The sequence below is a fragment of the Streptosporangium sp. NPDC003464 genome (assembly GCF_053588315.1).
In genome coordinates this window covers 1-55,358 of record NZ_JBSFPS010000001.1, presented here as the reverse complement: position 1 = coordinate 55,358, position 55,358 = coordinate 1, and the positions used below count along the sequence as shown (strand labels likewise).

Here is a 55,358-nt window from a genome sequence, read left to right as displayed (position 1 = left end):
GATGACGTGCTCGGCCGTCCAGCGCTCCAGCCGGAGCGGCCGGTGGCCGCGGGTCACCTTCACCGCATCACCGATCGCGGTGACCTCGGCCATGTCGATCCGGTAGGGCCGGGGGTCCTCCTCCGACCGCAGCAGCTCCGTCACCGCGACCATCAACCGCCCCGGCACCCCTCCGACGCGCGGCCCCAGCGCCAGCGGACCGGCCAGGACGGCCGTGACGTACGGCCTGCCGTCGCCGTCGAGCGCCAGTTCCAGATCGTCCACCTTGCACAGCAGGTGCTCGTCGTCCTCCCGCATGACCTGCCGGTCGAGCAGGTGCAGCAGGGCGTGGATCACTCTTGCCTTCATTGCCCCGCCTTCGTCGCGAGCATCAACGGGATCGCCGCCACCGCCACCACGATGAGCAGCACCATGTAAATGGTCCCCAGGAAGTTGCTGAAGCGGCCGTTGACCTTCTCCCCCATGTAGTCGGAGTCGTTGGCGACCATCAGCACCGGCAGGTAGGTGAGCGGGAGCGCGGCCGCGGAGAAGACCAGCGAGTACTCGGTCACCATGATCGGGTCGATGGTGGTGAGGATCAGCGCCGTCGCCACGACCATCGAGACGAGCAGGACCGCGTGGAACCGGGCGGCCCGTACCGGGCGGACGTATTTGCCCCACTGCCAGCCGAAGTACTGGCTGACCGAGTACGCCGACGACAGCGCGGTCTCCAGGGTGGCGCCGAAGGTCGCGGCGAACACGCCCACGATCACCAGGGCCAGGCCGACCTGCCCCAGGCCGAGGCCGACCGGCAGCACCATCTGGCTGAGGCTGTCCACCTGCGCCATGTCGGGCAGGAAGACCGTGGCGGCGCAGGCGGCGATGGCCAGTGACAGCAGGCCGCCCAACGGGAACCCGGCGAACACGTTCGCCCGGGAGAGCGACAGGTCCCTGCGCGTCCAGCGCTCCTCGACCCCGCCGGAGGAGAAGAAGAACACCTCGTAGGGTGTCATCGCCCCGCCGAGCAGGGCGACGGCGTAGTAGAAGTAGGTCGGCACGCCCTCGTCGGCGGGCACCTGGGGCCGGGTCGCCTGCTCCAGCAGGCCGCCCCAGTCGGGGCCGAGCTGCCACAGGGCGACGGCGAACACCACCAGGGCCAGCCCCGCCAGGCCGAAGACGCGCTCCATGATCTCGAACCTGACCCGCCACATCACCAGCCAGGCGACCAGCGCCACGCCGGGCACCCAGAGCAGGTAGTTCACCCCGGTCGCCAGCTCCAGCGCCAGGGAGGCGCCGCCGATCTCGGCGGCGAGGGTGAGCACGTTCACGAACAGCGACGCGACCAGATTGACCAGCCCGGCCCGGGGCCCCAGCCGCTCACGGACCAGGTCGAAGACCGGCCGGCCGGAGACGGCGGCGATCCGTCCCGACATCTCGGCGAAGACGCAGATGCCCACCACTCCGACCACGACCACCCAGGCCAGCGACATCCCGAACCGGGAGCCGACCAGCGCGTTGGCCACCAGGTCGCCGATGTCGACGAACCCGCCGAAGGCCGTGAGGATGCCGAGGGTGATCCCGAGCACCTTCTTCATCGGTGCGCCTCCCCGAACCGCTGGAGGTCCTCCCCCAGCGTCCGCAGCTCCCGTACGGCTCCCGCCGGGTCCCGGAGCCCGCCCCGCCTGACCTGGACGAGCAGCCCGGCCAGCTCGTCCTCGGCCCGGCCGGTCAGGTCGAGGAGCTGCTGTCCGACCCGCTCCGCCGCGTCGCTGGGCGGCTGCACCCCCGCGAACTGGCCGTCGACGCTCCGCACGTCGGTGACGGCCCCGGTGAGCAGGACCTTCAGGTAGGGGGTGGTCAGCCGGTCGTGCCCGCCGACGGCGTGCCGGGCGATCGTCACGGTCGAGGCGACGGCCTCGGCGCTGGCTGCCGCCTTGAGCCCGTAGTCGTGGTCGTCCCAGGCCGGGCTGACGCATCCGGCCAGCGTCCCGGCGGCGAGCAGGAGCGCCAGCGCGCCCTCCGCGCGCCGCGCCCTCGCACCGGGCCGCGCCCTCCCGGCGGCCCTCATGGACGTTGCCGCCTCAGCAGGAAGTAGGCCAGCGCGCCCAGCAGCACGGCGAACTGCCCCCACGCCGCCAGCAACACCAGTCCCTCGTCTGTCATGTGTTGTCGCCTACCCGGCGAGCCGCCTGTCAGACATGGGCCCCGCCGAGGAAGCGCAGCAGTTCGGCGGCGAGCTCGGCCGGCGCCTCCTCCGCGACGTGGTGGCCGGAGCCGATCGGCGCGCCGCGCAGGTCGTCGGCCCAGCCGCGCCAGATCGCCAGTGGATCCCCGTAGAGAGCCTCCATGTCGTCGCCGGTGGCCCACAGGAACAGCGTGGGGCAGGCGATCCGGCGGCCGGCCCGGCGGTCGGCGTCGTCGGCGGCCCGGTCCAGGCCGAGTCCGGCCCGGTAGTCCTCGCACATCGCGTGGACCGTGGCCGGGTCGTGGATCGCCCGCCGGTAGTCCTCGTACGCCTCGGCGCCCATCGCCTCCGGGGTCCCGCCGTACCAGGCGTCGGGGTCGGCGTTGATCACCCGTTCGGCGGGCCTGGCCGTCTGGCCGAGGAAGAACCAGTGCCACCAGGCGGCGGCGAACCTGGCGTCGGCCCGGGCCAGCGCCTCGCCGATCGGCACCCCGTCGATCACGACGAGACGGGTGATCATATCCGGGTGGTCTAGGGCCAGCCGCTGGGCCACGTAGGTACCCCGGTCATGGCCCACGACGGCGAAGCGCCCGTGACCGAGCACGCGCATCAGCGCGGCGCAGTCACGGGCCATCGCCCTCTTGGAGTAGGGCTCGTGGTCGGCGGTGCTCGCCGGTTTGGACGACCTGCCGTAGCCGCGCAGGTCCGGGCAGACCACGGTGAAGTCTCCGGCGAGCAGCGGCGCGACGCGGTGCCAGGTCGCGTGGGTGCGGGGGTGGCCGTGCAGGAGCAGGACGGGCGGCCCGGAGCCGCCGTGCCGCACGAACAGCTCGGCCTCGCCCGTGCCCACCCGCTCTTCCTTGAAGCCCTCGAACATCCTCACGGTTCCTTTCCGGTGTGACCGGCCCGGTGTGACCGGCTCAGTACGGCCAGCTCCAGTCGCGGATCTCCGCCGGGTCCTCGCCGTACTCGCGGGTGTGGGCACGGGCGCGCAGCCGCTCGTCGGACATGTGCTGGCGCAGGTGCGCCGCTCTGGCGGCCAGGCCGGGGACCCGGTCGATGACGTCCATCACCAGGTGGAAGCGGTCGATGTCGTTGAGCATCACCATGTCGAACGGGGTGGTGGTGGTGCCCTCCTCCTTGTAGCCGCGCACGTGGATGTTGTGGTGTCCGTGCCGCCGGTAGGTCAGGCGGTGGATCGACCAGGGATAGCCGTGGAAGTTGAAGATGATCGGCCGGTCGGCGGTGAACAGGGTGTCGAACTCGGCGTCGGACATGCCGTGCGGATGCTCGGACGGCGGCTGCAGCCGCATCAGGTCGACGACGTTGACCACCCGGACCCTCAGCTCGGGCAGGTGCTCGCGCAGCAGCGCGGCGGCGGCGAGGGTCTCCAGGGTGGGCACGTCACCGGCGCAGGCCAGGACCACGTCGGGCTCGACCCCCGCGTCGGTGGAGGCCCACTCCAGGATGCCCAGGCCGCGGGTGCAGTGCGCGATCGCCTCCTCCATCGGGAAGAGGTCGAGCACCGGCTGCTTGCCGGCGACGACGAGGTTGACGTAGTCGCGCGAGCGCAGGCAGTGGTCGGCGACCGAGAGCAGGGTGTTGGCGTCCGGCGGCAGGTAGATCCGGACCACCGACGCCTTCTTGTTCATCACCACGTCGATGAACCCGGGGTCCTGGTGGCTGAAGCCGTTGTGGTCCTGGCGCCACACGTGCGAGGAGAGCAGGTAGTTGAGCGAGGCCACCGGACGGCGCCAGGTGATCTTGTGGGACGACTCCAGCCACTTGGCGTGCTGGTTGAACATCGCGTCGACGATGTGGATGAACGCCTCGTAGCAGTTGAACAGGCCGTGCCGGCCGGTCAGCAGGTAGCCCTCCAGCCAGCCCTGGCACAGGTGCTCGCTGAGCACCTCCATGACCCGGCCGCCCGGGCCGAGGTTCTCGTCGGTCGGCAGTATCTCGGCGTCCCACGCGCGGTCGGTGGCCTCGAACACCGCCGACAGCCGGTTGGAGGCGGTCTCGTCGGGTCCCATCAGCCGGAAGTTGTCCGGGTTGGCGGCGATGACGTCGCGCAGGAGGCGGCCCAGGACCTTGGTCGGCTCGCTCGGCTGGGCGGCGGGGGACTTGACCTCGACGGCGTGGTCGCGGAAGTCGGGCAGCACCAGCGGCTTGAGCAGCTCACCGCCGTTGGCGTGCGGGTTGGCGCTCATCCGGCGCGGCCCCTCGGGCACGGTCCGGAGGATCTCCGCGACCGGCCTGCCCTGGGCGTCGAAGAGCTCCTCCGGCCGGTAGGAGCGCATCCACTCCTCCAGCATCGCCCGGTGCTCGGCGTTCTGGCGGACCTCCGACAGCGGCACCTGGTGGGCCCGCCAGGTGCCCTCGACCGGGAGGCCGTCCACCTCGCGCGGGCCGGTCCAGCCCTTGGGCGTGCGCAGCACGATCATCGGCAGTCGCTCGGCACGGCCGTCCCTGAACTCGGCGATCTCGTCGAAGACCGTGTCGAGGGTCTCGGCCATCAGGCCGTGCATGACCGCCGGATCGTCGCCGGAGACGATGTGCGGGCGGTAGCCGTAGCCCTCGATGAGCTTGACCAGCTCCTCCTCGGGGATGCGGGCCAGGACGGTCGGGTTTGCGATCTTGTAGCCGTTCAGGTGCAGGATCGGCAGGACGGCGCCGTCGCGTCCGCGGTCGAGGAACTTGTTGGAGTGCCAGCCGGCGGCCAGCGGCCCGGTCTCGGCCTCGCCGTCGCCGATCACGCAGGCCACGGCCAGACCGGGGTTGTCGAAGGCGGCGCCGTAGGCGTGGGCCAGCGAGTAGCCGAGCTCGCCGCCCTCATGGATGGAGCCCGGGACCTCGGGCGCGACGTGGCTGGGGATGCCGCCGGGGAAGGAGAACTGCCGGAACAGCCGGCGCATGCCCTCGGCGTCCTGCCCGACGTCGGGATACCTGTGGGTGTAGGAGCCCTCCAGCCAGGCGTGGGCGACCGCCGCCGGGCCGCCGTGCCCGGGCCCGGCGATGTAGATCATGTCCTGGCCGCGTTCCCGGATGATCCGGTTGAGGTGCGCGAAGCAGAAGTTCAGCCCCGGAGTGGTCCCCCAGTGGCCCAGCAGCCGGGGCTTGATGTGCTCGGGACGGAGCGGTTCCTCCAGCAGCGGGTTGTCCAGCAGGTAGATCTGGCCGACCGACAGGTAGTTGGCCGCCCGCCAGTAGGCGTCGATGTGCTCGAGTGCATCCATACCTTCGACAGTTCCTCCGGTGCGGGATTCAAACCACACGGGCCACCGGTTCCGCTCCGGTGCGGCCCGGCGGCCACGGGGCCGGCGCGCGCGGCGGTCATGGCCCGGCCGCTCCCCCGGTCACGGCCCGATCGGCGCCCCGGCCCCGGCGGCGACCGCCTTGATCGTCGGCGGAGTGTTTCCAGTAGGATCACTTTCCGGTTCCGCCGACGAAGGAGACCTCCTGGTGACGGAGTTGGAGCGCGTTCCCCCCGGCGTCGACCCCAACGTGCCGAGCTCCGCGCGTGTCTACGACTACCTCCTGGGCGGCAAGGACAATCTCGCCGTCGACCGGGCCGTCGCCGGGCGGCTGCTGGCGGTGGCGCCCGACACCCGTCTGGTGGCCCGGGCCAACCGGGACTTCCTGGTCCGGGCCGTGCGCCTCATGGCGGAGCGGGGCGTCCGGCAGTTCATCGATCTCGGCACCGGCATACCGACCTCGCCCAGCGTGCACGAGGTCGCCGGCAAGGTCGGCCCTCCGGCCTCCGTGGTCTACGTCGACCACGACCCCGTCGTGCACCTGCACACCGAGGTGCTGCTCGCCCTCGACGAGAACGTGGCGAGCGTCCAGGCCGACATCCGTCGTCCCGGCGCCGTCCTCGGCGACCCGCGGGTCGCCGCGCTCATCGACTTCGCCCAGCCGGTCGGCGTGCTGATGGTGGGGGTGCTGCACTTCGTCACCGAGGCCGAGGACCCGGCCGGCATCGTCGCCGCCTTCCGGGAGCGCATGGCCGCCGGCAGCCACCTGGCGTTCTCGCACGCGATGGCCGAGAGCTCGCCGGAGGCGGTGGCCCAGCTGACGGCCGCCACGGCCGGCTCCCCCGCCCAGCCGACCTTCCGCTCCCGCGAGCGGGTCCTCGCGCTGCTCGACGGGTTCGAGCTGGTGGAGCCGGGGCTGGTCCCCGTGCAGGACTGGCGCGGCGACGACGCCCTCCCGCCGCTCCTCCGCCCCGAGCTGCCGCAGCTCAGGGTCGACGGCGCCGTGGGCCGCCTGGCGTAGCGCGGGCCGTCCGGACCTCGGGCGTCTACCGGATCCGGGCGGGATGTACAAAGATCTTCACGTTCTGCGCGCTTGAGCCCGCCCGAGGGCTCGACCGCCTGACCCCGCCCGAGGAGAGGAAGCCGGAAGTGGAGATCGCCATCGTCGGAGGAGGGCTCGGCGGCCTGGCCGCCGCCCTGCTGCTGAGGCAGGCCGGCGTCGAGGCCACCGTCTACGAGCAGGCCGCCGAGCTGCGAGAGGTCGGGGCGGGCATCGTCGTCGCCCCCAACATGGTCCGCCCCCTGGTGCGGGCCGGGCTCGGCGAGCGGCTGGCGGAGTCCGCGGTGGCCCTGGAGACGGCCTGGGAGTTCCGGCGCTGGCAGGACGGGCGGGTGCTGTTCTCCCAGCGGATGGGGGAGGAGTGCCGGCGGCTGTACGGCACCGACTGCTACGTCGCGCACCGGGCCGACCTGATGACCATGCTGCTGGAGGCGCTGCCCGAGGACGCGGTACGGCTCGACCGGCGGCTGACCGGCCTGCGGCAGGACGGCCGGGAGGTCGAGCTGGTCCTCACCGACGGGCGGGGAGGGACCACGACGGTGGTCGCCGACGCGGTCGTCGGCGCCGACGGGATCCACTCCACCGTCCGACCCGCGGTCGTCACCGAGGACCCGGCACGCTTCTCCGGCCTGTGCGCCTACCGGTGCCTGGTCCCGGCCGAGAACGCGCCCGAGCTGGCGCTGCGGCCGGTGCATTCGCTGTGGCTGGGGCCGGGCCGGCACTTCGTCCACTACCCGATCAGCGGAGGGCGCCTGGTCAACGTCGTCGCGATCGTGCCGGCCGGCGACTGGCGGATCGAGTCGTGGACGGCCGACGGCCGGGTCGAGGACCTGGCGCGGGAGTTCGAGACGTGGGATCCCCGGCTCGGGCAGCTGATCGCCTCGGCGACCGGCACCAAACGCTGGGCCCTGTACGACCGCAGCCCGCTGGAGCGCTGGACCGACGGGCGGGTCACCCTCCTGGGGGACGCCGCCCACGCGATGCTGCCCTTCTTCGGGCAGGGCGCCTGCCAGGCGGTCGAGGACGCGGCGGTCCTGGCGGCCTGCCTCCGGGGGGCCACGCGCGAGACGGCGGCGCGGGCGCTGCTGCGTTATGAGGAGATCCGCCGGCCCCGGGCGTCGCAGGTCCAGCTCATGAGCCGCGGCCGGGAGGTGCATAACCACCTGCCCGACGGCCCCGCCCAGCGTGAGCGCGACGCGGCCTTCGCCGGCGGCGACCCGCTGCGGCAGAACTCCTGGATCTACGGCCACGACCTGGAGGCCGACCTGGTCGGCTGACCCCTCCGGCCGCCCGGCACGGCCCGCCGGCCGCCGGGCGGAGGCACGGCGGGAGACCCGGCACCGCCGGCGTCGCGTGACGCCGGCGGTGCCCGTCGGTGGCCGGACCGCCTCCGGCCCCTGGCCCGGCCTGTCAGCCGGTGACCTCCACGCCCTTCCAGAAGGCCACGTAGCCCTTGATGTGGGCGGCCTCCGGCTTGGGTTCCGCGTAGTACCAGGCGGCGTCGGGGTTGTCCGCGCCGTCGACGTGCAGCGTGTAGTAGTTCGCCGTCCCCTTCCAGGGGCAGACCGTGGTGGTCTCCGACGGCTTCAGGTATTGCGGGGACACCGATTCGACGGGGAAGTAGTGGTTGCCCTCCACGACCCGGGTCTCGTCGCTCTCTGCGATGATCTCGCCGTTCCAGCGCGCAGTTGCCATGCACCAAGGCTGGCACATCCGGCCTCCCGGCGCGCGGGCCGCGGGAACTCCGGCCGAACGGCCGATCTTCCCGGCCGGTTCCGCCCGCCGGTCGGCCGAACGGCCGATGCCCCGGGGGAGCGCCGCGGCGAGGCTGGGCGCGTGACTCTCCGAACCCCACATCTGATGACAGCCGGCCTCGTCCTCCTGGCGGCCGCCGGCTGCGGCCTCGGTTCCACCGGCCGTGAGCGGCACGACTCCCGGGAGTTCCCCTACTCCGCGGCGGAGCTGGTGATCAGGGCGACGGGCACGCCGGTCCGCCTCGAACCCGGCGTCGCCGGCACGCTCGAGGTCGACAGGCGGCTCAAGGGCAAGGCCGCCGACGAGGGCAACGCGTCGTGGACGCTGAAGGGCGGCACCCTGACGGTGGGCGCCGTCTGCTCCGGCATCGTGATCGACTGCGACGCCCAGTACACGGTCAAGGTGCCGCCGGGCGTCGCGGTCGAGGTCGACGGCGACGACGACGTGAGCGCCGTCCGCCTCACCCGGGCGCTGAACGCCACCAGCCGCGGCGGCGACGTGCGCACCGACGCCGTCTCCGGGCCGATGCGCCTGGTCAGCCGGAGCGGCAAGGTGACCGCGCGGCGGATCGGCTCCTCCGACGTCACGGCGCGCTCGTCCGACGGCCTCGTCGCCCTGTACTTCACCACGGTCCCCAGCCGGGTGGAGGCCGTCTCCGGCAGCGGGACCGTCGACGTGGTGGTGCCGAGGACCGGCGACGCCTACCGCGTCACGGTCTCCAGCAAGGATGGCAGGGCCACCTCACGCGTACCCCGGGCCTCCACCGCCCCACGCTCGCTGAACGCGCGTTCCGGCGAGGGCGACGTCCGCGTACGGCAGGCCGGGCAGGACTGAGGTCGGCGGGCCGCGGGCCGGGGGGCCGGGCGCGACGGCGGGAGGCGGGGAGCCCGGACCTCACGGCCCGCGCCGGGTCCGCCGGGCGCCGGCCCCGGCGCCCCGGGCCGGAAAGGGCACCGTACGGCAAAGCCCTGGTCGGCGGCGGTTCGGCCGTCCCGTCGCGGGCAGGCGGTACACATGCGTGTAGTAGTCGTCGGCGCGACCGGGAACGTGGGCACGAGCGTGGTGTCCGCCCTCGCCTCCGACCAGAACGTCACATCCATCGTGGGCCTGGCCCGCCGGCTGCCGGACTGGCAGCCGGACAAGACCACCTGGCACGCCGTGGACGTCTCCACCGGCGACCTGGCGCCGCATTTCGCCGGGGCGGACGCGGTCGTGCACCTGGCGTGGCTGTTCCAGCCCACCCGCGACCCGGTGGCGACCTGGCGGGTCAACGTCCTGGGCAGCGTGCGGGTCCTTGAGGCCGCGGCGGAGCGGAACGTCCCCGTCGTGGTCCACGCCTCGTCGGTGGGCGCCTACTCCCCCGGCCCGAAGAACCGGCCGGTGACCGAGGAGTGGCCCACCCACGGCTGGCCGGGTGCCGCCTACGGCAGGGAGAAGGCGTACGTGGAGCGCCTGCTCGACGTGTTCGAGCGCGACCACCCGGACACCAGGGTCGTGCGGCTGCGGCCGGGCTTCATCTTCAAACGGGAGGCGGCGACCGAGCAGCGCCGGCTGTTCGGGGGGCCGCTCGTGCCGCAGCGGCTGGTGCGGCCGCGTCTGATCCCCTTCGTGCCCGACACCCCCGGGCTCATGTTCCAGGCGCTCCACGCCGAGGACGCCGGCGAGGCCTACCGCCTGGCGGTCACCCGGCCGGTGTCGGGCGCCTTCAACCTCGCCGCCGATCCCGTGATCGAACCGTCCGTGCTGGCCGAGCTGCTCGACGCCCGGCTGGTGCCCGTCCCGGGCTGGGTGCTCAGGAACACCGCCGCCCTCGCCTGGCACATGCGCCTGGTCCCCGCCGCGCCCGGCCTGGTCGACCTGGTGCTCAGAGTACCGATCATGGATGTCACCCGCGCCCGCACCGAGCTCGGCTGGCAGCCCCGCCACACGGCGGTCGAGGCGCTGCGGGAGCTGCTGGAGGGCCTGCGCTCCGCCGCGGGAATGGACACCCCGCCCCTGTCGTCCCACGCCGGCGGCCCGGCGCGGATCGGCGAGGTGTCGAGCGGGGTCGGCGGACGGCCGTAGCCGGCGCGGGAGGAAAGCGACCGTAAAGGGCAGGGGAAGGGATCACCGCCTCCCCGTTTCGGGGGCGGGGGCCGGGTATAGCCGTCCTGCGTCGAGGCGCCGCCTACCGACGCCCGACAGGAGGACTCATGACCGCCGACGACCGTACGGACAAGGACCGGCAGCTGGACGAGGCCCGGGTCGACTTTCACGGCACCAACCTGACCACCGAGCAAGGCATCCGGGTGGACGACACCGACAACTCGCTCAGGGCGGGCGAGCGGGGCCCGACGCTGATGGAGGACTTCCACTTCCGGGAGAAGATCACCCACTTCGACCACGAGCGGATCCCGGAGCGGGTGGTGCACGCCCGCGGCGCGGGGGCCTACGGCTACTTCGAGCCCTACGACGACTCGCTGGCCGCCTTCACCACCGCGCGGTTCCTCACCACGCCGGGAGTGCGGACCCCGGTCTTCACCCGCTTCTCCACGGTGGCCGGCTCGCGGGGGTCCGCCGACACGGTGCGTGACGTGCGCGGCTTCGCCACCAAGTTCTACACCCCGCAGGGCAACTTCGACCTCGTGGGCAACAACATGCCGGTCTTCTTCATCCAGGACGGCGTCAAGTTCCCCGACTTCGTGCACGCGGTGAAGCCGGAGCCGCACAACGAGATCCCGCAGGCGTCCTCGGCCCACGACACGCTGTGGGACTTCGTGCAGCTGCAGCCCGAGACCACCCACATGATGATGTGGCTGATGTCGGACCGGGCGCTGCCCCGCAGCTACCGGATGATGCAGGGCTTCGGGGTGCACACTTTCCGCCTCGTCGACGCCGAGGGGCGCGGCACCTTCGTGAAGTTCCACTGGAGGCCCAAGCTCGGCATCCACTCACTCGTCTGGGACGAGACCCAGAAGATCGCCGGCAAGGACCCCGACTTCAACCGCAGGGACCTGTGGGAGGCGATCGAGAGCGGGAACTTCCCCGAGTGGGAGCTCGGCGTCCAGCTCGTGCCGGAGGAGGACGAGCACGCCTTCGACTTCGACCTCCTGGACGCCACGAAGATCATTCCGGAGGAGCAGGTGCCGGTGCGGCCGGTCGGGCGCCTGGTGCTCGACCGCAACCCCGACAACTTCTTCGCCGAGACCGAGCAGGTCGCCTTCCATCTCGGCAACGTCGTGCCGGGCATCGACTTCACCAACGACCCGCTGCTGCAGGCCCGGCTGTTCTCCTATCTCGACACCCAGCTGATCAGGCTCGGCGGGCCGAACTTCCCGCAGATCCCGGTCAACCGGCCGGTGGCCGAGGTCCGCAACCACCATCGCGACGGCTACCACCAGATGACCATCCCCCGGGGCCAGGCGAGCTACCACCCCAACTCCCTCGGCGCCGGCTGCCCGGCGGTCGACGGCGCGGGCGCCTACACCCACTACCAGGAACGGGTGGACGGCGACAAGATCCGCAAGCGCAGCGCGAGCTTCGCCGACCACTACAGTCAGGCCACCCTGTTCTGGAACAGCATGGCCGGCTGGGAGAAGGCGCACATCGTCGCGGCCTTCCGCTTCGAGCTCGGCAAGGTGGCCCACATCCACGTGCGCGAGGGCGTGGTCCGCAACCTCAACCACGTCGACCACGACCTGGCCGTCCTGGTCGCCGAGGGCGTCGGGGTGGCGCCGCCCGCCGGGCCCGCCGTGCCCAACCACGGCCACGCCTCCCCCGCCCTCAGCCAGGACCACGCCCGGGTGGAGAGCGTCGCCACCAGGAAGATCGCCATTCTCGCCGCCGACGGCGTCGACGCCGCCCAGGTCGAGGGCGTGCAGGCGGCGCTCACCGTCATGGGGGCGATCTGCGAGGTGCTGGCCGCGCGGGACGGCGCGGTACGGGGCGAGGACGGCGAGCAGGTCCCGGTGACCCGCGCGATGAGCACCGTGGCCTCGGTGCTCTACGACGCCGTGGTGGTGCCCGGCGGGAAGGCGAGCGTGCAGGCCCTGTGCGAGGACGGCGACGCCGTGCACTTCGTCTCGGAGGCGTTCAAGCACGGCAAGGCCGTCGGAGCCATGGGCGCCGGGGTGGAGCTGCTGGAGGACGCGCGGGTCGGATCCTCCGCGCAGCCGGGAGTGGTCATCGACGCCGAGGGGAACCTGGAGGACTTCACCTCGGCCTTCGCCGCGGCGGCCGCCGCCCACCGCCATCCCGCACGCGACACCCAGCGGATGCCGGCGTGAACCGCGGCGCCCCCGGCCCCCGAGGGAGTGCGGTCACGGAGGTGACGGCGCTCCCCGACGGGGCAGGGGCCCGGTATGACGACACAGCTCTCCCTGGACGGGATCGCCTGGCCCGCCGCCGGTGACGGGGGACGGCCGGACGTGGAGCGGATCCTGGTCGGCACGGCCTCGTGGACGGACAGGTCGCTGCTGGAGTCGGGCTGGTATCCCGCCGGCGCGTCCACCCCGGCCGCGCGCCTGGCCTACTACGCCTCGCGGTTCCCGATCGTCGAGGTGGACGCCACCTACTACCACCCGCCGGCCCAGCGCACGGTGGAGGCCTGGCGGGACCGCACCCCGCGGGGGTTCACCTTCAACGTCAAGGCGTTCTCCCTGCTGACCAACCACCCCACCCGGCGGGAGTCCCTCTACAAGGACCTGCGGGACGGGCTCGGCACGTCGAAGCGGACGGTCTACCTGAGCGACGTCGGGCCGCGGGTCGCCGAGGAGGTCTGGCAGCGCTTCCTGAGCGCGCTCAGGCCGTTGCACGAGGCGGGGAAGCTGGGGACCCTGCTCTTCCAGTTCCCCCCGTGGTTCCCCATCGGGAGGGAGAACCGGCGCTACATCCTCGAATGCGCGCGCCGCTGCGGCCCCATGCGCATCTGCGTGGAGTTCCGCAACCACACCTGGATGGCGGAGGACAACCGGGCCGAGACCCTCGACTTCCTCGCCTCGCACGACATCCCCTACGTGTGCGTCGACATGCCGCAGGGGCACCCGTCGTCGATCCCGCCGGTCCTCGCCGCGACCTCCGACCTGGCCGTCGTCCGCCTCCACGGGCACTCCGGCAGGTGGACCAGCAAGAAGATCGAGGAGCGCTTCGCCTATCTGTACTCGGAGCCCGAGCTCAGGCGCTGGGCCACCAGGATCCGCGCGCTCGCCGGCCAGGTCCCGACCACCCACGTGCTCCTGAACAACTGCTGCGGGGACAACTCCCAGCGCAACGCGGCACGGCTGGCCGCCCTCCTCGGCGTCCCCGAGCCGGAGCGGGCCCCGGCTGAGCGGGCCCCCGGCTGAGGGGACGGCCGGGGACGCCGCCCCGCGCGCGGGCGCGTCCGGGCCGCCGGCGCGCTCCCCCGCCCGGCGGCGTCCCGAGGTGGCCGCTCCATACCCGTGCGGGCGGTCACCTCACCCCGCGCCTCGTCGCCGCCATGGCGGCTCTGCGCTCGTCGGGGGTGGTGCCTCCCCACACGCCGTACATCTGGCGGGTGTTCAAGGCGTAGTCCAGGCAGCGCAGCCGTACCGGACAGCGGCGGCAGACGGCTTTGGCCTGTTCGTACTGCTCCCGGCCGGGCCCCTCGGCGGACACGGGGAAGAAGAGCTCGGGGTCCTCGTTGAGGCAGGAGGAGCGGCGGGACCAGTGGATGATGGGAATGACGTTGCCCTGGATAGACATAGGCGGGATCCAATGAACGTGGAGAAGCTCGACAGTGGGCGGCTCAGCTTCTGGATCGGGTGCCCGTAGAAAACACATTCATACCTTTTCGGGTGAAAAATCACATGGCCTTGACCTCGGTTTTCACGGCGCTCCCGGATTCAGCGGAACCGGAAGGACCGGGGACCGGTGGTCTCGGTGTCGTCGAGGTGGTCGATCAGGTCGTCCTTGTCGCTCAGACCGCTCTCCCTGACCAGCCGCGGCCCCATCTCGCGGACCTGGTCGGCCATGTCCTCCATGCCGATCGCGTCGAGCGCCGCGCGCAGCTTGGCCAGGCCGCGCCCCATCTCCACGCTCGCCACATGGGAGAGCGTCGCCGGCAGCGCCCGCTGCAGGCTCCGCACCGCGACGTCCTTGTCGCGCTCCGGTAGCTGGGGCAGGATGTCGGCCAGCGTGGACAGGGCCACGGCGCACGTCTGGTGCTGCCGCGAGGAGGCGCTGACGACGATCAGGTCGATCAGCGCGGCCGCGATGCGCCGCTGCACGGCGTCGTCGTAGACCACCGGCAGCGGCCCGCCGTACTCGCCGGCGTCGGGGACGCCCGCGGCCGCCCAGCGGGCCGACAGGTCGCGCAGGGCCCCGACCGCGGCGAGCGCCACGTCGGGGTTCTGCCGGGTGGAGGTGGCGGCCCAGGCGACGTTGCCGAGCTGCTCGATGGCGTAATCGGGATCGACGTCGGCGTTGCGGGCCCGGTCGATCGTGACGCAGGTGAGGACGGTCTCGGCGACGTGGGCGCGCTGCCCGGGGCTCCCGCCGCGGATCCGGGCGACGGTGTCGCCGTAGGCGAGCAGGTCGCCGATGCGCACCTGGAAGGCGACCTCGACCGTCTCCCCCGTGCCGGCCAGCAGCGACTCCAGGCGGGCCGTGCTGATGTCGATCACGTATCCGGTGGCCCGGGTCGTCACCGGGACCGACTCCCCCTCCAGCAGGGAGCCCGTGCGGGAACGGGCCAGCAGCGGCATCTGGCGCACCCGGGCCCGGTAGGCCAGCTCCTGGATCGAGCGCACCACGGAGGTGGGACGCATCTGGTCGATCATGAGATATCCCATGAACACCAGCAGGATGAGCGCCCCCGCGGCCAGCACGACCGCCAGGAGCGCCCCCACCCCGGCCCATTCGGGCCGCGAGACGGCCATCACGAGATAGGTGTAGGTGGCACAACCGGCGACATATCCGAAATATGCCTGGTTGGCCCTGCGCCGGAGGAACTGGTCGAACACCACCGGCGCCACCGACGTCGCGGTGTGCGAGACCGCCACCAGCAGCGCCGACAGGGTGAGCGTGGTGACCGTCACCAGGCCCGTCGCGATCACGCTCAGCATCTTGACCAGGTTGTCGTGCGGGAACAGCCGCAGGAAGACCGCCCGGACGTCGGCGGGCCACTCCGACGAGGAGATGTCCGCCGAGACCGACCCCACCGCCAGCGCCACCGCTCCGAGCACCATGAGCAGCGGGGTCAACAGGAATTCCGCCGCCGACAGCCGCATACGGACCCGGAGATCCTGCCGGTTGGGCACAAGGCGCTGGAGTTGGGAGATTTCCGACATCGCCCGCCATTACCCTCGGGCCCGCGGAACAAACGATCATTCGGCCGGAGCGAGGCACCGCCCGGCCGTCGTGATCTCCGCCCCCATGTTGCGCTCCATCATCCGCAGCGCCGCGTCGCCGAGGTCGGCGTGGATGTGGGCGACGCAGTCACGTGGCACCCGGATGGAGAAATGGCGCACGTAGGCGTCGAGCGCGGTGTACAGGATGCACTGCTCGGTCACCTGGCCGGTCAGCACCAGCGTCTCGACCTCCCGGCGGCGCAGGAGGTATTCGAGCGAGGTGCCGAAGAACGCGCTGTGGCGCACCTTGGGCAGGAAGGCGCAGTCGCGAGGGGGCAGCACGGGCTCCACCAGCTCCGGGTGCCTGCCCTTGCGCGCCAGCGTCTCGATGTCCTCGCGGGTGGCCGCGAAGTCGCCGTGGTTGTCGTTGACGTAGATCAGATCGACGTCCTCGCGCCCGTGCGCCCGTCCGGCGAGCTCCGACAGCGGCCCCGTGATCCCGGCGACGCTCCGCGCCAGCCGTCCGGCGTCCTGGTGGTCGTACGGGTTCAGCATGTCCACCACGATCACCGCTGTGGCCCCCACACCACGCTCCTCTCCCCCGTGCCTCTCCGCCGTCCGTTCACCGCCCCTTCCGGAGGGCGCCGCGCTCCGGGCGGAGGGGACGCCGCGCTCCCCCCGCCCGGCACCGTCGGCCCCGGCGCCGTCGTCCCCGGTACCGCCCGGATGACGGCCGCCCGAGGTGCTGGCCGGCCGTCACCCGGCCGGCTGCGCCCGCCCGTCCGGGACGCAGTGGGTCATCTTCAGGCCGGACACCTGGCGCGGCCCGTTCTTGCCCAGCTTGGACAGCCGCTCACGCTCCTCCTCGTCCAGGTCCTGACTCGCCAGCGGCTCCAGGTGGGCGACGTCCCCGGGCCCGATCCCGAGCCCCTCCCCGACGCGCAGCCCCAGCTCGTCCTCGACCATCAGGAAGTGCCAGACCATGCGCTCCTGGACGGGCCGCTCGGCCTGCGACAGCAGGGTGACGAGGTTCAGCACGAGGTCGTCGCGTTCCCACTGCTCCATCAGCAGGTAGCGCTGACCCGCCTGGGCGTAGTCGTTGGTCCTGGGGAGGCGCTTACGGGTCAGCCGGCCGGAGATGACCGGCCCCTGCTCGTCGTGGGTGGGGTAGTGCCCCTCGCTCAGCCCACCGAGCAGGGACGGCTCGTAGTTGATGTGCGGGCTCTCCCCCTCGGTGTCGACGTAGAAGGTCATCTGCCCGTCGCGCTGGTTGGTGCGCACCTCGGCGTGCTTGGCCTGGTTGACCGGGAGCTGCAGGTAGTTGGGCCCCACCCGGTGGCGCTGGGTGTCGCTGTAGGAGAACGTCCGGCCCACCAGCATCTTGTCGTCGGAGAAGTCGAGCCCGTCGACCAGGACCCCGGTGCCGAAGGAGATCTGCTCGTTCTCGGCGAAGTTGTTGGCCACGTTCCGGTCCAGGACCATCCGGCCGACCGGCAGCGCGGGGAAGTCGTTCTCCGGCCACACCTTGGTGTCGTCCAGGGGGTCGAAGTCCAGCTCGGGGTGCTCCTCGTCGGTCATGATCTGCACCAGGAGCTCCCACTCGGGGAAGTCGCCGCGGTCGATCGCCTCGTGCAGGTCCTTGGTGGCGTGCCCCAGCTCCTGCGCCTGCACCGCGGCCGCGTCGGCGGCGGTCATGCTCCGCACGCCCTGCTTGGGCATCCAGTGATATTTCACCAGATGGGTCTCACCCTGCTGGTTCACCCACTTGTAGGTGTTCACGCCGAAGCCCTGCATGTGCCGGTAGTCGGCCGGGATGCCGCGCGGGCTGAACAGGTTGACCAGCATGTGCATGCTCTCCGGGGTCTGCGACATGAAGTCGAAGATCCGGTTGGGCTCCTGCCGGAAGGTCACCGGGTCGGGCTTGAGCGCATGGATCACGTCGGGGAACTTGATGGCGTCCCTGATGAAGAAGACGGCCAGGTTGTTGCCGACGAGGTCCCAGTTCCCGTCCTCGGTGTAGAACTTCACCGCGAACCCGCGCGGGTCGCGCGCCGCCTCGGAGGAGTCCCTGCCGCCGATCACGGTGGAGAAGCGGACGGCCAGTTCGGTCCGCTTGCCCGCCTCCTGGAACAGCTTCGCCCTGGTGTAGCGGCTGACCGGCTCATCGCCCAGCTTGCCGTACGCCTCGAAGTACCCGTAGGCGGTCACCCCGCGGGCGTGCACCACCCGCTCGGGGATCCGCTCCCGGTCGAAATGGCTGATCTTCTCCAGGAACTGGTAGTTCTCCAGGGTGGCCGGGCCTCGCGCGCCGACCGTGCGCTGGTTCTGGTTGTCGTAGACCGGGTGCCCCTGCCGATTGGTCAGCACCGGTCGCCCGTCCCCCCGCTGCGGCCCATTGCTCGACACGTCCGTCATCGTGACGCTTCCCTCCTCGCGGCGATCATTTCCGGCGCACCGAATCCCTGTCGGCACACGGGGGGTTCCCTATCCGACTAAAAGCGACTTATAGCGCCAAAAATAAGAATCTCCGCAAGAGGGAAGCTCACTTGAACGGCGCCTGCCCGGGACGGCCGCCGTTCACCGGGCCTTGGCCGTGGCCCTCCGGTTGGCCTTCTTGATGGCCTCGACGAGCTGGTCCTTGGTCATCGTGGACCGGCCGTCGACGCCCAGGCGCTTGGCCACCTCGTACAGATGCTGCTTGGACGCGTGGGCGTCGACCCCTTCGGCGGTCTTGCCCCGCTTCGGAGTGCTCCTGGCCGCCTGGGCGTCGGAGGGGCCCTTGCGGGCCTTCGGCTCCCAGTGGTCGCCGACCTTCTCGAAGGAGTGCTTCAGCGCGGCGAAGGCCGTACGGTGCGCCCGCTCCCCCTCACCGTAGGTCTCCACCGCCGAGTCGTGGGCCTTGATCCAGGTGTCCCGCGCCTTCTTGGAAGAGCGCTGCAGCGTCGACGGGAGTTCTTCTCGTGCCGGCATCTCCGGTTCACCTCTCTCGCTCGTCACCGGTGTCACCGCCCCCCATGCCCTCGCCGTCCCGGTTCATGTCAGGGCACCGGCCTCACCTCGGGGCGGCCTCCGGAACCAGGCCGTGCCGGACTCGCAGGTCGGACGCCCCAGGCCGGGCGCCTCAGGCCGGGCGCCTCAGGCCGGGCGCCTCAGGCCGGGCGCCTCAGCAGGGAGACGACCGCCCGCTCCACACCGCCGTGCGTGGCGAGCTGCCCGAAATCCGCGTCGGCGCCGAGCTCGGTCAGCGCCCCCGCGATGGTCCGGCCCTTCTCGTAGGCCTCGACGACGCGGGGATCCACGTAGGAGGCGCGGGCGACGGCGGGGGTGTTGCCCAGGTAACCGGCCACCTCCTTGATCACCCGGTTGACCGCCCGCCTCCTGCCGGTCCTGGACCGCACCCGGGAGGAGACCGCCAGGCCCACCGCGGCCAGCACCGTCGCGTGCCAGGTCCGGAAATCCTTGGCCGACACCTCCGACTCCAGGGTCTCGCGGAGGTAGGCGTTGATGTCGTCGCTGCGCACGTCCACCCATCGGGAGCCGTCCTTGTAGCGCAGCAGCTCCCCCTCCTCGCCCGAGCTGTGCAGGGAGGAGATCACCTTGCACACCTCCGCGTCCACGATCTCCACCTCCCGGCGCTTGCCGCCCTTGGCGGGATAGGAGCAGGTGACCCTGCCCGCCCTGCAGGTGACGTGCTCCATCCGGAGCGTGGCCAGCCCGAACGACTCGTACGCCTCCCCTCCCACCCGGAAGAAGCCGATGTCGAGCATTCTCGCCGCGGCGGCCAGCACCCGCTCGCGCGTCGGCCCCCGCTGCTCCAGGTGCTCGGCGACCCGCTCGCGGAACTTCGGCAGCCGCTCGGCCATCTCCCGCACCCGCTCGAACTTCGCCAGATCCTGCTCGGCCCGCCAGACGTCGTGGTAGCGGTACTGGCGCCGGCCGGCCGTGTCGGTGCCGACCGCCTGGATGTGCCCGTCCGGCGACCGGCAGATCCAGACGTCGGTCCAGGCGGGCGGGAGCGCCAGTGCCCTGATCCTGTCGAGGGTGCGGCGCTCGCGCACCCGGCCCCCGCCGGGGTGGTGGTAGCTGAAGCCACGTCCCCTGCGCCGCCGCCGGATGCCCGGCTCCGCGGGGTCGCTGTGCCGGAGTTCGGTCATGTCCGCCCCCTACCCAGGAAGGACGCCCTCATGAGCGGGACCTTCTCCCGGGGCCCGGGGCGGTCCTCTGTAGGGTCGTGGGTCATGACGCTGCGTGTGGTGATCGCCGACGACGAGGACCTGATCCGTGCGGGCCTGAGGATCATCATCGACTCGGAGCCCGACCTCACCGTGGTGGGCGAGGCCGCGGACGGCGCGGCCGTCGTGCCGGTGGTCCGCGAGCACCGGCCGGACGTGGTGCTGATGGACGTGCGGATGCCGGCCGTGGACGGCATCCAGGCCACCCGCAGGCTGACCGCGCTGCCCGAGCCGCCCAAGGTCGTGGTGGTCACCACGTTCGAGAACGACGACTACGTCTACGATGCGCTGCGGGCCGGGGCCAGCGGCTTCCTGCTCAAGCGCACCCGCCCCGCCGAGCTGGTCCAGGCGGTCCGGACCGTGGCCGCCGGCGACTCCCTGCTGTTCCCGGCCGCCATCCGCGGGCTGGCCGCGCGGCGCGAGGGCGGCCGGGCCGTCCCCGGCATCGGCCGGCTGACCTCGCGCGAGGGCGACGTGCTGCGCCTGATGACCCGCGGCCTGTCCAACGGGGAGATCGCCGCAGAGCTGGTCGTCAGCATGGAGACGGTGAAGACCCACGTGGGCAACGTGCTGGCCAAGCTGGAGGCCCGCGACCGCACCCAGGCCGTCATCACCGCCTACGAGTCGGGCTACGTCTCCCCGCGCTGAGGCCGCCCGGCACCGCGCCATGCCCCTGCGCCGCTGCACCGCGCCGCCGCTGCGCGGTGCCCCTGCACGGTGCCGCCGCCGTGCCGTGCCCCTCAGGCCGGGACGGCCACCCCCGCGTTGCGCAGGATGTCGGCTCCGGCCAGCACCGTGCTCTCCGCCGCGGTCAGGCCGGAGGCCGCCAGGTGGGCGTCGACGATGCGCAGGCCCACGCCGTAGCCGGCCATGTCCGGGACGCCGGCCGGCTCCTGGCCGAACCTGCGCATGGCCGCGTCGCCCAGCACGTAGGCCGGGGTGTGCCGCATGCCGGCGAGGCCGACGTGGGCGGTGATCTTCTCGTAGGCGCGGTCGAACTCCGCGCCGGTCACCATCCCCGCCCACGGCCCCATGGCCTCGGGGCCGGACAGCTCCCGGACGAACGCCTCGGCCAGCCCCTCGGACACGACGTGTTCGCCGACCGTGACCGTCCTGGGGTCCCACTCCACGTTGTGGTGGCGGACCTGGTGGTGGAACTCGTGCACCGCGCAGTGGGCGATCCTGCCGATGACGTCGTCGGCGGGCCAGGCCAGCAGGTAGAGCCAGCCCGGCGTGGCTCCCATGCCGTAGTAGCCGCCGACGGTGGTCATCAGATACTCGTCGTCGGGGTCGCCCAGGACGAGCATGACCTGGAGGCTCTCGGGACCCCTGATCCCCGGCACCGCGTCGCCGAGCCGCTTCCACGCGGCCGCGAGGGCGTCGCCGATCCGGCCCCGGACGTCCTCCTCGACCAGCCGGCGCAGCGCGGGCAGGTAGCGGTCGTCGTCGCGGTCCACCCGGAAGCCGCCGCCCCCGTGGTGGATGTCGACGATGTCGCCGGGCACGGGGACGGCCTGGCGCATCGGCGCGAGCATGCCGCGCAGCGCGTCCGGACGCCGGTCGAGCGGGAGTCCGGCCAGCTCCAGCATGGCCCGCGGGGTGTCGTGAACGATGATTTCCATGTCCGGCACGCTAGGAACTCACGCTACGTGAGAGTCAACCCCGGGGCTCCGCCGCCCTGGCGATGTTCCTCGGTGCCGTCGTGGAGGTGCCCGGCCCTGAGCGGGAAGACGGCTCCGCCGGCGGACGCGGCACTAGATGGGCGAGCCGTCGTCCTCCTCGCCCTGCTTCGGCCCCGGGGTCCCCGTGCCGCTCCGCGAGGGCGACGGGGACGTGGTGGGCTCGCCGGGCTCCGGCGTCGCCGGGACCGGCGGCGGGGTCGGCACGAACATCGTCGGCGGCAGCGGCTTGGGCGGCGGCTGGACCTCGTCGTCGCGGCGGATCAGCAGCCACGTCATCACCGCCAGCAGCACCAGCAGCACGGTCAGCACGGCCCCGGCGACGACCACCGACCGGCGGGTCTCGGTGGGCGGCGGCGCGCTCTTGGGCGGCGCGGGCAGCGCGGGCGAGCGGTCGCTGATCCAGTGCGGCGCGAAGTCCGGGCCGTGCTGCTCGCCGATGAGCGTGCCGCGCACCAGCACCGGCTCCAGGAAGCGCTCGGCCCCCGCCCGGTCCGGTTCGTACGGCGTGGCCACCCACGGCGCGCTCCCGCCGTCCATGGCCAGCACCTGGGGGGCGGTGTCGGCCACCGCGGTGCGGCCGCGCGCCGCCCTTGCCATCCAGCCCCGCATCCCCGAACGGCTGGCCGCCGCCTCGCGGATCCCGGTGACGAACCGGTCGCGGGCCGCCGGGTCGAGCGCGGCGCCCCTCGTCAGCACCGCGACCGAGACCGCCCGGCCGTCGGAGCCCTGCCCGAGGTAGACCAGCCCGGCGGGCCCCACCCGCAGACGGGCCTGGAGCACGAAGGGTCCGAGATGGGGTGGGTCACCGTACTGGAGCGGACTGGCCACGCCTGCCATGAAAGCACATCGGGACGATCAAGCGGCGTCCGTGTGGGTGCTGGCGGGAAAGCCGGGTGGGTACTAACAGGAATACACATCCGACCGGCTGTGCGGCCCCGCATCTCGTTTGGTGGAATATCAGCATGACCGTCGCCGAAGAACTGCCGAGCGAGACCGACACCGGACTGCTGCGCGAGGCCCTGGCCGAGGTCCGGCGGGTCATCGTGGGTCAGGAGCACATGGTGGAGCGCCTGCTGGTGGCCCTCCTCGCCCGGGGCCACTGCCTGCTGGAGGGCGTGCCGGGGGTCGCCAAGACCCTGGCCGCCTCCACGCTGGCCACCGTCGTCGGCGGTGACTTCGCCCGCATCCAGTTCACGCCCGACCTGGTCCCCAGCGACATCGTGGGGACCCGGGTCTACCATCCCTCCCGCGAGTCGTTCGACGTCGAGCTCGGCCCGGTGTTCGTCAACTTCCTGCTCGCCGACGAGATCAACCGCGCCCCGGCCAAGGTGCAGTCGGCACTGCTGGAGGTCATGGCCGAGCGGCAGGTGTCCCTGGCCGGGCGGACGCACCCGCTGCCCAGGCCGTTCATCGTGCTGGCCACCCAGAACCCGATCGAGTCCGAGGGCGTCTACCCGCTCCCGGAGGTCCAGCGCGACCGGTTCCTGTTCAAGATCCGCGTCACCCATCCCAACGCCCACGAGGAGCTGGAGATCCTGCACCGGATGAGCGTGACCCCGCCCACCCCCCGGGCGGTGCTCGACCCCGCCCGGCTGACCGCGCTGCAGGCGATGGCCGAGCAGGTCTCGGTGCACCAGCTCGTCGCCGACTACGTGGTCCGGCTGGTGATGGCCACCCGCTCCCCGGGCGAGTACGGCATGACCGACCTGGAGGAGAACATCGAGATCGGGGTCAGTCCCCGCGCCACGCTGGGCCTGGTCGCCGCCGGACGCGGCCTGGCCCTGCTGCGCGGCCGCGACTACCTGCTCCCCGACGACGTCCGCGACGTGGCCGTGGACGTGATGTCCCACCGGCTGATGCTCACCTTCGACGCGCTCGCCGACGGAGTGGACCCCGAGGACGTGGTCAGACAGATCCTGGCCGTCGTGCCGCCGCCCCTGGTGGTGTGGAACCAGGGCCCCCGATGAACCGGACCGGCGCGGGAAGGGGCGCCGCCGCGAACACCGCCGAGCAGGCGCTGCGCCGGCTCGAACTGACCATCGTCCGGCGTCTGGACGGGCTGCTGCACGGCTCCTACCAGGGCCTCCTGCCGGGCCCCGGCACCGAGTTCGGCGACAGCCGGGTCTACGTCCCCGGCGAGGACGACATCCGGCGGATGGACTGGGCGGTGACCGCCCGCACGACCGTCCCGCACGTCCGGGACCTGATCGCCGACCGGGAGCTGGAGACCTGGGCGCTGGCCGATCTGTCGCCCAGCATGGACTTCGGCACCGCGGAGATGGAGAAGCGGGACCTGGTGGTGGCCGCGGTCGGCGCGGTCGGCTTCCTGACCGGCCGGATCGGCAACCGCTTCGGCTCCTACGTGCTGCACGACGGGCACGTCCACCGGATGCCCGCCCGGGGCGGGCGCCCGGCCCTGTACGGCCTGCTGCACTCGCTGATGGAGGCCCCCCGGGGCCGTCCCGTCGCCGGCGCCCCCGACCTGGCCGAGGCGGTCGAGGTGCTCGCCTCCGCGCGGCGGCGGCGTGGCCTGCGAGTGATCGTCTCCGACTTCCTGGACGCCGAGCCCAGCCTCGACCCCGGCCTGGAGCTGCCCTGGGAGCGGCCGATCCGCCGCCTGGCCGCCCGCCACCAGGTGCTGGCCATCGAGGTGATCGACCCGCGCGAGCTGGAGCTGCCGCCGGTGGGGCTGGTCAACCTGACCGACCCGGAGTCCGGGCGGAGCCGCCAGGTCCAGCTCACCGCCAAGGTGCGCGCGGCCTACGCCGAGGCGGCCGCCAGGCAGCGGGCGACGACCATGATGGCGCTGCGCCGGTGCGGGGTGGCGCACCTGGTGCTGCGCACCGACCGCGACTGGATCTTCGACATCGCCCAGTTCGTGCTCCGGCAGCGGCGCATGGCACACCTGACGCACCGGCACCCGGCCCCAGGAGTGACGCGGTGACCTTCCTCTCTCCGGCCATGCTGTGGCTGTTCGCCGCGCTCGCCCTGGTCGTGGCGGGCTACGTGGCCGCCCAGTTCGCCCGGCGCCGCTACGCGGTGCGCTTCACCAACCTGCCGTTGCTGACGCTGGTGGCCCCCGCCGGGCCCGGCTGGCGCAGGCACGTGGCTCCGGCGCTGTTCCTGCTGATGATGAGCCTGCTGATCGTCGGCGCGGCCCGGCCGGCCGACTCGGTGCGGGTCCCGCGTGACCGCGCGACCATCATCATCGCGCTGGACGTCTCGCTGTCGATGGAGGCCGCCGACGTCCAGCCCAACCGGATCACCGCCGCCAAGCAGGCCGCCCAGAAGTTCGTCGAGGACCTGCCGGAGCGGTTCAACGTCGGGGTGGTCGCCTTCGCCCGCTCGGCCTCGGTGGTGGTCTCCCCCACCACCGACCACCAGGCGGTGTCGACCTCGCTGGGCAACCTGACCACCCGGGCGGGCACCGCCATCGGCGAGGCGGTCTTCAACTCCCTCGACTCCATCCGCTCCTTCGACCAGCAGGCGGTCACCGACCCGCCGCCCGCGGCGATCGTGCTGCTGTCGGACGGGGACAACACCTCGGGCCGGTCGGTGGCCGAGGCGGTCGAGGCGGCGACGGGCGCGCGCGTGCCGATCTCCACGATCGCCTACGGCACCCAGGAGGGCACCGTCTCGATCGACGGCCGTGACGTGAACGTGCCGGTGAACAAGGCCACCCTGCAGACCCTGTCGGAGGGCACCTCCGGCCGCGCCTACGAGGCGGAGTCGGGCAGCCAGCTCCGGGAGGTCTACGAGCAGATCGGCACCTCGCTCGGCTACCGGACGGTCCACCAGGAGATCAGCCAGTGGTTCGTCGTGGCGGCGCTCCTGACCGGCCTGCTGGTCGCCGTGTCGGGCCTGCTGCTGGGGTCGCGGCTGCCCTGACCCGGTCCCGGCCGTTGGTAACGTTCTACGACGTGGCACATTACTTCGAGGAGCGTCCCGAGACCGCCAGCCGTCCGGGCTCGGTCACGCTCGTGCTCCCCGACCTCCATCTGAAGCTGGAGACCGACAGCGGGATGTTCTCTCCCGAGCGGGTCGACCAGGGCACCCGGATCCTGCTGGAGACGGTGCCCCCTCCCCCGGCCGAGGGCGACCTGCTGGACCTGGGCTGCGGATACGGGCCGATCGCGCTGACGATGGCCTCGCGCGCGCCCGGGGCCACGGTCTGGGCGGTCGACGTCAACCGCCGCGCGGTCGAGCTGTGCGCCAGGAACGCCCGGGCCGCCGCCCTTGACAAAGTAAGGTCAGTGCACGTCGACGAGGTGCCGCCGGAGGTCCGCTACGCGACCATCTGGTCCAACCCGGCGATCCGCATCGGCAAGGCCGCCATGCACGAGATGCTGACCCGCTGGCTGTCGCGGCTCACCCCCGACGGCACCGCCTACCTGGTGGTCCAGAAGCACCTGGGGTCCGACTCCCTGCAGCGCTGGCTGAACGAGCAGGGCTGGCCCACGGCCCGGATGGCCTCGCGGTCCTCCTACCGGATCCTCCGGGTGGAGGCCCGGCCCGGCGTGGATCCCGCGCGGTGAGCAGTGAGAACAACGGCGGGTCCGGCAGGTGCCTCCCGCGGAACGGACGAGAAACGGTGAACGAACGATGACTGCAAACCCGCGCAGGCAGCTGCGGCCGACCGACGTCAAGCGGCTCAACCGCACCTGGCGCCGGAACACCGAGGGCCGTCTCGCCCTGATCGTGGAGTCGGTGACCGGTCCGTTCAACATCGGCTCCATCTTCCGCACGGCCGCCGCCTTCGGGGTGGAGCGGATCTGGCTGGCCGGCAACGCCACTCCCCCGACCAACCCCAAGGCCCAGAAGACCGCGCTGGGCACCGACCGGCTGGTGGCCTGGGAAGGGCCGCTCAGCGCGGTGGAGGCCGTACGGGCCGCCAAGGAGGACGGGTTCACCGTCGTCGCGGTGGAGCTGACCGGGGACGCGGCACCGCTGCACGAGGCGAAACTCGGCGGTGACCTGTGCCTGGTGGTGGGCAGCGAGGACCACGGCTGCTCCCCGGCGCTGCTGGAGGCCGCCGACGGCGTCTGCTACATCCCGCAGGTCGGCCGGGTGGGCTCGTTCAACGTCGCGGTCGCCACCGCGATCGCGCTGGCCGAGGCCCGCCGCCGGGAGTGGTCCGGCAAGGAGCCGCCGGCCGGGGAATGAGCCCGCTCCGGGTCCCGTGACCCAAACGTTCACCCGCGCGCGATGACGGCCGCGCTCATACCGGGCATACTCCTGCACGTGCAGCGCCGTTACCCCTTCCTCGACCATCCCGGCCCGCTCGCCTTCGCCCATCGGGGCGGGGCGGCCGAGGGCCGGGAGAACACCCACGCCGCGTTCGCCCGCGCCGTGGAGCTCGGCTACACCTACCTGGAGACCGACGCGCACGCCACCGCCGACGGGGTGCTGCTGGCCTTCCACGACCACACCCTCGACCGGGTGACCGACCGGCGTGGCCGGATCGCCGAGCTGCCCTACCGGCTGGTGCGCGAGGCGCGGATCGGCGGCGTGGACGAGATCCCGCTCATGGACGACCTGCTGGGCTCCTGGCCGCAGGCGCGCTTCAACATCGACGTCAAGGAGGCCGCGGCCATCGGGCCGCTGGCCGAGGCGGTCAGGCGGACCAACGCCTACGACAGGATCTGCCTCACCTCCTTCTCCGACGAGCGGCTGACCCGCGCCCGCGCCGCGATGGGCCGCGAGGTGTGCTCCTCGCTCGGGCCGCGCGGGGTCGCGGCCCTGCGGGCAGCGGCCGCCACCTCCGGCTACGGCCGCCTGCTCACCCGCCTGGCCCGCTCCGGAGTGCCGTGCGCGCAGGTGCCGCTGGGCTTCCGCGGCCTGCGGGTCACCACGAGGTCCCTGATCCGCACGGCGCACGCCCTCGGCATGCAGATCCACGTGTGGACCGTCAACGACCCCCAGAAGATGCGGCGCCTGCTCGACCTGGGCGTGGACGGCGTGATGACCGACAACATCTCCGGCCTCCGCGAGGTCCTGGAGGCGCGCGGCCAGTGGCACCCCGGCCGGCTCGCCGCGTGAGCCCCGCCTCCGAGACATGTGAGCGCCCCCGGGACGCGTGAGCGTCCCCCGAGACACGTGAGCCCCACCCCCGAGCCCACGTGACCCCCTGAGACCACGTGAGACCCGCGTGAGCCGTACCCCGTGACATCCCCCAGCGAACCGAGGACCGCCCATGACCGCCGAACAGGTCGTCGAGGACTCCCCCCAGGCCCGCCGCCGCGAACAGCGCGGCTGGTACTTCTACGACTGGGCGAACTCCGCCTTCAACTCCACGGTCCTGACGGTCTTCCTCGGCCCGTATCTGACGACGATCGCCGAGACCGCCGCCCAGGGCCGTCCGTACGTGGACGTGCTCGGATTCGACGTGCGGCCCAGCGCCTACTACTCGTTCGTGGTGGGCACGGCGGCCATCCTGCAGATCATCCTGATGCCCGTCGCCGGGGCCCTGGCCGACCACACCGGCCGCAAGAAGGAGCTCATGGGCCTGTTCGCCTACATCGGCGCCGGGGCCACGATCTGCTTCTGGTTCCTCTCCGGTGACCGCTACCTGCTGGGCGGGGCGCTGTTCGTGATCGCCAACCTGGGATTCGCCGCCGCGTTCGTCATCTACAACTCGTTCCTGCCCGAGATCTCCACGGCGGACGAGCGCGACAAGGTCTCCGCCCGGGGCTGGGGCTTCGGCTACCTCGGCGGCGGCATACTGCTCGCCGTCAACCTCGCCCTCTTCCTCGGTCACGACGCCCTCGGCGTCTCCAAGGGCGACGCCGTGCGCATCTGCCTGTCCTCGGCCGGCGTGTGGTGGGCCGGGTTCACGGTCATCCCGATGCTGCGGCTGCGCAACCGGCGCGCGCTCGCCGCGGGCGCCGAGAGCGCCGGGCAGGCCGTGGCCGGGACCTTCCGGCAGCTCGGCCGGACGATCGTGGAGCTGCGCCGCTATCCGCTGACGCTGGGCTTCCTGGTCGCCTACCTGATCTACAACGACGGCGTGCAGACCGTCATCTCCTTCTCGGCCACCTACGCCGACAAGGAGCTCGGGCTGAGCCAGACCGTGCAGATCGCGGCGATCCTGATGGTGCAGTTCGTCGCCTTCGGCGGCGCGCTGCTGCTGGGCCGCCTGGCCGCCTCCTACGGGGCCAAGCGTGTCGTGCTGGGCGCGCTGGTCGGCTGGACGGCCGTGGTGGCGGTGGCCTACTTCCTCCCCCGGGGCTCGGCGCTGCCGTTCTTCGCGCTCGGCTTCGCCATCGCGATCGTGATGGGCGGCACCCAGGCCCTGTCGCGCTCGCTGTTCTCGCACGTGATCCCGGCGGGCAAGGAGGCGGAATATTACAGTCTGTATGAGATCAGCGACAAGGGCTCGACGTTCCTCGGCTCCTTCACCCTCGCCCTGGCGCTCCAGCTGACCGACAGCTACCGCCTCGGCATCATCTCACTGGTGATCTTCTTTGTCCTCGGCTTCGTCCTGCTCGCCGCCGTCAACCTGCCCAGAGCCATCCGCGAGGCCGGGAACACGGTGCCCGAGCGCATCTGACACCCTCTCCGAAAGGGCTCTGTCGCAGACCGGGTCAAGAACGCGCGATTGGATCACCCCATGTGTGGGAATCCACACACGGTATCAAGCGTTGTACGCCGTGGGAGACGAACCCCTCACGACGGGGCCCTCAGGAGGCATTGAGACATGGGCGAGCGTGCGCTACGCGGTACCCGACTCGGGGCGACCAGCTACGAGAACGACCGCAACACCGATCTGGCCCCACGCCAGGAGGTGTCCTACACCTGCCCGAAGGGCCATCGATTCGACGTTCCGCTCGCCGCTGAGGCCGAGATCCCGGCGACCTGGGAGTGCCGCATGTGCGGCGCGACCGCCATCCGGGTCGACGGCGAGCTGCCGGAGGCCAAGAAGGCCAAGCCCCCACGGACACACTGGGACATGCTGCTGGAGCGCCGCACGATCGAGGACCTGGAGGAAGTGCTCAACGAGCGCCTGGCGATTCTACGCGCCCAGCGCCGCAAGAGCGCCTGACCGGCTCGGGAGACCCCCGGCGTCCACTGCGGACGCCGGGGGTCTCCGCCGTCCCGGCCCGTCCCGGCGGGTGGCCCAGCCGGCCGCCCCCGTATTGGATCTGGGAGCGGGCCGGGCGGGCCGTTAGGGTCCGTCCATGAGCATGGAGACCATCGGGGACGGGACGGCGGCCACCGGAGCCGCCGAGAGGGCGGCGGCCCTGCGGGCGCTGCACGTGCCGGGCAGCCCGCTGGTGCTGCCCAACGTCTGGGACGCCGGGTCGGCCCGTGCCGTCGAGGCGGCCGGCTTCCCGGTGATCGCCACCGGCAGCGCCGCGGTCGCCGCGTCGCTCGGCTACGACGACGGGCAGGACACGCCGGTCGCGGAGATGCTGGCCGCGGTCGGCCGGATCGTCCGGGCGGTCGGCGCCCCCGTCACCGCCGACCTGGAGCGCGGCTACGGCCTGGAGCCCGCGGAGCTGGTGGAGCGGCTCGCCGCCACCGGCGCGGTCGGCTGCAACCTCGAGGACTCCGATCCCCGCACGGGCCGGATGGTCGACGCCGGAGAGCAGGCCGACTTCCTGTCCGCCGTCCGCGCCGCGGCCGCCGGCGCGGGCGTCGACCTGGTGATCAACGCGCGGGTCGACACCTACCTGCACGGCACCGGGTCCCCCGCCGACCGGCTCGCCGAATCGGTCCGGCGCGGGCGCGACTACCTCCGGGCCGGCGCCGACTGCGTCTACCCGATCATCGTCTCCGAGGCCGAGGTGATCCGGGCGCTGGCCGAGGGGATCGACGGCCCGGTCAACATCCTGTTCCACGGCGGCACGCCCTCGCTGGAGGAGCTGGCCGCGCTCGGGGTGGCCCGCGTGAGCTTCGGGCCCGGCCTGCACCGGGCCGTGCAGGCGTACACGGCCCGGATGGCCGCGGCGATCCGGGCCGGGCAGAGCCCGTATCCGCCGCAGGACCCCGCCCGCTGAGCTCCCCGGTCCGCGGCGCGTGCGGCGCCGGGTGCGTCAGCGGCGTGAAGCCCGGCGGGCTCGGACCCCTGGACCCGGCGGGCCACAGAGGTTTCAAAACCCCTGGTCAGCGGGGGTATCGTCCATATATGCGCATTAGGTCGTGTCGATTGACAGGGCAGAGACAGGGGTCTGACCGGCCTGCCGCGGGCGGGGGATCCAGGGTGCGACGGCAGGGCGGCATGATCATCTCGCGGACCGCGGGCCGGGGAACGAGGCGCTGACCGTGGCGGCACGGTTCTCTCCCCCCGACGGCAGGCCCGACGGAGACGGCCGCGACGCGCTGGCTGTGGACCTCCTCGGCGTGCTGGAGGAGGTCGGTGCCCACACAGGCGGGATCTACCGCCTGGAGCCCGGCGGCCAGGTGCTGGAGCTGGCGGTGATAGAGGGGCTGCCGCGGGAGTTCGTCCGCCCGTGGGAACGGATCAGCCTGACCGCCCCGATCCCGGTGGCCGTCGCCCTGCGGGAGGGGCGGCTGGTGTGGGTGGAGGGCGAGGAGGAGATGGTCCGCTGCTACCCGGGTCTGGCGCTCGCCCTGCCCTACCAGTTCCGCATGGCCGCACTGCCGCTGGCCACCGACACAGCCCCCTGCGGGGGGATGTTCGTGCTCTGGCCCTGCTCCCACCCCTCGCGGCTGTCCTCCGGCGAACGCGACCGTCTCGCCGCCGCCGCCACCGGCCTGGCGCGGGGGCTCGAGAAGATCCCCCGGACCGGCCCGCCGCTCCGGGCGGGTCTGGAGCCGTACGTGCCCGGCCCGCCCGGCGGGGGCCGGGCCGAGGCGCTGGAGACGATGGTGGCGCGCCTGCCGGAGGGGATATGCGCCATGGACGACCACGGCCGCCTCACCTTCATCAGCCCGCGGGGAGCCGCGCTGATCGGCGAGTCGCCCCGGCGGCTGGTCGGCGCCCGGCCCTGGAGGGTGCTGCCCTGGCTGAACGATCCGGTGTACGAGGACCGCTACCGCGCGGCGATGGTCAGTCGGCAGCCGACCTCCTTCGTGGCGCTGCGCCCTCCGGACCTATGGCTGTCCTTCGATCTGTACCCGCTCGGCTCGGGCATCACCGTGCGCATCACCCCGGCGCCGGTGGAACCGGGGGACGTCCCGGCGCCCGCGCCGTCGGTCGACCCGGCGATCCCCACCCGGGTCGGGGCGATCTATCACGTCCTTCACCTGGCAAGCGCGCTGACCCAGGCGGCGGGCGTCCAGGACGTGGTGGACCTGGTCGCCGACCAGATGATGCCCGCCTTCGGCGGGCAGGCCCTGGCCCTGCTGACGGCCGAGGACGGCCGGCTGGGCGTCGTCGGCCACCGGGGCTATCCCCCCGAGATCACCGCGCAGTACGACCGCCTCCCGCTGAGATCGCCCACCCCGAGCACGCGGACGATGGTCACCGGAGTGCCCAGCTTCTTCGAGTCCCCGGAGGAGATGGACCAGATCTACCCCATGGCCGTCGCCCCGGACGACGGGATGGCCGCCTGGGCGTTCCTGCCGCTGATCGCCTCCGACCGGCCCGTCGGCACCTGCGTGCTCGCCTTCTCCCAGCCCCATCACTTCACCGTCGAAGAGCGCGCCGTACTGACCTCACTCGGCGGCCTGATCGCACAGGCGTTGGAACGCGCGCGTCTCTACGACGCCAAGCTGGAGCTCGCCCACGGTCTGCAGGAGAGCCTGCTGCCCCACGCCCTGCCCCGCCTGCCGGGCCTGACCGCGGCCGCCCGCTATCTCCCCGGCACCGAAGGCATGGAGATCGGGGGAGACTTCTACGACGTCATCCGGCTCACCGACGACACCGTCGCCGCCGTCGTCGGTGACGTCCAAGGGCACAACGTCACCGCCGCGGCCCTCATGGGCCAGCTGCGCACCGCGGTGCGCGCCTACGCCACGACCGGCGCCGGCCCGGCCGAGGTCCTGGCCCGCACCAACCACCTGCTGGCCGACCTGGACCCCGGCCTGTTCGCCACCTGCGTCTACGTCCAGCTCGACCTGCGCCGCCGCGTGGCGCACCTGGCCCGCGCCGGCCATCCCCAGCCCCTCCTGCGCCACCCCGACGGCGACGTGCGGGTGCTGGACATACCCGGCGGACTGCTGCTGGGCGTCGATCCCGGAGCCGAGTACCCGTGCACCGAGGTCCTCCTGGAGGCCGGTTCCATCCTGGCCCTCTACACCGACGGCCTGATCGAGACCCCCGGGACCGACCTCGACGACGCCCTGGCCGATCTCGGCGCCGAGCTGGCGCGCACCGGTGAGCAGAATCTCGAGGACCTGGCCGACGCCCTGATCCGGCACGCCCGCCCGACCGGCCACCGCAGCGACGACATCGCCCTGCTCCTGCTGTGCCCCACCGCCGACCCGGAGAGCGACCCGGTCCCCGACCCCGCCCCGGAGAAGAGCGGGCCGCCCGCCGCCCGGCCCCGTGCCCCGCGGGGCCGGGACGGCGGCCCGCCCCCGCCGGCCGTCCAATAAGATGCCGTGATGCGCGACCTTGGTGAAGACCCGCGGCCGGCCCGTGGCGCGGTGCGGGAGGTCCACGACGTGGACCGGGCGGCCACCCTCGCCTACTCCCCCGACCTGGACGGGCTCGCCGACCCCGGTGAGATCGTCTGGGCCTGGGTCCCCTACGAGGAGGATCCGGAGCGGGGCAAGGACCGGCCGCTGCTGGTCGTCGGCCGTCACGGGCGGAGACTGCTGGCGATGATGCTGTCCAGTCGCGGCGGCGACTCCCGCGACTGGCTGGAGATCGGCCCCGGTCTCTGGGACCGGGACAACCGGGTCTCCTACGTGCGTCTGGACCGGGTCTTCGAGCTCGACGAGGGTGACATCCGGCGCGAGGGATCGGTTCTGGAGCGCGACCGGTTCGCCCGGGTCGCCGCCGTCCTGCGGAGTGCCCACGGCTGGGCCGCCGACGGCTGAACCCGGCGGTCACCGGATGTCATCGGAGATCATCTGGAAGGCGGCGCGGGCCCCGGCCGCGGCGGACTCGACCGCGGCCTGGGACTCGGTGACGAGGTCTCCGGCGGCGTAGAGGCCGGGCACGCTGGTGCGGAAGGAGCCGTCGACCTCCACGTGGCCGTCCTGGCCCACCGCCAGGCCACGATGCTCGGCGAGGTGGGAGACCAGCGGCACGGGCCGCCGGCCGAGCCGCCACAGCAGGGTCTGCCGCTCGACGATCGTGCCGTCGGCCAGTTCGACCGCGCGCAGATCCCCGTCCGAGTGGTGCAGCCCGCGGATCCTCCCCTCGACGACCTTCGCGTCCCGGCCGCCCTCCGGCATGGCGCCGTCGGCCAGGACGATCACGTCCTCGCTCCAGGCGGAGACCGCGGCGGCGGCCGTCGCGGCGGACTCGGGGTCGCGGGTCACCACGCCCCAGGTACGGTCCCGGTTCTCCCAGCCCAGGCAGAACGGGCAGTGGATGACCGTCTTGCCCCAGCATTCGGCGAACCCCTCGATCTCAGGGGGGAGGTCGACCATTCCCGCGGTGAGCAGCACACGCCGGGCCCAGACCGGCCCGCCGTCCTCGGTGGTGACGGTGAACCCGCCCTCGGGGGCGGGGGCCACATCGGTGCCGGTGGCCTCGTGCAGCTCGGCCATGCCGTATCTGCCCAGGTCGTCCCAGGCGCGGTGGCGGTATTCGGCAGGGCTGACCCCGTCGAGGCCCACGATGCCGTGCACCTGCCCGGCCGGGGCGTTCCGGGGCGGCCGCGCGGAGTCCAGGACCGCCACCCGGTGCCGGGAGCGGCTGAACGTCATGGCCGCCGTCAGCCCGGCGGGCCCGCCGCCGATGATCGCCACGTCGAAATGTTGCACGGCGACCTCCTTCCACTCGTGTCCGGCCGCCCGCGGGACCACCGGCCACGAGGCTGATCCATGGTCATCCGGAGAACCGTGTTCCACGGATGACACGGCATGTCAGGAGGATGCCCGCTGACGGGCGCGCCAGTCGTCGCCGGCGGAGGCCGGCAGTGGTCCGGCGTCACTCCGCCGGGAGCCGGGGCAGGACCGGGACCAGGCGGAACACTCCCGTCATCAGCTCCGGAGGCCCGTCCTCCCCGGTGATGTGGCCGGCCACCGCCCGCATCACGTCGGTGGCGGTCACCATCCCCACCAGCCTGTTCGACTCCCCCAGGATCGGGATGGCGTCGACACCGGCGCTGACCATGACCGCCGCGGCGTAGGCCAGGGACGCGTCGAGGGTGGTGTGCGGGCAGCGGTGGCCGGCCAACAACGCGTGGACGGGCAGGTGCGACTGCTCGACCGGCCCACCGGACCAGCGGGCGGTGAGGTCCTCCCGGGTGAGGACACCGCGCAGGCAGCCACGCCTGTCGACGACCGGCAGGTGGTGGACACCCGCGCGGCGCATGATCTCCCACGCCATCAGCGGGGACTCCTCGGAGTCGACGGCGACCAGCGTCCGGCTCATCACCTGCGCCACCGTGAGCTCACGCACGTCCATCACGCCCCACCTCGGGCAGGCGGGAGCGCGGCGCGCCACCCGGCGGCCCGTCCGGCCGCCGGCCGCGAGGAGGGTGAGCCGCCGGCGCCCACCCCTATGTGCGCTGTCATGTCGTCCTCCTCGGTCGTCCCCTTCCATCCGACCGCCCCCGACGCCTTCCCGCAGCGGCCGAAGGACCCGGCCGTCAGGGACTTCCGGCCCCTGTCCCCGGGCACCGGGCCCCGCGCCCCTCCCGGAATCGCCCCGACGGTCACGGCGCCGGTGCCGCCGCGCCCCGGCGGCGACCCCGGAGGCAGGACTGACGGCAGAGCTGAGGGACGACCGACTCGGAATGAGGGGACCTTCGGCTCTGCCCCGCCGCGGGGCGCCGGGCCAGCGTTGGGGGTATGAGACCTGATACGGCCGGAGCGCATGTGCTCTCCCGCGAGGAGTGCATCGGCCTGCTGGCTTCGGCGCCGATCGGGCGGATCGTCTTCACCGACCGCGCCCTCCCCGCCGTGCAGCCGGTCGGCTTCTGCCTCGACGGCGAGGACATCGTCATCCGCGCCGTCGAGGGGTCCGCGGTCGCCGCCACCCGTGATGCCGTGGTGGCCTTCGAGGCCGACGACTTCGACTCGCGGACACGCACCGGCTGGTCGGTCACCGCCGTGGGATACGCACGGGCGGTGTCCGACCCCGTGGAGATCGCCCGGCTGTCGGCGCTGCCGCTGACGACCTGGGTGCCCGGCGGAGGGACCCTCTTCATCAAGATACCGGCGGAGCTGGTCGCCGGCCGATGCATCCGGCACTAGGCCTGTCCCACGAACTTTCTACCGCGCCGATTGAGCTTGGACCTTGGCGGAATCGAACTCGACGTATTCGATGATCGCGCCGCCTGGGTGGCGGATCGTCAGGTTGCGTCCAGTGGGGACTTCGTTCGGGCCGTCAAGGGTGTCGCCTCCCTCGCGCTCGACGATGGCGAAGACATCATCGAGGCTCTCGATGATGACGGTGGCCTGCACGTCGCGGTAGGGCGCCAGCGCCTCCGGGGTGCCTGAGACCAGGAGGTAGTCGCCGATGCTCGCCAGTTCGAGGTCCCGGTAGGAGAAGCGTAGCCCCGGCCGGGCGGCGGTGAGGGCTTCGAAGGTGGGCAGCGCGGTGTCCAAGTCGTCGACATAGATGCGGGCGTAGGTGGTACGGGTGGCCATGCGAGAACACTCCTTGATCATTTCCATTTTCTCGAAATATGGAAATGATCCTATGCTGGTCGGATCGGAACATGTCAACTCAGACCGACATCAGGAGAGCGGGATGCGATCGCCGACCGAGCCCAAGAGGGCAGACATGGATCTGGTCGCCGTGCTGCACGCGCTCGGCGATCCCGTCCGCCTGGACCTGGTGCGCCGGATGGCCGCAGACGGCGAGGTGCCCTGCAGCCCGCAACACCTGAACGTCCCGCGTTCCACGCTCTCCAATCACTGGCGCATTCTGCGTGAGGCGGGCATCACCTCGACTCGCCCCGAGGGCAAGGCCCGCTACATGACGCTGCGCCGAGACGACCTGGAGGCTCGCTTTCCGGGCGTGTTGGAGACGATTCTCATAGCCGCCGCACCCGAGGCGTCCGTCGGCGCCACGTCAGCCGGCCAGCGCCAGCAGCTCACATGACAGGATCCCGGAGCCGGACCCGGATCGATGCGACGTCGACGGAGTTCATCAGAACGGCGAGCCGGTCCGGGTCCGCCAGAAGATCCCGTTCAGCGCCGTGCGGTGGTCCCTCCACCGCGCATCCCAGCCGGGTCTCCGCCTTCGACGAGTTCGGACCACCGGACAGAGGGGTGCATGTCATACATCCAGGGGGTGAGTGAAGATCACATGCGGGTGGAGCGCAGCCAGCGGGTGATCACGTCCGGCCTGTGGGACGTGTCGCCGTTTGTCACCTGAACAACGCACATCCGGCCGGTAGTCCTATTCGCACGCTTCGAGTGATGTGTAAGGTCGTGCCGTGATCACAGGCGTAGGTCGGATGGTGTCGCCGGTCCTGGTGGCGCGTGAGACCGAGCTGGACCGGCTGGTCGCGGCGGTGGTGGCGGTGCCGTCAGTGGTCGTGGTGGAGGGCGAGGCCGGGATCGGCAAGACGCGGCTGGTGGCCGAGCTGGCCACCAGGCCGGAAGTCGCGGGACTGCGGTGGTTGAAGGGCGGCTGCGGCCAGGTCAGGGAGCCGTTCCCGCTGGGTCCGGTGGTGGAGGCGCTGCGCGGGCGGGCCACCGAGCTGAGCGGTGCCGCCCTGTCGCCGGTGACGGGAGCGCTGCGCGCGCTGCTGCCGGAGCTGCAGGACGTGCTGCCGCAGGCGCCGCCGTCGCTGGAGGATCGGGCGGCGGAGCTGCACCGGGTCCTGCGCGGGCTGGTGGAGGTGCTGGCCGCGCTGGGCCCGGCGGTGCTGGTGCTGGAGGACCTGCACTGGGCCGACCAGCAGACGGTCGAGTTCCTCGCCTACCTGGTACGGGCGCTGCCCGCCGGGCTGTCGGTGGTGCTGACCTACCGGGGCGAGGAGGCCGATCCGGCGCTGCGGGCGGTGACCACGCGCCCCGCTGACACGATCACCAGCGAGCACCTCGCGTTACGTCCGCTGGACATGGCCGGCACCCGCGCGCTCGCGGCGGCCATCCTGCAGACCCAGGAGGTGTCGGCCGAGTTCGCCGAGCACCTGTGCGCCCGCTCCTCCGGGCTGCCGCTCGCGATCCAGGAACTGCTGGCGATGCTGCGCACGCAGGGCAAGCTGATCCGGTGGAAGGGCGGCTGGGCCCGCCGCGCCCTCGACGAGCTGGACGTGCCGGCGGGCGTGCGCGCCCCGGTGCAGGAACGTGTGGGCAGGATGCCGGCCGGCGCGCGGGCGGTCACGGAGGCGGCCGCCGTACTGCGGCTGGCCGTGCCCGCCGCGATGCTCGTCGAGGTGGCAGGGGTGAGCGGCACCGAGGCGCTGGACGAGGCGCTCGACTCCGGACTGCTCACCGAGCAGGGCGGCCTCGTGGCCTTCCGCCACGTGCTGGCCGCCGAAGCCGTCTACGAGGGCGTCACGCTCGGACGCCGCCAGGCGCTGCACGCCGCCGCGGCCGTGGCGATCCGCACCCTGCGGCCGATCCCGCTCGGGCAGGTCGCCCACCACCTGCGTCACGCGGGCCGTCCGGACGAGTGGGTGGCGGCGGCGGTCGCGGCGGCCGAGCACGCGGTGGGGCTGGGCAACGACGCCGAGGCCGCGCGCCTGCTGGAGGAGGTGCTCCGGCACGCCGGTCTCGATCCGGTACGGCGGGCCGAGCTGACCATCCGCCTCGGCTGGGCCGCCACCTACACGCTGCGCATCCCCGCCATCGGCGAGATGCTCGAGGAGGCGCTGAGCCACGACCTGCCCCGGAGCCTGCGCGGGGAACTGCGCATCCTGCTCGCCCTGTACCTCGACACCATCAGGGTCGACGATCTACGGGTACGGCAGGCGTTCGCGGACGCGGTACCCGACCTGGCGGAGCGGCCGGAGCTGGCCGCCTGGGCCATGGTCGGCATGGGCGTGCCGACCACGACGGACGTGCCGTTCGCCGAGCGCCTGCCCTGGCTGGAACGCGCCCTGGAGACCGTACCCGCCGACGGCGAGCCGGGGCCGAGGGTGTTCGTGCTCGGCAAGGTCGCGATGATCTTCGTGAGCTCGGGCGACCCTCGCTGGTGGGCGCTGACCGAGCGGATCCTGGAGGAGACCGGCGGCCGTCCGGTCGGCCGCCGGGAGGTCGGTGCCTACAGGTCCATCGGCGGCACCGCCGTCGACGCGGGACACCACCGGGTGGCGACGCGGCTGCTGGAGGCGGCCCTCGACGCCGGTCGCGGGGCGAGCGGCTCCGCCCGGGACGATCTCTCGCTACGCGCCAGCCTGGCACTGGCGCGCTACTACGGCGGCGCGTGGGACGGGCTGCGCGAGGAGCTCACCGAGCTGCGCGAGCAGTGCGACAACCGCCCGCATGAACGCCTTCACGTCGACCTCATCGCGGCCTGCCTGGCTCCGGCGCCCAGCCGGCTCGACGCCGCGCGGACCATGCTCGCCGGAGTGATCCGCGACCTGCGGGTGCGGGGCGACCTCGACATGGCGGCCGCTCCGGTGACCACGCTGTTGCGGCTCGCCTCCGCCGGCGACGGAGCCGGGGCGGCGCTCGCGGAGACGGCCGACGTGATCGCCGGGTGGGAGGCCAGGGACCTGTGGCCGATAGGGGTGCGGGCCGTGGCCGCGGTGACGGAGGCGCTGCTGTCCGCCGGCCGGCAGCGGGAGGCCGCCGAGCTGGTCTGCCGCTACGAGACCCGGTTACGTGGCATGGACGCGCCGCTGGCCGTACCGGCCCTGGCGCAGGCGTACGGGCATCTGGACGCGCACGCCGGGCGGTGGGCGCGGGCCGCCGAGCGGTACGGGGAGGCGGCCGCGGCCTACGCGGAGCTGCCCGCGCTCTACGACGCGGCCCAGGCCGTCGAGCAGCAGGCCGCCTGCCTGTCCGCGCTCGGCGACCCGGGGGCCGGACCCGCGCTGACGCGGGCCATCGAGGCGTACACCCGGCTGGAGGCCCGCTGGGACCTCGACCGGGCCACCCAGCTCGGCCGCCGCTGGGGCCTGCGCCCCACCAGCCGGATACGGCCGGGCCAGGACGGCGGGGCGGAGGGCCTGTCCGCCCGGCAGTCGCAGGTCGCCAGGCTCGCCGCGAAGGGGCTGACCAACCAGGAGATCGCCCGGCAGATGTTCCTGTCGCCGAAGACGGTCGACAAGCACCTGGGCGTGGCCATGCGCAAGCTGGGCGCGCGCTCGCGCACCGAACTGGGGCGTCACTTGGGAGGCACCCCAGGTTCCTGATCCTGAAATTGGGGTGTTCACCCCATGCTCGCCCCATATCCCCATTCACGGGGTGCGCGCGACTCTTTCCCCATGCCCGAAGACACGCCCGCACGCACCGATCGCGTGCCCGATCCACCGCGGCCCGAGCTCCAGCCGGACGAGCCCGCGAGCGCGCAGCAGGTGTCCGAGGACCCCGGCACGGAGGAGATCCAGCCACCGGACGGCTTCGAGCCGCTCTGACCACCCCCTGAAAGGCGAAACACCCCTCATGAGCATGAACACCCCACCGAGAGGAGCGGCGTGAGCCGGCTCCGGCGCGGCTCGCTCGCGCTCACCTCGGCTCTCGCGCTGGTCACCGCCACGCTGGCGGTCCAGCCTCCCGCGACGGCGCAGGCGCTGCCCCCGGCTCCCCAGGCGCAGCCGTACCAGCCGCTCACCCTCAAGGGCGTGGGCAAGGGACCGCACACCGTCACGCTGATCACCGGCGACAAGGTCACGCTGACCGACACCGGCGGCGGTCGCTACGCGATCGGGCAGGGTGGCGGGCCCAGGTCGGACGGCCGTTTCCCCTCACTGTTCGTACGGTCGGGCCCGGACGGCGTCTACGTCCTGCCCGACGACGCCTTCCCCGCGATCCAGTCGGGCACCCTGGACCGCGAGCTGTTCAACGTCAAGTACCTGGCCGAGAACGGCTACACCGACGCCGAGACCGAGCGGCTGCCCGTCATCGTGCAGTACCCGAAGGGTTTCGCCGCCGCCAAGAGCTCGGCCGACGCCATCCCGGCCAGCGTGCCCACCGCGACGCTGGAGAGCGTCAACGGTGCCGCACTCGACGTCGCCAAGGGTGAGGCGGGCGCCTTCTGGGCCGCGCTGCACGCCGAGCCGGACGCCAGGGGCAGGGCCGGGCTGCGCGGCGGCGTCGGCAAGGTCTGGCTGGACCGCAAGGTCGAGGCCGACCTGTCGGAGAGCGTCCCGCAGATCGGGGCGCCGGAGGCGTGGAAGGGCGGGCACGACGGCACGGGCGTGACCGTCGCCGTCCTGGACACCGGCGTCGACGCCGCCCATCCCGACCTGGCCGGGAAGATCGCCGAGGCGCGCTCGTTCGTACCGGACGAGAGCGCGCAGGACGGCCACGGTCACGGCACCCACGTCGCCTCCACCGTCGCGGGCAGCGGCGCCGCCTCGGGCGGCGCGAACAGAGGCGTCGCGCCGGGCGCGCGGCTCCTGGTCGGCAAGGTCCTGGACAGCTCCGGCCGCGGCTCGGAGTCGGGGATCATCGACGCCATGGAGTGGGCCACCGCGAGCGGCGCCAAGGTGGTCAGCCTGAGCCTGGGCGCGAACGCGACCGACGGCACCGACCCGATGAGCCAGGCGGTCAACGGCCTGACCGCCGCCACCGGCGCGCTGTTCGTCATCGCCGCGGGCAACAACGGCACGCCCGAGAGCGTCTCCACGCCCGGCACCGCCGACGCGGCGCTGACCGTGGCCGCCGTCGACAAGGCCGACCAGCAGGCCTGGTTCTCCAGCCAGGGGCCGCGCGTCGGCGACGCCGCGCTGAAGCCGGACATCACCGCGCCCGGCGTCGACATCGCCGCCGCGCGTGCCACCGGCACCACGATGGGCAGTCCGGTCGACGACCGCTACACCAAGGCGTCCGGCACCTCGATGGCCACGCCGCACGTGGCGGGCGCCGCGGCGATCGTCGCGCAGGCGCACCCGGACTGGACGCCGCAGCAGCTCAAGGCCGCGCTGATGTCGACGGTCAAGGACGTCGGCGGGACCGTCTACCAGCGCGGCGCCGGCCGGCTCGACGTCGCCCGCGCGGTCTCGCAGACCGTCTTCGCCACCACGCCGAACCTCGACTTCGGCCTGCTGGACGATTCCGGCAAGCCGCTGACCCGCGAGCTGGCCTACACCAACCTCGGCGACCGGCCGGTCACCCTCACGCTCACGGCGGCCATGGGCGAGAACCGGCTGAGCACGGCCGACGCCACGCTCACCGTCCCGGCCAAGGGCACGGCCGCCACCACCGTCACGCTCGTCACCCAGGGCCTTGAACTCGGCACCTACAGCGGCGCGGTCACCGCGCAGGCCGACGGCGTGCGCCTGACCACCCCGGCGGGCGCGGTGCGGGAGGCCCCGACCTACCAGCTGACCATCCGCACCCTGGGCCGCGACGGCAAGCCGCGCACCCCCTTCGCCCAGGACGTCGTGGACCTCGAAGGACGCAAGGGCCACCTGAGCCCGCACCTGATCGTCGACGAGGGCGTCGTGGTCACCCGTGTCCCGGCCGGGACGGTCAGCGTCCTGCAGGTGATGGAGTGGACCGACGCCGACAGCAGGAGCAACCGGGTCTGGCTGTTCGACCCCGAGCTCACCATCACGGGCGACACCGAGATCACGATGGACGCCAGGAAGGCCAGCCAGGTCCGCTTCAGCACGCCCCGGCCGGCCGAGCCGCTGAACAACGCGTTCACCAGCTTCTACCAGCGCACGAACGCCAAGGGCGAGGTCTTCGCCGGGTCGGTGCTGCAGACGGTGCCGATCGGCTCCTGGGGCAAGCTGTGGGTGCTGCCGACCGAGAAGGTCACCAAGGGCGCCTTCCGCTTCGCCACGCAGTGGACGCTCGGGCAGTCCGAGATCGCCATGAGCGTGCGCGGCCGGGGCGAGATGGAGCTGAACCCGGCGGCGAACCTCCACTGGCAGGGAGAGGTCAACCACCACCCCGGCTGGACGCCGTTCACCGGGACCAAGGACCTGCTCCTGACCGACGTCGGCCAGGGCACCCCCGAGGAACTCGCCGGGCGCGACCTGCGCGGCAGGCTCGTCCTGATGGCGGCCGAGGGCACGGTCGACTTCCTCGGCAACCCGAGCTGCGGCGTGCAGATCGAGCGCATCGGCGCCGTCAGGGACGCCGGCGCTGCCGGCCTGGTGATCTACCCTACGCAGGACTCTGGCTGCCCCATCCCGCTGCCGATCTGGCAGAAGCCGTTCACGGGCGACCCCAAGCCGCTCGGCATCGCCAACGCGTACCTGTCCACCAAGGAGGGTCTCGCGCTGCGTGAGCAGGCCAGGCGCGGCCCGCTCACCATCCGGGTGACGGGCACGCCGCACTCGCCCTACACCTACGCGCTCTCGCCGTACGAGGAGGGGCGTATCCCCTCGTCGATGCACTACACGGTGCGCGAGCGGGACGTCGCCCGCGTCGATCTGGACATCCGCGCGCCCAGGACGGGCGGCTACTGGGAGTGGACCTTCGCCTACAAGCAGGACGACGCCCAGCGCTGGAGCGTCTCGCCCTCCGACTCCGACGTCGCCGGCATCGCGCCGCAGGTCCGCACGGAGTACGTCTGGCCCACCGACCCCTCCGTCGTGCACATCCGCGGCATGGCGCCCGACCCCAAGGGCACCAACGGCGTGCACAGCCGTTACCTGACGGAGGTCTACAAGCGGCCGGGCCGTACCGGGCAGGTGTGGTTCGCGCCCGGCACGCCTGGCGCCGGGACGGTGCCCGACGCGGCGGCCGCGCTGCCCGACCCGGAGGCCGGGGTGCTCAAGGAACAGGGGCTGGGAATCAGCTGCGCGATCTGCGTGCAGGGCGACAAGCTGTGGGCCGACTTCTCCGAGGTCTCCGGCGTCGGAGACTCCCGCGTCGACAGCGACGACTACTGGTCGACCGAGCAGATGTTCACCCCGGTGTACGAGACGCGCCTGTACCGCGACGGCAAGGAGATCCCGCGCCAGGGGGTCGAGCCGCTGGCGGGCAACGCGCCGCGGTTCACCCTGCCGGCCTCCGCGGGCGTCTACCGGCTGACGGCCAAGAGCGCCACGAACGACGTGGAGTGGACCTTCACCGGGCCACCCGCGAAGGACGTGGTCCAGCCCGGCGCCGCCTGCACCTCGTGGTTCGTCGAGGGGGCCGGCGAGCACTGCAGGCCCACGCCGGCGGTGTTCGTCAGCTACGCGCTGGGCGGTGACCCCGGCAACGCCGTGGCGGCGGGGCGCAAGCACACCTTCCAGGTCGAGGCCTACCATTCGCGGTCGACGGCGAGGATGCCGAAGATCGCCGGGCTGAAGCTGTGGGCGAGCACCGACGACGGCGCCACCTGGCAGCCCGTCACGCTCAAGCGCGGTCCGGGCGGCCTGTACACGGCCAGTGTCAAGTATCCCGCCTTGCGCGCCACCACCGGCGCGGTCAGCCTGAGGGCCGAGGCGTGGGACGAGGCGGGCAACCGGGTCAAGCAGACCAGCACCCGGGTCTTCCCGCTGCGCTAGCGGTTCACCGACCGGCCCGCCCTCCGTCCGGAGGGCGGGCCGGTCTCGTCGGGGTCCCGGGTCACCCGCGGAGGTCGAAGGCCCGGAAGCAGTGACTGTGCAAGGACCGAGCGGGATGCCGAGCCGGGGGTATCGGCGGTACGGCCGACAGCCATCTTCGACATAATGTAGAAGTTCGATGCGGTCAGCCTGACGCCTGAGGGGTCGCTTCATGTTCGAGATCGGGTCCGCACTCGTTCCGCCGCTGATGGCCGGCGGTGCTTCCGTCACCGGAGCCGTCTGGTCGACGTGCAGCGAGGCGCGCGCCAAGGCGGCCGAGCACGCCGAGCGGAAGTTGCCGGGTGGCGACTCGCCGCCCGAGTGAATGTGATCACCCGTGCGCCTGACGTGGCGCAGGCGACCGTACCCTCTTCGGAAGAGAGTCCAGTTCATGTTTCTGCGCAGATCAGTGATCTTGCTTGCCGCCTTCACCGCAGCGCTGTGGCCGATGACGGCGGCTCAGGCACATGATGTGCTGAAGTCGAGCAGCCCGGCCAAGGACGCCAGGGTCACCGACATCAGCGAAGTGACCTTGGAGTTCAACCGGGAGGTGACCTTCCCGAAGGTGGCCGTGGTGAACGCCGCCGGCAAGCTGTTCCAGTCCGGACAGGCCGACCTGCGGGGCAAGAAGGTCATCCAGAAGCTGTCGGGGCCGCTTCCCGCGGGTACGTACACGATCGGTTTTCGGGTGGTCTCCTCCGACGGCCACTCCCGCACCGGCGAGATTCCCTTCACCGTGATCGCCTCCTCCACGCCCACCGCCGCACCGAGTTCGGGCTCGACCGTCGCGGAAGCGTCCGACGCGGACGCGTCGGCCTCCGCGGCGCCGGTCATCCAGCCCACGGAGCCGGTCGCGCAGCCGCAGGCGGACGAGACCGGCAGCCCGGCACGGGGTGGACCGTCGGTGTTCGTGTGGGTGGCCATCGGGCTGGCCGCGATCATGGCCGGGGTCGGCATCGCCGCCGGCCGGCGGCGGCGTCCGGGCCGGTGACCGGACCTCAGAGCAGTGTGATCCAGTAGGACCAGAAGCGCCACAGGATGAGACCGCCGATGGCGAGTGCCCACAGCATGATCACGGTCGTGTGATACCGGATCGCCCCCGCGGCGAGGCGGCGCGCGCCGCGGGGCAACCGGATCCGGCCGGCGTGCAGGTTGGCGAGGGTGACGTACCAGAAGACGGGGATCGTTGCGATCCACACGAGCATGCAGTACGGGCACAGGGCGCCGATCACGTACAGGCTCTGGTAGATCAGCCAGTGCACGAAGACGACGCCGGCCAGGACACCGACCTGCAGGCCGTACCAGAACCAGGGTCTCAGGCGGGCCCCGGCCAGCAGGGCCATGCCCACGGTCGTGACGACGGAGAACGCCGCGATGCCCAGCAGGGGGTTGGGAAAGCCGAAGACGGAGGCCTGCGCGGTTCTCATGACCGATCCGCAGCTCAGGACCGGGTTGATGCTGCAGGTGGGCACATAGGCGGGATCGGCGGCCAGGCGCAGGCGTTCGACCGTCAGCGCGAACGCCGCCAGGACGCCGAGGCCGCCACCGGCCGTCAGCACGGACGGCAGCGACCTGGTGATGATCGACGAGGACGTGACCGCGGCAGCGGCCGCATGCCGGTCGGTGGCGGCGGTGGTCATGACGCGAGCGCCGCCTCGATCTTGGCCTTCAGGTTGTCGTAGCTGGGCGCCTCGGTCAGCCGGGCGCCGTTGAAGAAGATCGTGGGGGTGCCCTGGACGCCGAGGGCCAGGCCGTCATCCTGGTCCTTCTTCACCCGCTGCGCGGTCGCGGGTGCCGCGAGGTCGGCGCGGAAGGCGGTCATGTCCAGGCCCAGCTGTTCGGCCAGGCCGAGGAAGAACGCCTCCTTGGACTCCGATGCCTCACCCCACTGCTTCTGGGTCTCGAACAGCTTGGCGTACATGGCCTCGAATTTGCCCTGTTCTCCGGCTGCCTCGGCGACGCGGGCGGCGAGCTCGCCGTTGCGGTGGCCGGGCAGCGGGAAGTAGCGGACCGCGAAGGTGATCCGTCCGTCGTACTCGGCGCGGATGCGTTCCATGTGCGGGAAGGTCGCGCCGCAGGCCTCGCATTCGAAGTCCAGGAACTCCACGAGCATGACCTTGCCGTTGGCCGCCTTGGACAGGGTGTGGCTGTCCTCACGCACCAGCAGCTCGGCGGGAGCTTGTTGCGGGGAGGGGGCGCCGGCCGCGGGTGCGGTGGTCCGGGCGCCGTTGCCGCCCGATATCGCCACCGCCGCGACGATCGCGGCCATGACCGCGGCGATAGCGAGGGTTATCTTCAAGTTCGTCGTCATGTCCTGCTCCAGCCGGTGCTTGATGTGGCACTCACCCCCCATCTTCTACCAGACGTAGAAGATGGGGGTGGCGGGAAGCTGGCCGGCAGGATCGGCCGCCGTCATCGTCGGTCAACCGGGCGGCCGCGCCGGCGAGGCCGCTGACGGCGACCGCGGCGTAACACCACAGCGCCATCGTGGAGAAACGCTGCACGATGGTGGCCGGCTGGGCTCCGCGCCGCAGCGCGTGGACGGTCACGACGGCCAGGCCTCCGACCCACAGCGCGAGCGCCACCACGTGCACGCTCAGACCGGTGATCGCCATCGAGTGGTTGGGTGAGCTCGCCGAGTGGCCGGTGAGCAGCGGAGGGAGCAGGGCGGCCAGGGTGAGGACCAGTGAGGCGGCCGCGGCGTTCACCGTGATCATGCCGCGGGTGAACAGGGCGACGCTCATGGCCAGCAGGGTGACCAGGAACAGGGCACTGCCTTGCGGGATGGAGCTGATGAAGCTGACGGCCTCCGCGCCGAGAAGCCGGCCGGGTGGGACGGCGAGTATGTCGGACAGGGTGAGCAGCAGCGTCACCGCGGTCGCCGCCGCCCAGATCAGCGCGCTCCAGGAGGCCGCGTGGACGTACCGCAGCGCCTCAGTCGACAGCATGCCCCTGTCGGAGGGCAGCAGCGCGGTGGCGGTGAGCAGGGCGCCGGCGGTGGCCACCACCGCGAGGTCGGCCAGCAGCTTGGCGGCGGGCAGCCCCCACCGTGTGACGGCGCCCGCCTCCGGCAGGCCCGCGACCGCCTCGGAGGACGCCGTCCCGCCGACGATCATGCCGATGACGAGCGCGGCGATGGCGGCCACCAGCGGGCCGAGAAGGTAACGGGCCCAGCGCAGGGACATGGCCATCGATCCTTGAGTCGGTGGGAGGCTTTTCGGGCGGCGCCGAGGGGGAACCGGCCGCGTCCGTATGTCGCCTGCCGCCCGAGGGGCAATCCGTATGTCGCCTGCCGCCCGAGGGGCGGTTGGCCGTCAACGAGTTCGCCCAGGAGGTCCTCGACGGTGAACGGCTCGGTAGCCGGGCGGTCGAACAGAAGGTTCACCGCCGGGGCGGACGCGGCAGCCGGATCATGCGGAGGGTTCCCCGATGCCGCCGGAGCAGGAGGCGCCGGGCTCGGGGGTGGCCGGGCCTTGGATGTGGGCGCGCAGGAACGCCGGCAGACGCGGATCGTCGACGCCGTCCAGCGTCAGTTGCTTGGTCCAGGCGCTGGCCACCACAGGGGCGGCCAGGCCGGGGAAGGGCGAGACGATGACGTAGTCGCGGCCCCGCGTCAGCGCCAGCAGTTCTTCGACCTGGTCCCGGGGCAGGTCCGGCCGGTAGGTGATCCACACCGCCCCGTGCTCCTGGGCGTGCACGACGTTCTCGGCGCGCAGCGGCCGGCGGTAGATGCCGCAGTTCTGCCAGGCGGGGTCGTGATCGCCACCGACCGGCGGGCTCTGCGGGTACGTCACCGGACCCGTGGTGTGTTCGCGCTGGGTGACGGCGATGGTCTGCACCGCGTCCAGCGATGAGCGGGAGCGTTCCTGGAGGATCAGTACCGTCGCCGCCGCGGTGATCCCGCCGAAGACGACCACCGCGGCGCCGGTGACGGCGATCGTGCGCCTGCGCTGCTGGGCCCGCACCGTGGCGAGTCGTTGCTTGATTGTCGCGCGTGCGTCGCCGCTCATCTGACTCCCTTATTTCTACGTAGTGTAGAAGTTCTACCCTACGCCGGATATGAGAGTCGTAAGGGGCCGCGACCGGTCCTCTCAGCGGTGCCGGGCGCCTTCGTGGCCGGCGTGCCCGGCGGGCTCCAGTTGCAGCGTGGAGTGCTCGACGTCGAAGTGGCCGGCAAGGCACTCATGCAGCCGGTCCAGCACCTGGCCGAAGGCGCCGTCGGCCAGCACCCGCTCTTCCACCACGACATGGGCCGACATGACGGGAACGCCGGAGGTGATGGTCCAGGCGTGCAGGTCGTGCACGTCGAGGACGCCCGGCGCCTCCATCAGATGCCGGCGGACCTCCTCCAGGTCGACGCCCTTGGGAGCGGCCTCCAGCAGGATGTTCACGGCCTCGCGCAGCAGACTCCAGGTGCGCGGCACGATCAGCAGGGCGATGACCACGGAGACGATCGGGTCCACCGTCGTCCAGCCGGTGAGCGCGATGACGACCGCCGCGACGATCACCGCGACCGACCCCAGCAGGTCGCCGAGGACCTCCAGGTAGGCGCCCCGCAGGTTGAGGCTCTCGGCCTGGCCCCGGCGCAGCAGCCACAGCCCGATCGCATTGGCGACCAGGCCCGCCACCGCGGCCACCAGCATCACCGTCCCGCCGACCGGCTCGGGATCGGTGAAGCGCCGCACGGCCTCGTACAGGATGTAGGCGCTCAGGGCGAGCAGCACGACCGCGTTGATCGCGGCGGCGAGGATCTCCGCCCGCTGGTAGCCGAAGGTCCGCTGAGCGCTGGCCGGCTTGCCCGCCACCCAGATGGCGAACAGGGCCAGGGCGACACCGGCCGCGTCGGTGGCCATGTGCCCGGCGTCGGCGAGCAGGGCCAGGCTGCCCGACAGCACCGCCCCCACGGCCTCGACGACGAGCACACCGGTGGTCAGCAGCAACACAATCGCCAGGCGGCCGCGGTGCGCCGCGGCCGCGGTCGGTTCCGTGTGCCCGTGTCCATGTCCGTGCCCGTATCCCATGATGCGCCCTCTCCATTCAGTACAGTACTTGCTGTATATACAGCATTCACTGTATATACAGCAAATGATGTACTGTGGTTATCATGTTCACCGCCACGACGCGCCTGGACGCGATGGCCCGGATCGGGCGAGCGCTGGCCGACTCCAACCGCTGCCGAATCCTCATCGCCCTCCTCCAAGGACCCGCCTACCCGGCACGCCTGGCCGCCGATCTCGGGCTGACGCGCCAGAACGTCTCCAACCACCTGGCGTGCCTGCGAGGCTGCGGCCTGGTCGTCGCGGTGCCCGAGGGGCGCCAGACCCGCTACGAGCTGTCCGACCAGCGCCTCGCCCACGCCATCGAGGATCTGGTCCACGTCGCGCTCGCCGTCGATCCCGACCATCACGACGTGCACGAGGTGGATCCCGCCGAGTAGGCCCATGTCGGCATCTCCTGCGGCATGAGGCTCTCGCGCCGGCGACGCCGTACGACGGGGCCGGCGCATGACGACCGTCGCGGACCGGCCGATCCCGCCTGCCCACCCGGCCGGTGGGACGGCATGGCCTAGAACATCGAGATATGAACATGATCCTGGTGGTTCTCGGTGATGCTGCCACGGTCGGACATGGCCCGCCAGCCGCCGCCCTGCCAGATCCGCTGCCGGTAGATCACATACTTGACCCCCAGCCGCCGGGCGTTCTCGATCGCCCACGCCGCCAGCCGATCGCCTAACGCGACCTGCGCGGGCGACGGCCATGTCCCGCCGCGGGTGATCATGAAGTCGCAGGCCCGGCCCTGAGGATGCTCGCCTCCGTCCTGGCGCGTGCGGTAGCAGCCGATGCCGCTGGGGATGTCGAACCGGCTCTCGGCCTGGGTGCGCAGCAGGCGCAGCCGGGGGGTGATGTTGTCCGGCCCTCCCGGGATCTCGGGCAGCCAGGTGCCATCCGGTCTGCGCAGGCCAGGAGTCGGAACGATCTGTTCGAGCGTGCCTTCGATCTTCGCGATGAGCCTTTCGGCGGTCCGCTTCTCCCGGCCGACCTCCTCGGCCCTCTCGCGAAGCTCGCGCGCCCGGCGGGCCGCCGACTCGCGGGCCAGGCGGCGGGTATCGCGCACCTCCTCGAATCGCCTGAGATTCTCGCTCTGCCCATCGGCCTTCTGCTGCAGGAGCGCCGCGGCGTGGATGGAGGCGTGCGGATCGCCCGCCGCGAGCAGGGGCGTTCCGGTGCCGAACGGGGTTGCCTGGTATCTCAGCCGCGCCGTCTCGGCGACACGTGTCCGCGCCGCCTCGTAGTCGCGCTGCGCCTGGCCCAGGCGCGTCGCGGCGACCTTCTCGGCGTTTCGGGCGTCGCCCAGCGCGATGCGATTGGCGTTGTAGCCGGCAATGAAGGCGTCGTACTCCTTCTGCAGGCCGGCCAGTTGGCGGCGCAACTGCTCGGCGTCGGGCCGGGGCGCGGCGTTCCCGGATCCCGCGACACCTCCGCACAGGCCGATCACGACCAGCGCGACGGCGCTGGTGCGCACGGGGTGAGCCCATCGCGATCCGGGTGATCGCCGTACCACATGAATTCCCTTCACCGGTGCCGGCCGGGCCGGCCGGCGCCTTCGGCCGTCACTGCCTGAGGACGCCCGCGCTCCCAGACCGTCCCGCCCGAAACACGGCACGACGCCGGGACAGGACGTTGCGGGGAGGCCGCGGCCATCGAACTTCTATCGCGTGTAGAAGTTAGCGTAAATCTCCACCGCCCGCCCGCCGGCGGAGCGCGCGGCACCGCGGACCTGTCGCCGTCCGCTGTCCTGCACGCGGCAGCGCCCATCACTGCGCACGGAAGGCCGACCGTGCTCACGACGTGGGTCTCTTCGATCAGCTACCCGGTTTCTGGGGACGTGCGCCTTCGGGGTGCGGGCGCTGATCCACCGCCGCCGCACCGGCACGACCTGGGCCGCCTGTCGCCGACGGGCTCCTGACGGGCCGCCCGCAGCGCGCGGCGGCCCGAGGTCTCAGATCCGCCAGATGGTGATGCACAGCACGGGCGCGACCAGTACGGCCGCCGGCCCACTCAGCAGCAGGCCCGCGGCGCAGTAGGCCGCGGCAGGCACCCAGCGCGGTTGCCGCTGCGGACCGCTGATCAACCGCTCCAGACGATGGACGACCGCGGTGTCGGCCAGGGCCAGACCGCCCGCCGGGGCGGGGCCGGTCGCGGTGGCGGCCATCCGCACCAGCGCGCGGGCCAGCGGCAGTTCGCCGTGCGCCCGGCGGGCCCGGTCATCGGCCAGCATCTCCAGCAGCACGGGGACGACCTGACGGGCCGTGCCCGCGGCGGGAAGCCAGGGAAACGCCTGCGCGAGCGCCAGGAACGGGAGCAGCAGCAGGTCGTGACGGCCCGCGGCGTGCGCCCGTTCGTGACCGAGCACCGCCTCGAGCTCCTCGGCGCCCAAGAGTTCCACCGCCCCCGCGCTGAGCACGATGCGGGCGCGGCGGCCGGGAATGCAGTAGGCCACCGGCCGCTCACCGGGCAGCACGTAGGCATCACGCAGCACGCACGGGTCGGCCACGACGTCCACCAGCAGCCGCTGCCGGCGCTGGGCCCGGACCGTGCCCAGCGCGGCCCGCACCGTGTGCAGCGCCAGCCAGCCGATCAGGCCGACGCTCCACACGAGCGCGGCGACGTGCGCCGGCCCCAGACCGTCCAGGCCCCGGCCCTCGACGAGCTGCCGGAACAGAGTGTGCGCGCCGTGCGGGAACACCGCGGCGAGCGGCGCCACCGCGGCCACCAGGCCGATGCCGATCGCGCCCAGCCCACCGGCCAGCCCGATCGCCTGCCACATGACCAAGGCGGCGCGAGGACAGCGATGCGTCCATCGGGCCCCGGCCAGCCGCTCGGCCGCCCGGCCGCCCAGCAGCAGCGGGACCAACGCCACAGCCGCGGCGATCAGCCAGACGGTCACGGCGCCTCGCCCAGATCCCGGCTGTTGAGCGCCTCGCGCAGCGCGGCGGCCACCTGCGGCGACACGCTGCCGACGAAACGGCTGACCGCGGCCTCCACGTCGCCGGCGCCATCGAGCACCTCACGCATGGCCTCGGCGACGAAGACGTCCTTGCCGCCGGCCGCGCGGTACAGGTGGGCCCGGCCGACGCGCTCGCGCATGACCAGTCCCTTGCGCGACAGCCGCACCAGCACGGTCAGCACGGTCGTGACCGCGGGCGTCGAAGGCAGGGCGTTGGCCAGGTCCTGGGCGAGCATGCCCTCGGGGTGGTTCCACAACGCTTCCATGATCGAACGTTCCAGGTTGCCGAGCCGCACCCGTCAGCCCCTCCACCTCTTCCGTGGCCATCCTTCACTCAGAAGGCTACCGGCCGCGAGGTGGGCGGCTCGCGGCGAAGCACGCTCCGCGGAGCAGGCCGGCGTAGGCGCGGTCGTAGCCGATACCGATCTTGCCCGGCAGCCGGTCCACGCAGCCCCGCCGGCCGGCTCGGCCGATCCGCATCCAGCTCCGCCGCTACCGAGCGGACCTGCCCGTCCAGCTCGGTACGGACCGTCAGCAGACGCATCGGCCTGCTCGGCCTCGCGCACCCACACCGGCAAGGTCTCTCGCGGTTCATACCGGCTCCGCGCCACATCCGCACAGCGCCCGACTCGCGGGCCAGCCACACCGCGTCCTTCTTGAACTCGTCGCCGTACTTCGACGGCAAGATCCATCGTCAGGGGTGTCCACGCCGAAGGGGGAACCTCAACCTGTCCGGCGCCGTTGGCGTGCCGCTTGAGCCGGTGGTGTCTCTGATCACAAGTCGGCCGCAATGGGCCAGCACGGCCCGCTGCCGTGGCCCGCCCAGGCCGACACGCCTGCCGTTGTCGTCGTAGACCTCCACAGGACCGAGAACCCGGAACTCCACCCGTACTCCCTGCTGGCCGGCCAGGCAACGAAGCCGTCGCACCGTGACGTCTGCCGTTGCACGACGCACGTCCACGACCCTGAAAGATCTTCATTGCCGGACTGTCCCCGGCCTCGCGGCCCTACAGCCGGGGAGTGTGTGTCGAAGCCGTCGCCCGAGCCGTCCGCCTTTGGCTGGTCACCACCGCCGCCCAGTCCCCGGACGGCGACGACCACGTCGACCCCGCGCAGACCGCCGTGTGGGGCCTCGGCCGAGTGATCCCCTATGAGCACCCCGAGCTGCGCTGCTCGCTTGTCGACCTTCCTGCCGACCCGGATCCCGCCACGGTCTGTGCCCTCCTGGCCGAGATCGCGCACGACGGTCCGGAGACCGAGATCGCCCTGCGGCACGGCCGCAGGTACACGAGCCGGCTCCGTCGCCGTCCGCTTCCCCCCGCGCGTCCGGTCTCCGTACGGTCCGACGGGACCTATCTGATCGCCGGCGGCTTCGGCGGGGTCGGGCTGCTCACGGCGGAGTGGCTCGTCGGGCACGGCGCGCGGGACGTCGTCCTGGTGGGTGGGCCGCGACGGGACAGGTCGCCAAGGCGAGCAACGATCTCCGACTGGACGAGCGAGGATTCGCCGGATTCGCTCCCGCCGAGGCGCTGACGATCCTCGACCGCCTGCTCTCCGCCCCGCCGGCCCAGGCATCGGTCATGTCGTTCGACCCCACCGCGTGGACCCGTCACTTCCCCGCCCTGCGTGGCTCCCCCCTGCTCCGGGAGCTGGTCGAAGAGGGGGCTGTGAGGGAGGAGATGGGACCCGTTCTGACGCCGGACATGCTCGCCGACGACGGCGAGGAGGCCCTGCGGCTCATCACCGCCTACCTGTGTGCGCAGGTCGCGGCCGTCGTCCAGCTTCCCCCGGAGAAGGTCGACCCGTCGCAGCGCGCACACCGCCTGGGCCTCGATTCCCTGATGGCGGTGCAGCTCCGCAACCGCGTCGCGGCCGACCTCGGCGTCACCCTGCCGGTGGCGGTCTTCCTGCAGCGCAGGACGATCGGGGACCTCGCCGCTGTCGCCCTCACCCACCTGAGGGAGCCGGCAAACGGCCCCGAGCGGGTCTGACCGCTCAGCGGCTGAACGTCGGCAGCGGTCCCGCTCCGCGAGCATCCGGACGGTGCGATCTGGCCCGACCTGGCGGCGCCAAAATCGCACCGTCCGGATGCTCTCCCGATGTGCGGCGTCGGAAAAGCATTCGCGCTGCTGGAAAACATCTCAAGCAGCGCGGACTCCGACGCGAGCCGAACCAGGCCCTCGATGATTATTTCCCCGGCCTGGAGGCCGCCGTCACCGTCCGCCTGGGGCCGGCCTCGCCCCTTGCCCATGCTGGGCCGGACGCGCCGATGCCACCTCAGCGTTCGCCGGGGTGGAAGTCGTACGGCTTGGAGTCGTACACGTAGTAGACGCAGTCGGCGCCCGGCGCGCACTTGCCCCAGTGCACCGCCTTGGACGGGTAGTACAGGTAGTCGCCGGCACCGACCCGGTACGTCTTGCGGCCCTTCACGTGCCACAGCATGGTGCCCGAGACCCCGACAACGTGCTCCGGACTGGTGTGCCAGTGCGGAGAGAACGGGGTGCCGGCCTTGAGGGTGAACATCGCCTCCGACGCTCCGGTCTTCGGGTCGCCCTTCAACTGGACAAAGGTGCATCCGTCCAAGCCTTCGCAGGGCGACCCCCCGTCCTTGTGATGGTGGTAGACGACCCCGTCGACGGCGCGTGCGGGGCGCGCCTCGGCGGACGAACTCACCGTTCCCGTCGCCATTACTACCAGTGCCGCTGCCGCGGTAACCAGCGTCGCCTTCTTGAACACGAGTGACCTCCTGCACAGGGGTGGAAAAAACGGACCGTGGTCCGGATAGGAGCAAGTTATAGGACTGCGGTCCGGATGGTCAAGCCCACCGCCAGGACTCGGGGACTGCCCCAAGGGCTGATCATCAGTGATGAGGAGCGGGCGGAGCCGGAGCGATGGACACGCTGGTCGACACCGGGTTGCGTCCCCTCGACGGCGCCCGCCACCTGCGCGATGTGGCGGGCGCCGACGAGCGGCTGTGCCGCCTGGTCGCCCACCACTCGTGGGCGGTCGACGAGGCCTCAGAACGCGACCTGCATGACGCCTTGACCAAGGAGTTCGCCCCGGAGCGGCGGGATGAGCCGGGTGACGTCGCCCAGGACCTCGTGCAGGCGTTTCCAGAGCCCGGCCTTGTTCCGCTCGTTCAACCGACGCCGGCAGGCCATGCCGAGCCGTATCCGAGTTCTGGGGGGAGGTGTTCCCGGGCGATGCCGGTGTGCAGCATGGACAGGATGCCCTGCGACGCCAGGCGGTCATCGAGCCGCTTGCGGCCCGGAGGCCGT

The 55,358-nt window shown here is 72.2% G+C and carries 55 protein-coding genes and 1 pseudogene (1 of these 56 running past the window's edge); 29 read left to right on the top strand and 27 right to left on the bottom strand.

The window, feature by feature from the left end; genetic code table 11:
* The 5 genes from ACWDS7_RS00280 to ACWDS7_RS00260 all read right to left on the bottom strand — a co-directional run.
* Positions 1 to 348, bottom strand: partial view of a hypothetical protein gene (locus tag ACWDS7_RS00280; RefSeq protein ID WP_451927412.1) — the 5' portion only. The gene continues 36 nt to the left of window position 1, outside the view; the window shows 348 of its 384 coding nt (coding positions 1-348); it begins with the start codon at positions 346 to 348; the stop codon falls past the left edge of the window.
* Positions 345 to 1,574, bottom strand: a complete 1,230-nt coding sequence (locus ACWDS7_RS00275) for an Nramp family divalent metal transporter (protein WP_451927411.1) — start codon at positions 1,572 to 1,574, stop codon at positions 345 to 347. The genes ACWDS7_RS00280 and ACWDS7_RS00275 overlap by 4 nt, the downstream gene beginning before the upstream one ends.
* Positions 1,571 to 2,047 carry a hypothetical protein gene (locus tag ACWDS7_RS00270; protein ID WP_306870042.1) on the bottom strand — a complete coding sequence of 159 codons (477 nt, stop codon included), beginning with the start codon at positions 2,045 to 2,047 and terminating at the stop codon, positions 1,571 to 1,573. Before ACWDS7_RS00270 ends, ACWDS7_RS00275 begins: the two co-directional genes overlap by 4 nt.
* A 124-nt stretch (positions 2,048 to 2,171) precedes the next feature.
* Positions 2,172 to 3,041 (bottom strand): alpha/beta fold hydrolase, encoded by an 870-nt coding sequence (locus ACWDS7_RS00265; protein ID WP_451927454.1) that lies wholly within the window; start codon positions 3,039 to 3,041, stop codon positions 2,172 to 2,174.
* 43 nt (positions 3,042 to 3,084) lie between these two features.
* Positions 3,085 to 5,400 (bottom strand): phosphoketolase family protein, encoded by a 2,316-nt coding sequence (locus ACWDS7_RS00260; RefSeq protein ID WP_451927410.1) that lies wholly within the window; start codon positions 5,398 to 5,400, stop codon positions 3,085 to 3,087.
* A gap of 226 nt (positions 5,401 to 5,626) precedes the next feature.
* On the opposite strand from ACWDS7_RS00260, the gene ACWDS7_RS00255 reads away from it, so the two are divergent.
* Together ACWDS7_RS00255 and ACWDS7_RS00250 are read left to right on the top strand one after the other, a co-directional pair.
* Positions 5,627 to 6,439, top strand: coding sequence for an SAM-dependent methyltransferase (locus ACWDS7_RS00255; protein ID WP_451927409.1), 813 nt, complete (start codon positions 5,627 to 5,629; stop codon positions 6,437 to 6,439).
* Between the two features lie 128 nt (positions 6,440 to 6,567).
* On the top strand, positions 6,568 to 7,755 hold the full coding sequence (locus ACWDS7_RS00250) for an FAD-dependent monooxygenase (RefSeq protein ID WP_451927408.1): 1,188 nt from the start codon (positions 6,568 to 6,570) through the stop codon (positions 7,753 to 7,755).
* Positions 7,756 to 7,888: 133 nt separating this feature from the next.
* Here ACWDS7_RS00250 and ACWDS7_RS00245 read toward each other — a convergent pair whose 3' ends face one another.
* Positions 7,889 to 8,173, bottom strand: a complete 285-nt coding sequence (locus ACWDS7_RS00245) for a DUF427 domain-containing protein (RefSeq protein ID WP_306870031.1) — start codon at positions 8,171 to 8,173, stop codon at positions 7,889 to 7,891.
* Positions 8,174 to 8,338: 165 nt separating this feature from the next.
* On the opposite strand from ACWDS7_RS00245, the gene ACWDS7_RS00240 reads away from it, so the two are divergent.
* The 4 genes from ACWDS7_RS00240 (at position 8,339) to ACWDS7_RS00225 (ending at position 13,554) form a co-directional block, all read left to right on the top strand.
* The gene (locus tag ACWDS7_RS00240; protein ID WP_451927407.1) at positions 8,339 to 9,067 is read left to right on the top strand and encodes a DUF4097 family beta strand repeat-containing protein; all 729 of its coding nucleotides are present in this window, start codon (positions 8,339 to 8,341) and stop codon (positions 9,065 to 9,067) included.
* Positions 9,068 to 9,247: 180 nt separating this feature from the next.
* Complete coding sequence (locus tag ACWDS7_RS00235; protein ID WP_451927406.1) at positions 9,248 to 10,297, top strand: NAD-dependent epimerase/dehydratase family protein; 1,050 nt, start codon at positions 9,248 to 9,250, stop codon at positions 10,295 to 10,297.
* A gap of 128 nt (positions 10,298 to 10,425) precedes the next feature.
* A complete protein-coding gene (locus ACWDS7_RS00230; protein WP_451927405.1) occupies positions 10,426 to 12,498 on the top strand; it encodes a catalase in 2,073 nt (690 codons plus the stop codon).
* A 75-nt stretch (positions 12,499 to 12,573) separates the two neighbouring features.
* On the top strand, positions 12,574 to 13,554 hold the full coding sequence (locus ACWDS7_RS00225) for a DUF72 domain-containing protein (protein WP_451927404.1): 981 nt from the start codon (positions 12,574 to 12,576) through the stop codon (positions 13,552 to 13,554).
* Positions 13,555 to 13,660: 106 nt separating this feature from the next.
* Here ACWDS7_RS00225 and ACWDS7_RS00220 read toward each other — a convergent pair whose 3' ends face one another.
* The 6 genes from ACWDS7_RS00220 to ACWDS7_RS00195 all read right to left on the bottom strand — a co-directional run bounded on the left by ACWDS7_RS00220 (position 13,661) and on the right by ACWDS7_RS00195 (position 19,673).
* Positions 13,661 to 13,933 (bottom strand): WhiB family transcriptional regulator, encoded by a 273-nt coding sequence (locus tag ACWDS7_RS00220; protein WP_306870019.1) that lies wholly within the window; start codon positions 13,931 to 13,933, stop codon positions 13,661 to 13,663.
* A 140-nt stretch (positions 13,934 to 14,073) separates the two neighbouring features.
* Entirely contained in the window at positions 14,074 to 15,519 is a 1,446-nt protein-coding gene (locus ACWDS7_RS00215) for a DUF2254 family protein (RefSeq protein ID WP_306870015.1), read from the bottom strand.
* A gap of 36 nt (positions 15,520 to 15,555) precedes the next feature.
* Positions 15,556 to 16,104: a cysteine hydrolase family protein gene (locus ACWDS7_RS00210; RefSeq protein WP_451927403.1), complete on the bottom strand. Its 549-nt coding sequence runs from the start codon at positions 16,102 to 16,104 to the stop codon at positions 15,556 to 15,558.
* A 171-nt stretch (positions 16,105 to 16,275) separates the two neighbouring features.
* The gene (locus tag ACWDS7_RS00205) at positions 16,276 to 17,934 is read right to left on the bottom strand and encodes a catalase (protein WP_451927402.1); all 1,659 of its coding nucleotides are present in this window, start codon (positions 17,932 to 17,934) and stop codon (positions 16,276 to 16,278) included.
* Positions 17,935 to 18,096: 162 nt separating this feature from the next.
* Positions 18,097 to 18,489, bottom strand: a complete 393-nt coding sequence (locus tag ACWDS7_RS00200; protein WP_306870008.1) for a ChaB family protein — start codon at positions 18,487 to 18,489, stop codon at positions 18,097 to 18,099.
* 179 nt (positions 18,490 to 18,668) lie between these two features.
* On the bottom strand, positions 18,669 to 19,673 hold the full coding sequence (locus tag ACWDS7_RS00195; RefSeq protein ID WP_451927401.1) for a DNA topoisomerase IB: 1,005 nt from the start codon (positions 19,671 to 19,673) through the stop codon (positions 18,669 to 18,671).
* An 84-nt stretch (positions 19,674 to 19,757) separates the two neighbouring features.
* On the opposite strand from ACWDS7_RS00195, the gene ACWDS7_RS00190 reads away from it, so the two are divergent.
* Positions 19,758 to 20,399, top strand: a complete 642-nt coding sequence (locus ACWDS7_RS00190; protein WP_306870004.1) for a response regulator transcription factor — start codon at positions 19,758 to 19,760, stop codon at positions 20,397 to 20,399.
* 92 nt (positions 20,400 to 20,491) lie between these two features.
* Here ACWDS7_RS00190 and ACWDS7_RS00185 read toward each other — a convergent pair whose 3' ends face one another.
* Together ACWDS7_RS00185 and ACWDS7_RS00180 are read right to left on the bottom strand one after the other, a co-directional pair.
* Complete coding sequence (locus tag ACWDS7_RS00185) at positions 20,492 to 21,373, bottom strand: DUF2268 domain-containing protein (protein WP_451927400.1); 882 nt, start codon at positions 21,371 to 21,373, stop codon at positions 20,492 to 20,494.
* Positions 21,374 to 21,505: 132 nt separating this feature from the next.
* Positions 21,506 to 22,270 (bottom strand): hypothetical protein, encoded by a 765-nt coding sequence (locus ACWDS7_RS00180; RefSeq protein WP_451927399.1) that lies wholly within the window; start codon positions 22,268 to 22,270, stop codon positions 21,506 to 21,508.
* Positions 22,271 to 22,395: 125 nt separating this feature from the next.
* Between ACWDS7_RS00180 and ACWDS7_RS00175 the strand changes: the two genes are divergently transcribed.
* The 11 genes from ACWDS7_RS00175 to ACWDS7_RS00125 all read left to right on the top strand — a co-directional run bounded on the left by ACWDS7_RS00175 (position 22,396) and on the right by ACWDS7_RS00125 (position 33,382).
* Entirely contained in the window at positions 22,396 to 23,400 is a 1,005-nt protein-coding gene (locus ACWDS7_RS00175) for an AAA family ATPase (RefSeq protein WP_451927398.1), read from the top strand.
* Complete coding sequence (locus ACWDS7_RS00170) at positions 23,397 to 24,377, top strand: DUF58 domain-containing protein (protein WP_451927397.1); 981 nt, start codon at positions 23,397 to 23,399, stop codon at positions 24,375 to 24,377. The genes ACWDS7_RS00175 and ACWDS7_RS00170 overlap by 4 nt, the downstream gene beginning before the upstream one ends.
* Complete coding sequence (locus ACWDS7_RS00165; protein ID WP_451927396.1) at positions 24,374 to 25,321, top strand: VWA domain-containing protein; 948 nt, start codon at positions 24,374 to 24,376, stop codon at positions 25,319 to 25,321. The genes ACWDS7_RS00170 and ACWDS7_RS00165 overlap by 4 nt, the downstream gene beginning before the upstream one ends.
* Positions 25,322 to 25,353: 32 nt before the next feature.
* Positions 25,354 to 25,968, top strand: coding sequence for a class I SAM-dependent methyltransferase (locus ACWDS7_RS00160; RefSeq protein WP_451927395.1), 615 nt, complete (start codon positions 25,354 to 25,356; stop codon positions 25,966 to 25,968).
* Between the two features lie 67 nt (positions 25,969 to 26,035).
* Complete coding sequence (locus tag ACWDS7_RS00155; protein ID WP_451927394.1) at positions 26,036 to 26,596, top strand: RNA methyltransferase; 561 nt, start codon at positions 26,036 to 26,038, stop codon at positions 26,594 to 26,596.
* Positions 26,597 to 26,674: 78 nt separating this feature from the next.
* Positions 26,675 to 27,472, top strand: coding sequence for a glycerophosphodiester phosphodiesterase (locus tag ACWDS7_RS00150; protein ID WP_306869984.1), 798 nt, complete (start codon positions 26,675 to 26,677; stop codon positions 27,470 to 27,472).
* Between the two features lie 154 nt (positions 27,473 to 27,626).
* Positions 27,627 to 28,982: an MFS transporter gene (locus ACWDS7_RS00145; protein WP_451927393.1), complete on the top strand. Its 1,356-nt coding sequence runs from the start codon at positions 27,627 to 27,629 to the stop codon at positions 28,980 to 28,982.
* 147 nt (positions 28,983 to 29,129) lie between these two features.
* Entirely contained in the window at positions 29,130 to 29,474 is a 345-nt protein-coding gene (locus ACWDS7_RS00140) for an RNA polymerase-binding protein RbpA (protein WP_012892001.1), read from the top strand.
* Between the two features lie 136 nt (positions 29,475 to 29,610).
* Positions 29,611 to 30,432: an isocitrate lyase/PEP mutase family protein gene (locus ACWDS7_RS00135; protein ID WP_451927392.1), complete on the top strand. Its 822-nt coding sequence runs from the start codon at positions 29,611 to 29,613 to the stop codon at positions 30,430 to 30,432.
* 265 nt (positions 30,433 to 30,697) lie between these two features.
* Positions 30,698 to 32,935, top strand: coding sequence for a SpoIIE family protein phosphatase (locus tag ACWDS7_RS00130; protein WP_451927391.1), 2,238 nt, complete (start codon positions 30,698 to 30,700; stop codon positions 32,933 to 32,935).
* A 9-nt stretch (positions 32,936 to 32,944) separates the two neighbouring features.
* Positions 32,945 to 33,382: a type II toxin-antitoxin system PemK/MazF family toxin gene (locus ACWDS7_RS00125; RefSeq protein ID WP_451927390.1), complete on the top strand. Its 438-nt coding sequence runs from the start codon at positions 32,945 to 32,947 to the stop codon at positions 33,380 to 33,382.
* 9 nt (positions 33,383 to 33,391) lie between these two features.
* Here ACWDS7_RS00125 and ACWDS7_RS00120 read toward each other — a convergent pair whose 3' ends face one another.
* Positions 33,392 to 34,276: an NAD(P)/FAD-dependent oxidoreductase gene (locus ACWDS7_RS00120; RefSeq protein ID WP_451927389.1), complete on the bottom strand. Its 885-nt coding sequence runs from the start codon at positions 34,274 to 34,276 to the stop codon at positions 33,392 to 33,394.
* A gap of 166 nt (positions 34,277 to 34,442) precedes the next feature.
* The gene (locus ACWDS7_RS00115) at positions 34,443 to 34,922 is read right to left on the bottom strand and encodes a CBS domain-containing protein (protein WP_451927388.1); all 480 of its coding nucleotides are present in this window, start codon (positions 34,920 to 34,922) and stop codon (positions 34,443 to 34,445) included.
* Positions 34,923 to 35,308: 386 nt separating this feature from the next.
* Between ACWDS7_RS00115 and ACWDS7_RS00110 the strand changes: the two genes are divergently transcribed.
* Positions 35,309 to 35,713: a pyridoxamine 5'-phosphate oxidase family protein gene (locus tag ACWDS7_RS00110; RefSeq protein ID WP_306869958.1), complete on the top strand. Its 405-nt coding sequence runs from the start codon at positions 35,309 to 35,311 to the stop codon at positions 35,711 to 35,713.
* Positions 35,714 to 35,731: 18 nt separating this feature from the next.
* On the opposite strand, the gene ACWDS7_RS00105 is transcribed toward ACWDS7_RS00110, so the two are convergent.
* On the bottom strand, positions 35,732 to 36,109 hold the full coding sequence (locus ACWDS7_RS00105; protein WP_451927387.1) for a VOC family protein: 378 nt from the start codon (positions 36,107 to 36,109) through the stop codon (positions 35,732 to 35,734).
* 136 nt (positions 36,110 to 36,245) lie between these two features.
* Between ACWDS7_RS00105 and ACWDS7_RS00100 the strand changes: the two genes are divergently transcribed.
* The 6 genes from ACWDS7_RS00100 (at position 36,246) to ACWDS7_RS00075 (ending at position 45,064) form a co-directional block, all read left to right on the top strand.
* Entirely contained in the window at positions 36,246 to 36,566 is a 321-nt protein-coding gene (locus ACWDS7_RS00100) for an ArsR/SmtB family transcription factor (RefSeq protein WP_451927386.1), read from the top strand.
* Between the two features lie 337 nt (positions 36,567 to 36,903).
* Positions 36,904 to 39,777, top strand: a complete 2,874-nt coding sequence (locus tag ACWDS7_RS00095) for a helix-turn-helix transcriptional regulator (protein ID WP_451927385.1) — start codon at positions 36,904 to 36,906, stop codon at positions 39,775 to 39,777.
* Positions 39,778 to 39,849: 72 nt separating this feature from the next.
* Positions 39,850 to 39,999 (top strand): hypothetical protein, encoded by a 150-nt coding sequence (locus ACWDS7_RS00090; RefSeq protein WP_306869951.1) that lies wholly within the window; start codon positions 39,850 to 39,852, stop codon positions 39,997 to 39,999.
* A gap of 60 nt (positions 40,000 to 40,059) precedes the next feature.
* On the top strand, positions 40,060 to 44,034 hold the full coding sequence (locus ACWDS7_RS00085; RefSeq protein WP_451927384.1) for a S8 family serine peptidase: 3,975 nt from the start codon (positions 40,060 to 40,062) through the stop codon (positions 44,032 to 44,034).
* A gap of 211 nt (positions 44,035 to 44,245) precedes the next feature.
* A complete protein-coding gene (locus ACWDS7_RS00080) occupies positions 44,246 to 44,398 on the top strand; it encodes a hypothetical protein (RefSeq protein WP_451927383.1) in 153 nt (50 codons plus the stop codon).
* A 66-nt stretch (positions 44,399 to 44,464) separates the two neighbouring features.
* Positions 44,465 to 45,064 (top strand): copper resistance CopC family protein, encoded by a 600-nt coding sequence (locus tag ACWDS7_RS00075; RefSeq protein WP_451927382.1) that lies wholly within the window; start codon positions 44,465 to 44,467, stop codon positions 45,062 to 45,064.
* A gap of 7 nt (positions 45,065 to 45,071) precedes the next feature.
* On the opposite strand, the gene ACWDS7_RS00070 is transcribed toward ACWDS7_RS00075, so the two are convergent.
* The 5 genes from ACWDS7_RS00070 to ACWDS7_RS00050 all read right to left on the bottom strand — a co-directional run bounded on the left by ACWDS7_RS00070 (position 45,072) and on the right by ACWDS7_RS00050 (position 49,094).
* Complete coding sequence (locus ACWDS7_RS00070; RefSeq protein ID WP_451927381.1) at positions 45,072 to 45,713, bottom strand: vitamin K epoxide reductase family protein; 642 nt, start codon at positions 45,711 to 45,713, stop codon at positions 45,072 to 45,074.
* Complete coding sequence (locus ACWDS7_RS00065; RefSeq protein ID WP_451927380.1) at positions 45,710 to 46,384, bottom strand: DsbA family protein; 675 nt, start codon at positions 46,382 to 46,384, stop codon at positions 45,710 to 45,712. Before ACWDS7_RS00065 ends, ACWDS7_RS00070 begins: the two co-directional genes overlap by 4 nt.
* A 31-nt stretch (positions 46,385 to 46,415) precedes the next feature.
* Positions 46,416 to 47,258, bottom strand: coding sequence for a hypothetical protein (locus tag ACWDS7_RS00060; protein WP_451927379.1), 843 nt, complete (start codon positions 47,256 to 47,258; stop codon positions 46,416 to 46,418).
* Between the two features lie 225 nt (positions 47,259 to 47,483).
* Positions 47,484 to 48,083 (bottom strand): DUF3105 domain-containing protein, encoded by a 600-nt coding sequence (locus ACWDS7_RS00055; RefSeq protein ID WP_306869930.1) that lies wholly within the window; start codon positions 48,081 to 48,083, stop codon positions 47,484 to 47,486.
* Positions 48,084 to 48,164: 81 nt separating this feature from the next.
* Positions 48,165 to 49,094 (bottom strand): cation diffusion facilitator family transporter, encoded by a 930-nt coding sequence (locus tag ACWDS7_RS00050; RefSeq protein ID WP_451927378.1) that lies wholly within the window; start codon positions 49,092 to 49,094, stop codon positions 48,165 to 48,167.
* A gap of 83 nt (positions 49,095 to 49,177) precedes the next feature.
* Here ACWDS7_RS00050 and cmtR point away from each other — a divergent pair, with 83 nt between their 5' ends.
* Positions 49,178 to 49,510 carry a Cd(II)/Pb(II)-sensing metalloregulatory transcriptional regulator CmtR gene (gene cmtR, locus ACWDS7_RS00045; RefSeq protein ID WP_451927377.1) on the top strand — a complete coding sequence of 111 codons (333 nt, stop codon included), beginning with the start codon at positions 49,178 to 49,180 and terminating at the stop codon, positions 49,508 to 49,510.
* 128 nt (positions 49,511 to 49,638) lie between these two features.
* Here cmtR and ACWDS7_RS00040 read toward each other — a convergent pair whose 3' ends face one another.
* From ACWDS7_RS00040 to ACWDS7_RS00025, 4 genes are all read right to left on the bottom strand, one after another.
* The gene (locus ACWDS7_RS00040; RefSeq protein ID WP_451927376.1) at positions 49,639 to 50,595 is read right to left on the bottom strand and encodes a coiled-coil domain-containing protein; all 957 of its coding nucleotides are present in this window, start codon (positions 50,593 to 50,595) and stop codon (positions 49,639 to 49,641) included.
* Between the two features lie 477 nt (positions 50,596 to 51,072).
* The gene (locus ACWDS7_RS00035) at positions 51,073 to 52,020 is read right to left on the bottom strand and encodes a M56 family metallopeptidase (protein ID WP_451927375.1); all 948 of its coding nucleotides are present in this window, start codon (positions 52,018 to 52,020) and stop codon (positions 51,073 to 51,075) included.
* The gene (locus ACWDS7_RS00030) at positions 52,017 to 52,376 is read right to left on the bottom strand and encodes a BlaI/MecI/CopY family transcriptional regulator (protein WP_306869919.1); all 360 of its coding nucleotides are present in this window, start codon (positions 52,374 to 52,376) and stop codon (positions 52,017 to 52,019) included. The genes ACWDS7_RS00035 and ACWDS7_RS00030 overlap by 4 nt, the downstream gene beginning before the upstream one ends.
* 46 nt (positions 52,377 to 52,422) lie before the next feature.
* The gene (locus ACWDS7_RS00025) at positions 52,423 to 52,560 is read right to left on the bottom strand and encodes a hypothetical protein (RefSeq protein WP_451927374.1); all 138 of its coding nucleotides are present in this window, start codon (positions 52,558 to 52,560) and stop codon (positions 52,423 to 52,425) included.
* Between the two features lie 540 nt (positions 52,561 to 53,100).
* On the opposite strand from ACWDS7_RS00025, the gene ACWDS7_RS00020 reads away from it, so the two are divergent.
* Positions 53,101 to 53,613, top strand: a complete 513-nt coding sequence (locus ACWDS7_RS00020; RefSeq protein WP_451927373.1) for a KR domain-containing protein — start codon at positions 53,101 to 53,103, stop codon at positions 53,611 to 53,613.
* Positions 53,614 to 53,660: 47 nt separating this feature from the next.
* The gene (locus ACWDS7_RS00015) at positions 53,661 to 54,071 is read left to right on the top strand and encodes an acyl carrier protein (RefSeq protein ID WP_451927372.1); all 411 of its coding nucleotides are present in this window, start codon (positions 53,661 to 53,663) and stop codon (positions 54,069 to 54,071) included.
* Between the two features lie 286 nt (positions 54,072 to 54,357).
* Here ACWDS7_RS00015 and ACWDS7_RS00010 read toward each other — a convergent pair whose 3' ends face one another.
* Positions 54,358 to 54,768 carry a cupin domain-containing protein gene (locus ACWDS7_RS00010; protein WP_451927371.1) on the bottom strand — a complete coding sequence of 137 codons (411 nt, stop codon included), beginning with the start codon at positions 54,766 to 54,768 and terminating at the stop codon, positions 54,358 to 54,360.
* A 203-nt stretch (positions 54,769 to 54,971) separates the two neighbouring features.
* Here ACWDS7_RS00010 and ACWDS7_RS00005 point away from each other — a divergent pair.
* Positions 54,972 to 55,358, top strand: a pseudogene (locus tag ACWDS7_RS00005) (hypothetical protein); the annotation flags it as partial.

Coding starts and splice junctions, on each gene's coding strand:
- ACWDS7_RS00275 (WP_451927411.1), bottom strand. CDS start 1,574: ATGAAGAAGGTGCTCGGGATCACCCTCGGCATCCTCACGGCCTTCGGC.
- ACWDS7_RS00270 (WP_306870042.1), bottom strand. CDS start 2,047: ATGAGGGCCGCCGGGAGGGCGCGGCCCGGTGCGAGGGCGCGGCGCGCG.
- ACWDS7_RS00265 (WP_451927454.1), bottom strand. CDS start 3,041: ATGTTCGAGGGCTTCAAGGAAGAGCGGGTGGGCACGGGCGAGGCCGAG.
- ACWDS7_RS00260 (WP_451927410.1), bottom strand. CDS start 5,400: ATGGATGCACTCGAGCACATCGACGCCTACTGGCGGGCGGCCAACTAC.
- ACWDS7_RS00245 (WP_306870031.1), bottom strand. CDS start 8,173: ATGGCAACTGCGCGCTGGAACGGCGAGATCATCGCAGAGAGCGACGAG.
- ACWDS7_RS00240 (WP_451927407.1), top strand. CDS start 8,339: ATGACAGCCGGCCTCGTCCTCCTGGCGGCCGCCGGCTGCGGCCTCGGT.
- ACWDS7_RS00235 (WP_451927406.1), top strand. CDS start 9,248: ATGCGTGTAGTAGTCGTCGGCGCGACCGGGAACGTGGGCACGAGCGTG.
- ACWDS7_RS00230 (WP_451927405.1), top strand. CDS start 10,426: ATGACCGCCGACGACCGTACGGACAAGGACCGGCAGCTGGACGAGGCC.
- ACWDS7_RS00225 (WP_451927404.1), top strand. CDS start 12,574: ATGACGACACAGCTCTCCCTGGACGGGATCGCCTGGCCCGCCGCCGGT.
- ACWDS7_RS00220 (WP_306870019.1), bottom strand. CDS start 13,933: ATGTCTATCCAGGGCAACGTCATTCCCATCATCCACTGGTCCCGCCGC.
- ACWDS7_RS00215 (WP_306870015.1), bottom strand. CDS start 15,519: ATGTCGGAAATCTCCCAACTCCAGCGCCTTGTGCCCAACCGGCAGGAT.
- ACWDS7_RS00205 (WP_451927402.1), bottom strand. CDS start 17,934: ATGACGGACGTGTCGAGCAATGGGCCGCAGCGGGGGGACGGGCGACCG.
- ACWDS7_RS00200 (WP_306870008.1), bottom strand. CDS start 18,489: ATGCCGGCACGAGAAGAACTCCCGTCGACGCTGCAGCGCTCTTCCAAG.
- ACWDS7_RS00195 (WP_451927401.1), bottom strand. CDS start 19,673: ATGACCGAACTCCGGCACAGCGACCCCGCGGAGCCGGGCATCCGGCGG.
- ACWDS7_RS00190 (WP_306870004.1), top strand. CDS start 19,758: ATGACGCTGCGTGTGGTGATCGCCGACGACGAGGACCTGATCCGTGCG.
- ACWDS7_RS00185 (WP_451927400.1), bottom strand. CDS start 21,373: ATGGAAATCATCGTTCACGACACCCCGCGGGCCATGCTGGAGCTGGCC.
- ACWDS7_RS00180 (WP_451927399.1), bottom strand. CDS start 22,270: ATGGCAGGCGTGGCCAGTCCGCTCCAGTACGGTGACCCACCCCATCTC.
- ACWDS7_RS00175 (WP_451927398.1), top strand. CDS start 22,396: ATGACCGTCGCCGAAGAACTGCCGAGCGAGACCGACACCGGACTGCTG.
- ACWDS7_RS00170 (WP_451927397.1), top strand. CDS start 23,397: ATGAACCGGACCGGCGCGGGAAGGGGCGCCGCCGCGAACACCGCCGAG.
- ACWDS7_RS00155 (WP_451927394.1), top strand. CDS start 26,036: ATGACTGCAAACCCGCGCAGGCAGCTGCGGCCGACCGACGTCAAGCGG.
- ACWDS7_RS00145 (WP_451927393.1), top strand. CDS start 27,627: ATGACCGCCGAACAGGTCGTCGAGGACTCCCCCCAGGCCCGCCGCCGC.
- ACWDS7_RS00140 (WP_012892001.1), top strand. CDS start 29,130: ATGGGCGAGCGTGCGCTACGCGGTACCCGACTCGGGGCGACCAGCTAC.
- ACWDS7_RS00135 (WP_451927392.1), top strand. CDS start 29,611: ATGAGCATGGAGACCATCGGGGACGGGACGGCGGCCACCGGAGCCGCC.
- ACWDS7_RS00125 (WP_451927390.1), top strand. CDS start 32,945: ATGCGCGACCTTGGTGAAGACCCGCGGCCGGCCCGTGGCGCGGTGCGG.
- ACWDS7_RS00115 (WP_451927388.1), bottom strand. CDS start 34,922: ATGGACGTGCGTGAGCTCACGGTGGCGCAGGTGATGAGCCGGACGCTG.
- ACWDS7_RS00110 (WP_306869958.1), top strand. CDS start 35,309: ATGAGACCTGATACGGCCGGAGCGCATGTGCTCTCCCGCGAGGAGTGC.
- ACWDS7_RS00105 (WP_451927387.1), bottom strand. CDS start 36,109: ATGGCCACCCGTACCACCTACGCCCGCATCTATGTCGACGACTTGGAC.
- ACWDS7_RS00100 (WP_451927386.1), top strand. CDS start 36,246: ATGGATCTGGTCGCCGTGCTGCACGCGCTCGGCGATCCCGTCCGCCTG.
- ACWDS7_RS00090 (WP_306869951.1), top strand. CDS start 39,850: ATGCCCGAAGACACGCCCGCACGCACCGATCGCGTGCCCGATCCACCG.
- ACWDS7_RS00080 (WP_451927383.1), top strand. CDS start 44,246: ATGTTCGAGATCGGGTCCGCACTCGTTCCGCCGCTGATGGCCGGCGGT.
- ACWDS7_RS00075 (WP_451927382.1), top strand. CDS start 44,465: ATGTTTCTGCGCAGATCAGTGATCTTGCTTGCCGCCTTCACCGCAGCG.
- ACWDS7_RS00070 (WP_451927381.1), bottom strand. CDS start 45,713: ATGACCACCGCCGCCACCGACCGGCATGCGGCCGCTGCCGCGGTCACG.
- ACWDS7_RS00065 (WP_451927380.1), bottom strand. CDS start 46,384: ATGACGACGAACTTGAAGATAACCCTCGCTATCGCCGCGGTCATGGCC.
- ACWDS7_RS00060 (WP_451927379.1), bottom strand. CDS start 47,258: ATGTCCCTGCGCTGGGCCCGTTACCTTCTCGGCCCGCTGGTGGCCGCC.
- ACWDS7_RS00055 (WP_306869930.1), bottom strand. CDS start 48,083: ATGAGCGGCGACGCACGCGCGACAATCAAGCAACGACTCGCCACGGTG.
- ACWDS7_RS00050 (WP_451927378.1), bottom strand. CDS start 49,094: ATGGGATACGGGCACGGACATGGACACGGGCACACGGAACCGACCGCG.
- cmtR (WP_451927377.1), top strand. CDS start 49,178: ATGTTCACCGCCACGACGCGCCTGGACGCGATGGCCCGGATCGGGCGA.
- ACWDS7_RS00025 (WP_451927374.1), bottom strand. CDS start 52,560: ATGCGGATCGGCCGAGCCGGCCGGCGGGGCTGCGTGGACCGGCTGCCG.
- ACWDS7_RS00015 (WP_451927372.1), top strand. CDS start 53,661: ATGTCGTTCGACCCCACCGCGTGGACCCGTCACTTCCCCGCCCTGCGT.
- ACWDS7_RS00010 (WP_451927371.1), bottom strand. CDS start 54,768: ATGGCGACGGGAACGGTGAGTTCGTCCGCCGAGGCGCGCCCCGCACGC.